The sequence below is a fragment of the Pseudomonas sp. RA_15y_Pfl1_P11 genome, from assembly GCF_963970975.1.
Classification (GTDB): domain Bacteria; phylum Pseudomonadota; class Gammaproteobacteria; order Pseudomonadales; family Pseudomonadaceae; genus Aquipseudomonas; species Aquipseudomonas tritici.
This window is the reverse complement of record NZ_CAXAOY010000002.1, coordinates 1-56347: the sequence shown is the minus strand read 5'-3', so window position 1 is coordinate 56347 and position 56347 is coordinate 1. Positions and strand designations below refer to the sequence as shown.

Below are 56347 nucleotides of genomic sequence, written 5' to 3'. Positions count from 1 at the left end.
GCATGGGCGGGCACGATGGGGTAGGGTTGTGGTCGGAGTGTTTGAACGCACGCCATCAATTCAAGTGCATGAACTCAAGTGATTGAAAGGATATCGCCATGCTGGACTGGAAAAACCGTGCAGGCAGCGCCAAAGGCCCTGCGCCTGAGCCCAAGTCGGCCAACCGCAGCTACTTCCGTACGCTGCTGCTGAGCCGGGCGTTGCTGAGCGTCCTCTGCCTGTACCTGTTGGTCACCGGCGCGCTTGGCTGGTACTGGAGCGAAGAGCCGGCGCTGTTTCCGGTCCAGCAAAATGCGCAGATTGCGGCCGAAAAAGACGGCAAGCAGATGGTGTTAGGGTTTACGACCGTCGAAACCCTCAAGACCGTAGCCGGCACCTTGCTGAACAAGCCGGGTGGCTACATTTCCAATGACCGCTTCCCGCCTGGCCTTTGGATGGACAACATGCCGAGTTGGGAATATGGCGTGCTGGTGCAGGTGCGCGACCTGACGCGCGCTCTGCGTAAGGACTTCGCCCGTTCCCAGTCGCAGTCGGCCGAAGACGCCGATTTGGCCAAGGCCGAGCCGCGCTTCAACTTCGGCAATAAGAGCTGGGTGCTGCCGTCCAGTGAGTCGGAGTACCAAGAAGGCATCAACTCTCTGAGCCGTTATGAAACACGTCTGTCTGACCCGAATCAGCGCGGTGCGCTGTTCTATGCCCGTGCCGACAACCTGAACAACTGGCTGGGCGACGTCGCGACCCGCTTGGGTTCGCTGTCGCAACGCCTGTCGGCCAGTGTGGGTCGGGTGAAATTGAACACCGCTCTGAAAACCGAGGCCCTGGCGCCGGGTCAAGTACCGCAGGTCGATGAAGAAGTGGTGGAAACCCCATGGATGCAGATCGATAACGTGTTCTACGAGGCTCGCGGTCAAGCTTGGGCCCTGTCCCACCTGCTGCGTGCCATCGAAGTCGACTTCGCCGACGTGCTGGCCAAGAAAAACGCCACCGTCAGCGTGCGCCAGATCATCCGTGAGCTGGAAGCTTCGCAGGAACCGGTTTGGAGTCCTATGATCCTTAATGGCAGTGGCTTCGGGGTACTGGCGAACCACTCGCTCGTCATGGCCAACTACATTTCCCGGGCAAACGCTGCAGTGATCGACTTGCGTCAGCTCCTCAACCAGGGTTGATGATGGACGCTATTCAAAAGGAGGCCGCGCACCGTGCGGCGTCCGATGCTGAACTGATCTGCTGGGTCGACGAGCAGGACAACCTGCTCGGCACCCTTGTCAGGTCCGATTTGCGCCAACGCGGCCTAATCGGCCGGTGCACCTTTATCTTTCTGTTTAACTCCCAGGGTGAGCTGTGTGTGCATCGGCGAACCCTAAGCAAAGCCATGTATCCCGGTTTCTGGGACACGGCAGCGGGTGGGATGGTGGCGGCGGGCGAGTCGTACGCCTTATCGGCGGCCCGCGAGTTAGAGGAAGAGTTGGGCGTCAGCGGCGTGGCGTTGACTGAGCACGATCATTTCTACTTCGAAGACGGTGACAGCAAACTCTGGTGCAAATCCTACTCCGCTGTCTGGGACGGGCCGCTGCGCCTGCAGCCTGAAGAGGTCATGGAAGCGCGCTTTTTACCTATTGAAACAGTCCTGCAGGAGGCTGAACAAAAGCCTTACTGCCCGGACGCTCAAGAAGGCTTGCGGCGCTATCTGGTGTCACGTCGCTAAAGTTGCATGAAATGGCGCCATTTGGCCCTTAGCAAGTGGACTTTTTGCCGTTACACTGCGCCACTTTTCAGCCCCCAAGAGGATTGCCGGTGGCCAAAAAAGCCGCATCCTTCGCCGCCCTGGGCGGCCTGGTATTTTCCACCGACGCAGGTCGACACTGCCCGGACTGTCGCCAGCCCGTGGACGCGTGTACCTGCAAACAGACCCTGATCCCCGAAGGCGACGGTATTGCCCGCGTGCGACGCGAGAGCAAGGGCCGTGGCGGCAAGACGGTGACCACCATCACCGGCGTGCCGCTGGCAGAAGACGCGCTGAAGGCGCTCGCCACCACGCTGAAAAAGCGCTGTGGCACCGGCGGCGCGTTGAAAGAGGGCGTCATCGAGATCCAGGGCGATCACGTTGAATTGCTGTTGGCCGAGCTGATCAAGCTCGGTTACAAGGCCAAGAAGTCCGGCGGCTGAAAGCCTCTTCCCGACCTGTGTCTAAACTCTGTCCTGCGAATGAGGTCTACCTCCCTCGCAGGCAAATCGTCATTTTCATTCTTTAGACTGCGCCAGCCTCCGCGAGAGGTGGCGCCTTCGCCTTCATTTATAGGGGACTTCGATGTCCGTACGACGCACACGCAAAGACGATGGCAGCCAATGGACAGTTGCGGACAGCCGCAGTGTTTACGGGATCCGCCATTGGGGGGCCGGGTATTTCGCGATCAATGAAGCCGGTCGCGTTGAAGTCCGTCCGAACGGCCCGAACAGCACGCCCGTCGACCTCTACGAGCAAGTCGACGCGTTGCGTAAAAGCGGCCTGTCGCTGCCGTTGCTGGTGCGTTTTCCCGACATTCTGCAAGACCGTGTACGCCAGCTGACCGGCGCCTTCGATTCGAACATCGAGCGCCTGGAATACCAGAGCAAGTACACCGCGCTGTACCCGATCAAGGTGAACCAGCAGGAAGCGGTGATCGAGAACATCATCGCCACCCAGAACGTGTCCATCGGCCTGGAAGCCGGCTCCAAGCCTGAGCTGCTGGCCGTACTGGCCCTGGCGCCGAAGGGCGGCACCATCGTCTGCAACGGTTACAAAGACCGTGAGTTCATCCGCCTCGCGCTGATGGGCCAAAAGCTCGGCCACAACGTGTTCATCGTGATCGAGAAAGAGTCCGAAGTTGAGCTGGTGATCGAAGAGGCCGCCAGCCTCAAGGTCAAGCCACAGGTCGGCCTGCGCGTGCGCTTGTCGTCCCTGGCGTCGAGCAAGTGGGCAGACACCGGTGGCGAGAAGTCCAAGTTCGGTCTGTCGGCGGCGCAACTGCTGTCTGTGGTCGAGCGCTTCCGCGCGGCGGGTCTGGACCAGGGCATTCGCCTGCTGCACTTCCACATGGGCTCGCAGATCGCCAACCTGGCCGACTACCAGCACGGGTTCAAGGAAGCCATTCGTTACTACGGCGAACTGCGCAACCTCGGCTTGCCGGTGGACCACATCGACGTCGGCGGCGGTTTGGGCGTGGACTACGACGGTACGCACTCGCGTAACGCCAGCTCGATCAACTACGACATGGACGACTACGCCGGCGTGGTCGTGGGCATGCTCAAGGAGTTCTGCGACGCGCAGAGCCTGCCGCACCCGAACATCTTCTCTGAAAGCGGCCGCTCGCTGACCGCCCACCACGCCATGCTGGTGGTGCAGGTCACCGACGTCGAGAAACACAACGACGAAATCCCGACCATCGAAAACAAGGAAAGCCTGCCGGAAACCGTGCAATGGCTGGTGGACCTGCTCGGCCCGACCGACATCGAGATGGTCACCGAGACCTACTGGCGCGCCACTCACTACATGAGCGACGTGGCCACCCAGTACGCCGACGGCAAACTGACCCTGGCCGAAAAAGCCCTGGCCGAGCAGTGCTACTTCGCCGTGTGCCGTCGCCTGCATAACTCGTTGAAAGCCCGCCAGCGCTCGCACCGCCAAGTGCTGGACGAACTCAACGACAAGCTGGCCGACAAGTACATCTGTAACTTCTCGGTATTCCAGAGCCTGCCGGACACCTGGGCCATCGGCCAGGTATTGCCGATCCTGCCGCTGCACCGCCTCGACGAAGAGCCGTTGCGCCGTGCCGTACTGCAAGACCTTACCTGTGACTCCGACGGCAAGATCAAGCAGTACGTCGACGAGCAGAGCATCGAGACCAGCCTGCCGGTTCACGCCTTGAAAGAAGGTGAGGACTACTTGCTGGGGATCTTCCTGGTGGGTGCCTACCAGGAAATCCTTGGTGACATGCACAATCTGTTTGGTGACACCGATTCGGTGAACATCTACCAGCGTGAAGATGGGTCGGTGTACAGCGCGGGTATCGAGACCCACGACACTATTGAAGACATGCTGCGGTATGTGCACTTGTCGCCGGAAGAGTTGATGACGCATTACCGCGACAAGTGTGCGAGTGCGAAGATCTCTGCATCTGAGCGTACCCAGTTCCTGGATGCGCTGCGCCTGGGCCTGACCCGCTCTTCGTACCTGTCCTCTTAAGCTGGATTGACATAAATCCCATGTGGGAGCGGGCTTGCTCGCTCCCACATTTGCATCTAATTCCTTCAGTTGCTGCCCAGCCAAAGCCCCTGCCGATTTAAACGCCAGGCAATCGCCCACAGCGTCAAACTGCGCACCGCCATAAACACCAGGAAGGTTATCCACAGCCCGTGGTTACCCAGCCCTTGCAACGCCCAGGCAATGGGCAGCACCACAACCACCGTCAGCAGCATCCCATTGCGCATCTCCCGCGCGCGTGTCGCGCCGATAAACAAACCATCCAGCAAGTAACTCCACACCGCAATCAACGGCAATACCGCGAGGTAAGGCAGGTAGCTGTCGGCGGTTTCGCGCACGCTGGGAATATCGGTCTGCATGGCGATAAACACGTGGCCAGCGACGGTGAACAGCAGCGCGAAACCGACGCTGGCGATCAGCGACCAGCCGCCGGCCACCACCAGCGAACGGCGCAGCGCTGGGCGGTCATGGGCGCCGATAGCGTGACCGCACAGGGCTTCGACGGCGTGAGCCAATCCATCCAGGGCGTGGGCGGTCAGCAACAGGCCGTTGAGCAGTAGCGCGTTGGCGGCCACGGTAGCGTCGCCCAGGCGGGCGCCTTGCACGGTGATCATGAAAAACACCGATTGCAGCGCGAGGCTGCGGATGAAGATGTCGCGGTTGACCGCCAGCAGTGGACGCCAGCTTTCCCACAACTTCAGTGCCGCCCAGGCGATGTGACCGGGGTAGGCGCGCAGGGCTTTTTGCGTCAGTGCGAGGCCCAGCAGGGCGCCGGTCCATTCAGCAACAACCGAGGCGCGCGCGGAGCCGACCACACCCCAATCCAGGCCCAGTACGAACCACAGGTTCAGGGCGATGTTGACCAGGTTGGTGGTCAACAGAATCGCCAGCGGCGCGCGGGCGTTTTGTGTGCCGAGGAACCAACCGACCAGCGCGTAGCTGGCCAGCGCGGCGGGCAGGCCGAACAGACGGGTGTGGAAGAAATCCTGCGTCAGTTGATTGAGCTCGGGGGAGGGCTGCATCCACTGCAACGCCAGATGGCTCAGCGGGATGCCCACGGTGCCGAGCAGCATCGCCAGGCCCAGTGCCAACAGCAAACCTTGCAGCAGGATTTGCCGCAGCGCCGCCCCATCATTGCGCCCGGCAGCTTGGGCGGCGAAACCGGTGGAGCCCATGCGCAGGAAACCCATGGCCCAGGCGAGGAAGGTATACAGGCTGGCACCGACGGCCACGGCACCCAGTTGGTGGGCGTGGGGCAGGTGGCCGATGACCATGCTGTCGACCAGCGCTACGAGCGGCACCGAGATGTTCGAAAGAATCATAGGCGCGGCCAGGGCCCAGACGCGGCGGTGGGTGGGGCGGTGGCGCCAGTCGGTGAGCAGGTTGGTCATGGGGGCTCCTTGGGAGAGCAGCAGTGTAACTGGCCGTCAGACACGCCGCAGAACCAATGTGGGAGCAGCCAAGCCAGGTCCCACATTTTGATCTTCAGTGCTTGTGGGATTTGGCTGGGGCTGGGGGCAGCTCAGAACCAAACCACCCTCCGTCGGTCAATGTGAGCAGCATCTCATCGGCCCCACTCTGGCTGATATATAGTTAGCCCTTCGGTCCCTCTCACTACGAGTGTCTCATGCTTAACAAAGGATTGTTCCTGGCCTGCGCGCTGGCCCTGCTCAGCGCCTGCGATTCTTCCGATAAACCGACTGCTCCGAGCGCTCCTGCGGTGGCAACGGTTGCAACCACGCCGGCTAAAGCGGCGGTGGATGTGGCGGCGCTGAAGCAACGCTACGCCGGGCGTGAGTTGAGCGTGGTGGACGTGTCTGAAGTGCAGCTCGATGGGGCCAGTACCTTGTCGGTGAGCTTTTCCATTCCGCTGGACCGCGATCAGAAATTCGCCGACAAATTGCACTTGGTGGACAGCAAGTCCGGCAAGGTCGATGGCGCCTGGGAAATCTCCGACAACCTCATGGAACTGCGCCTTCGCCACCTGGAGCCACAGCGCAAACTGGTGCTTACGGTGGATGCCGGGGTGAAGGCGGTCAACGACAACACGCTCGCCGCCGAGTACATCGCCCGTCTGGAAACCCGCGACCTGCAAGCCACTGTCGGCTTCGCCAGCCGTGGCACCTTGTTGCCGACGCGCCTGGCCGAAGGCCTGCCAGTGATCGCGCTGAACGTCGACAAGATCGACGTCGAGTTCTTCCGCATCAAGCCCGAATCCTTGCCGTCATTCCTGGCGCAGTGGGGGCGTAATACCAGCCTGCAAAGTTACGAATCCCGCGAACTGCTGCCGCTGGCCGACCTGGTCTACGGTGGCCGTTTCGACTTGAACCCAGCGCGCAACACCCGCGAAACCCTTTTACTGCCGATCGCCGGCCTCAAGCAATTGCAGCAGCCGGGCGTGTACCTGGCGGTGATGCGTGCGTCGGGCACCTACAACTATTCGCAACCGGCCACGCTGTTCACCTTGAGTGACATCGGCCTGTCGGTGCACCGCTACGCCAACCGATTAGATGTGTTTACCCAGGCGCTGGAAGGCGGCAAGGCACTGGACGGCGTTGACCTCGAAGTGCTCGACGCCGAAGGCCGTGTGTTGGGCCAGGGCAAGACCGAGAAGGGCGGCCACGCTGAGTTGCCGCTGCCGAAAAAGGCCCAGGTGCTCCTGGCCAAGCAGGGTGAGCAGACCAGTCTGTTGCGCCTCGACAGCGCTGCACTGGACCTGGCCGAGTTCGACATTGGCGGCCAGCCTTCCCACCCCTTGCAGTTCTTTGTGTTCGGCCCGCGTGATCTGTATCGCCCCGGTGAAACGGTGCTGCTCAATGCATTGTTGCGGGACAAGGATGGCCATGCCGTCAAACCGCAGCCGGTGAGCGTGGAAGTGCGTCGCCCGGACGAGCAGGTGAGCCGCAAATTTGTCTGGGATGCGGATGCCTCCGGTCTTTATCAATACTCGCTGCAACTGGCCGGCGAAGCGCCGACTGGGCGCTGGCAGTTGGTGTTCGACCTGGGCGATGGCAAACCGCAGTTGTATGAATTTCTCGTTGAAGACTTCCTGCCTGAGCGCCTGGCGCTGGAACTCAAGGGCAGCGACACCGCGCTGAGCCCCGCGGACAACCCGGTGATTCAGGTTAACGGCCGTTACCTGTACGGTGCGCCAGCATCGGGCAACCGCGTCAGTGGTCAGGTTTATGTGCGCCCGTTGCGCGAAGCGGTCAAGTCGTTGCCGGGCTACCAGTTCGGCTCTGTTACCGAAGAAGAGTTGAGCCAGGATTTCGAACTGGATGAAAGCGTGCTCGACGCCAAGGGCCAGGAAGCGCTGACCCTGGAAAGCAAGTGGGCCGACGCGAAGTCGCCGTTGCAATTGATCGTGCAAGCCAGCCTGCAAGAGTCCGGCGGGCGCCCGATCACGCGGCGTCTGGTGCAGCCGATCTGGCCCGCCGAGCAGCTTCCGGGCCTGCGCGGGTTGTTTGACGGCACCGAAACCAATGGCGATGGCCCGGCGGAATTTGAAGTACTGCTGGCCAACCAGGATGGGCAGAAACTCGCCGCGCAAAACCTCAAGGTGCGCCTGGTTCGCGAGCGCCGTGACTATTACTGGAATTACTCAGAGAACGATGGCTGGAGCTATCACTTCAACGAGAAATTCCTCAACCTCGACGAGCAGACCCTGACTATCAAGGCTGGCGACACCGCCAAGGTCAGCTTCCAGGTGGAGTGGGGCCCGTACCGCGTCGAGGTCGAAGACCCGCAGACCGGGTTGGTCAGCAGCCTGCGCTTCTGGGCCGGTTACCAGGCCCAGGACAACACCGAAGGCGGCGCCGTGCGCCCCGATCAGGTCAAGCTGGCGCTGGACAAACCAGCGTATGGCGATGGTGACACCGCCAATGTCACCGTGACGCCACCGGCAGCCGGTAAAGGCTACCTGCTGGTGGAGTCCGCCGAAGGGCCGCTGTGGTGGCAGGAAATCGACGTGCCGGCCGAGGGCAAAAGCTTCGCTGTGAAGCTCGACCCGAAATGGTCGCGGCATGACTTGTACGTGAGTGCCCTGGTGATTCGCCCAGGCGAGCGTAAAGCCAATATCACCCCCAAACGCGCAGTGGGCCTGCTGCACCTGCCGCTGGATCGCACCCAGCGCAAACTGGGCGTGACCCTCACTGCGCCGGAAAAAATGCGCCCCAAACAACCGCTGACGGTGAAGATATCGGCAAAAAATGCCGATGGCAGCGTGCCGAAACAGGTGCACGTACTGGTGGCAGCGGTGGACGTGGGCATCCTCAATATCACCGAATACCCGACACCGGACCCGTACTCCAGCCTGTTCGGCCGCAAGGCGTATGGCGTGGACCAGTTCGATATCTACGGCCAGTTGATCGAGGCCGGCCAGGGTCGCCTGGCCAGCCTGGCGTTTGGTGGTGACGCGGCGCTGGCCAAGGGCGGCAAGCGTCCGGACACCAGTGTGACCATCGTCGCCCTGCAAAGCGCGCCGGTGACGTTGAATGAGCAGGGCGAGGGCGAAGTCAGCGTCAACATTCCCGACTTCAACGGCGAACTGCGCCTGATGGCCCAGGCCTGGGGCGATGACCGCTATGGCATGGCCGAAGCCAAGACAGTGATTGCCGCGCCGCTGATTGCCGAACTGTCGGCGCCACGCTTCCTGGCCGGTGGTGACCAGACAACGTTAGCGCTGGACCTGTCCAACCTGTCGGGCAAGGCGCAGAAGCTTGATGTGCAACTGACTGCCGAGGGGCAGTTGGAACTGGTCAACAGTGGCGCGCAAACCGTCGAGCTGACACAAGGCCAACGCACCACGCTGCGCATCCCTGTAAAAGCCTGGGGCGGGTTGGGGCAGGGCAAGGTCAAGGTGACCGTCAATGGGCTGGACTTGCCAGGTGAGCACCTGCCGCCGTTCACGCGTGAATGGACCTTGGGCGTGCGGCCGGCCTATCCGGCACTGCTTAAGCATTATCGCGCGGTACTCAAGGATCAGCCGTGGACCTTGCCACCGGGTACCCTGGATCAATTCGATACCTCGGGGCGTCAGGCGCTGCTGAGCCTGTCGAGCCGGCCGCCGTTGAACCTCGGTGCGCAGATAAGTGCACTCAAAGCTTACCCTTACGGTTGCCTGGAACAGACGGCAAGCGGCCTGTACCCATCGCTGTATGCGGACGATGCGTTGCTCAAGCGCCTGTCGATAAAGGGCGAGTCGGACAGCGAGCGCAAGCGCAAGATCGAGCTGGGCATAGAGCGTTTGCTGGGCATGCAGCGCTACAACGGCAGTTTTGGTTTGTGGGGCGCCGACGGTGAAGAGGAGTACTGGCTGACCGCCTATGTCACCGATTTCCTGTTGCGCGCCCGAGATCAGGGTTTCGCGGTACCGCCTGAAGCCATGAAAAAGGCCAGCGAACGCCTGCTGCGTTATGTACAGGAGCGCAACTTGATCGATGTCGACTACAGCGATAACGCTGATCACACGCGCTTTGCCGTGCAGGCCTACGCCGGCATGGTGTTGGCGCGCAGTCAGCAGGCGCCGTTGGGTGCGTTGCGCAGCATTTTTGAACGACGCAGCGACGCGCGCTCCGGTTTGCCGCTGGTGCAGTTGGCTGTCGCGTTGCAGAAGATGGGCGACCAGCCGCGCGCGGACCAAGCCTTGCTGGCGGGGCTGGCGGCGCAGCGCAGTGCCAGTGAATGGTTGGCCGATTACGGCAGCCCGCTGCGCGACCAGGCAATGATCCTGGCGTTGCTGGAAGAAAATGACTTGGCCAAGGGCAAGCGTGAGGAGCGCTTGTTTACGCTGTCGGATCAACTGGCGGCCAGTGCGTATCTGTCGACCCAGGAGCGTAATTCGCTGTTCCTGGCGGGGCGCCTCGGTTTCGCCAAGCCGGATTCGAACTGGCAGGTGTCGCTCACCGGCAGTGGCGGTGTGCAGGCGTTGAATGATCAGCAGTCGACGCTGGCGCTGGAAGGCAAGCTGCTTTCCAGTGATTTAACCTTGAGCAATCAGGGCGAAACGCCGGTGTATCAGCAACTGACGATTTCGGGTTATCCACAGCTGCCACCGGCTGCCGGCGGCGACAACCTGAGCATTCGCCGTGAGTACCTGGGCATGAATGGCCAGCCGTTGAATCTTCGTAACCTCAACAGTGGGGACCTGGTGCTGGTGCATCTGGCGGTCGGTGCCAAGCAGCGTGTGCCGGATGCCTTGGTGGTGGATTTGCTGCCCGCTGGCCTGGAGCTTGAAAACCAGAACCTGGCGCAGAGTGCCGCCAGCCTGGAGAACGCCAGCAGCCAAGTGAAGGCGTGGCGTGAGTCGATGCAGAACGCGTCGCTCAAGCATCAGGAGTTCAGGGATGATCGGTATGTGGCGGCGATTAATCTGGAGGGGTCTGGCACCACGCACCTGCTGTATCTGGCGCGGGCGGTGACACCGGGGACTTATCGCGTACCACCGCCGCAGGTGGAGTCGATGTATCGGCCGAATTGGCAGGCGGTGGGGGAGACGCCGGCAGATTTGGTGATCAAGGGGCGCTGATATTCCAACATAAAATAGGGGCTAAATGTGGGAGCGGGCTTGCTCGCTCCCACATTAGTTTGGGGATACTCTGTGGGTTAATGGACGACCCAGCTCAGGAGCCATAGGCCGAGCAGTAGCCAGATGATGCCCATGATGACCGAGGCGCGCATGAAGGCGCGTACGGCTGAATACAGGAATAGCAGGCCGACGATCAGGGTGATGATGCTGATGATCGAGGTATCCATGCCCAAGGTGCGGGACAGGCCTTCGACGAAGTTGCCGCCGGCGTTGGTCAGGGCACCGAACAGGCCGCTGAGGCCGTCGACGATAAAGCGGATGATGGAACCGAGCGCCTGGCCCAGCCATTCGAAAAAGCTTTCTACCTGCATGTGTGTGTCCTGATGAAGAGGTGGGCGTATCCGTGTCTTTGGTTGTTATTGCGACTGGCTAGTTCCCTACAAGCATAGAGGTTTGCCCGGTTGAATTTGCGATTAAGTTGCGTCATTTGCGGGTGTACGCTCCCACATTTACTGCGCTGGGCTCTGGGGGCAGTGGTGTTGGTGGTGGTGTTGTTGTGGGGAGCGGATCGGGTTTGGCCGTTGCCGTTGCCTCAGGATGATTTGGCGCGGGTGGTGTTGGCTGAGGATGGCACGCCGTTGTGGCGGTTTGCCGATGCGAATGGGGTGTGGCGCTATCCAGTGCAAACCAGCGAAGTGTCGCCGTATTACCTGGATGCGTTGCTCACCTATGAAGACCGTTGGTTCTATCAGCATCCTGGCGTAAACCCACTGGCGCTGGTGCGGGCGACGTGGCAGAACCTGACCGGGGCGCGTGTGGTGTCGGGGGGCAGTACGTTGTCGATGCAGGTGGCGCGGTTGTTGGATCCGCATTCGCGTACCTTCCACGGCAAGTTGCGCCAGTTGTGGCGCACGGCGCAGTTGGAATGGCACCTGTCCAAGGAGGAGATCCTCAACCTCTACCTGAACCGCGCACCGTTTGGCGGAACATTGCAGGGCGTGGCGGCGGCCAGTTGGGCGTATCTGGGCAAGTCTCCATCACAATTGACCCATGCCGAAGCCGCCTTGCTCGCGGTTTTGCCCCAGGCACCCAGCCGTTTGCGCCCGGACCGTCACCCGCAGCGTGCCCAGGAAGCGCGCGACAAAGTGCTGCGTCGTCTTGCCGAGTTCAAGGTGTGGCCGCAAGCCGCCGTCGATGAAACCCTGCAGGAACCGCTGCTGCTCGCCCCGCGGCTGGAGCCGAGCTTGGCTCCCCTGCTCGCGCGCCGCCTGAACCGCCCCGACAGCCCGCCGCTGATCCGCACCACCCTGGATGCCACCCTGCAACGCCGCCTCGAAGACCTGCTGTTGGGTTGGCGTGCACGCTTGCCGGAGCACACCTCCGCCGCGATCCTGGTGGTGGAGGAAGAAACCATGGCGGTACGCGCCTACCTCGGCTCGGTGGACATCAATGATGCCAAGCGTTTTGGCCATGTGGACATGATCCGCGCACTGCGTTCGCCGGGCTCCACCTTGAAACCCTTTCTCTACGGCATGGCCCTTGATGACGGGCTGATTCACTCTGAGTCCCTGCTGCAGGACGTGCCGCGGCGTTACGGGGATTACCGGCCGGGCAACTTCTCCCTGGGTTTTACCGGCGCAGTGCCGGCGAGTACGGCGTTGTCCAGTTCGCTCAACCTGCCAGCGGTACAGTTGCTGGAAGCCTATGGGCCGAAGCGGTTCGCCGCCGAGATGCGTATTGGCGGCGTGCCTTTGGCGTTGCCGGCGTTGGCCGAGCCGAACCTGGCCTTGATCCTGGGCGGCGCAGGCAGCCGTCTGGAAGATCTGGTGAGCGGCTATAGCGCCTTCGCCCGGAACGGCAGGAGTGCAACTATTCGATTACAGCCGGATGATACGCTTAGGGAGCGACCATTACTGTCGCCAGGGTCCGCCTGGATTGTGCGGCGCATCCTCAGCGGCCAGGCGCGTCCCGACCGCGACCCGCGGGCCGAACTGGTGCAGCGCCCGATGCTGGCCTGGAAGACCGGCACCAGCTACGGCTTTCGTGATGCCTGGGCGATTGGGGTGGGGCCGCGTTACTTGATCGGCGTGTGGATCGGCCGCCCGGACGGCACACCGGTGCCGGGCCAGTTCGGGCTGGCCTCGGCGGCGCCGTTGATGTTGCAGGTGCACGACGTACTGAGCAACCGCGACAGCCAGCGCGGCATCAGCGCGCCGGTCAAACCTGTGCCTGCCAATGTCGGCGTGGCAGCGATCTGTTGGCCACTAGGCCAGCCCATGAGCCGCAGCGACCCCAATTGCCGTCGCCAGCGCTTCGCCTGGACGCTGGACAACACCACGCCGCCGACCTTGCAGGCACTGGACCAACCGTTGAGCGTGGGCCTGATGGAAAGCGTATGGGTCAATGCCAAAGGCTCGCGGGTCGACGCCCATTGCCCGGGGGCAGAGCCGAAAAACATCGCCCTGTGGCCTGCGCCCTTGGAACCCTGGCTGCCAAGGGCCGAACGCCGCGAAGCACGCATCCCGCCCGCTGACTCCGATTGCCCGCCACCGGCGCTGGCCGCGTCTTCACCGCTGTCGATCGTTGGCGTACGCGAGGGCGACCAGCTGCGTCTGCCCGCCGCCAGCCAGCAAACCTTGCGCCTGAAAATCTCCGCCCTCGGCGGCAGTGGTCGGCGCTGGTGGTTCCTCAACGGCGCGCCACTGGGCGACAGCGCCAACCAGGACTTCATCAACGCCAGCTTCGAACACCTGGGCCGTTACCAACTCAGCGTCCTCGACGAAGCCGGCCAAACCGCCCGCCTAGGATTCAGCGTCATCGACTAGAGCCTCATTGCAGCCCAGGCATCTACACCTCTAGAGCGGGCCCTCTGCGTAGCAGCTGTCGAGCCTCCTCAACCCCCCACAGATTCACTTGCCTTAACCGCCAATCCCCCCGAAGCTACCCATCTTCAGGAGCCCCCGCATGAACCTCGAACACCTCACCGAACGCCTGCACCGCATTCGCGATACAAATAATTGGAAACAGTTCCACAGCCCAAAAAACCTGGCCATGGCCGCCAGCGTAGAAATGGCTGAACTGGTGGAAATCTTCCAATGGCTGAGCGAAGACCAATCGCGCCAGCTCCCGGCTGAGAAACTCGCCCACGCCGGCCAGGAAGTCGGCGATATTGTGCTGTACCTGCTGTTGCTGTGCAGCGAACTGGGCCTGGACATGAACGAGGTGGTGCGCGCCAAATTGGCCGACAGCGAACGGCGGTTTGCCCATGAGTGATCGTCATTTCGACCAACTGGCCACGCGCTTTGCCGAAAAAATCTACGGCGGTGCCAAAGGCGCGATTCGCCTGGCGGTGCTCCAGGCCGACCTCACCGAAGCCCTGCCCAAACGCCCCTTGCGCGTTCTGGATATCGGCGCAGGCCTGGGCCACATGTCGCTGTGGCTGGCGGAGCAAGGCCATCAGGTCACCCTGGCCGAACCTGCCGAACCGATGCTCGCCGGCGCCCGCCAACGTTTTGCCGACGCCGGGCAGACCGCGACCTTTATTCATGCGCCCTGGCAAGACCTGCTCGGCCAACTCACCGAACCCTACGACCTGGTGCTGTGCCACGCCGTGTTGGAATGGCTGGCCGAACCTCATGCGATCCTGCCGGTGCTGCATCAGCTCACGCTGCCTGGCGGCTGGTTGTCGTTGGCGTTCTACAACCGCGATGCGCTGATTTACCGCAACCTGCTCAAAGGCCACTTCCGCAAAATGCGCAAGAACGACATGGCCGGCGAAAAGCAGAGCCTCACCCCGCAGCAGCCGCTCGACCCGCGTGAATTGGCGGCGCAACTCGAAGGCCTTTGGCAGGTCGAAAGCCAAAGTGGCGTTCGCGTATTCCACGACTATATGCCGGTGGAATTCCAGGCCCGCGCGGATTTGCAGGGCCTTTTGGAGATGGAACTCGCTCACCGTCGTCACCCAAGCTTTGCCGGACTTGGGCGTTATTTGCACTGGGTCTGCCGTCCGGTTTAAACGGCCCAGTCTGCGGAGGTCGAAATGCGTCGTCTCTGTTTGATCCTGTTATCTCTCGGCTTGGGTGCGTGTTCGAGCCCCAACCCTTATGTCTCCGCTTCGGCGCCGATTCCACCGGCGCCGCCGCAGGCAGCCAATACCTTTGATGCCAGCGCCTATCCCGCGCCTGTGCGCGACTACGGCGCCTACCGCAACTGGGCGTGGCGCAATGGCCAGCTCCCGGCGGGCACGGCCTGGGCGGATTCGGCGCAAATTGCCGAAGCGGTCAGCGGCGCGCTTGACCAGCGCGGTCTGCGTCCCTTGCACGACAACCGCCCGGCAGACCTGCTGGTGAGCGCCGATGTGCGCCAGGAAAAGCGCCTCAAGCAGGTCCAGGATGATTATGGCTACGGTTACGGCGGCTACAACCGCTATGGCAATGGCTATGGCATGTACAACTCGGTGCCGATCGTACGCACCTATGAAGTCCAGGTCGTGGTGGTGCGCGTCAATCTATTCGATGCCCGCACGGGGCAGCCGGTGTGGAGTGCCAGCGCGGAAACGGGCAGCCAGGGCAGCCTCAGTGAACGGGGAGATGCCTTGCGCCAGGCGGTGCAAAAGGCAATGACGGCGTATCCTCCCAGTTAACAGCTATTCTCATCCTGAGCGCGGGTCGCTTTTTGGAGAAAACCCATGTTTTGTCGTATCGCTATGCTCGCTGTTGTCATGTTGCTGGGCGGTTGCCAGACCAGCCAAGTCAACCACGATTTTGACGCCAGCCGTGATTTTGGCGCCTACCGCAGTTGGGCCTGGAAAGACCCGGCCTTGCAATATCGCCCGGATGACCCGCGCATCAAGAGCGACCTCACCGAACAACGCATCCGTCAGGCGGTGGGCGAACAACTCGACCAACGCGGCCTGCGCTCAGCGGCACCGGGCAGCAAGGCCGACTTGAACGTACAGGCCTACCTGATCGTCGAAGACCGCCAGCAACAAGTCACCACCAACTATGGCGGCGCATGGGGCGGCCCATGGAACGGCTATTGGGGCGCGCCGATGTACAATGAAACCCGCAACATCACCTACAAAGTCGCCACCCTCCAGATCGACCTGCTCGACGGCAAAGACGGCAAACTGGTCTGGCGCGGCAGCGACGAGCAAATGATGGCCAACTCGCCCAGCCCGCAGGACCGCAACAACGCCATCCGCACCACGATCACCCGAATCCTCTCCAGCTACCCACCCCACTAAAACCACCGCTGAACCCTGTGGGAGCTGGCTTGCCTGCGATAGCATCACCTCGGGGCATCTGAAAAACCGAGGTGCCTGCATCGCGGGCAAGCCCGGCTCCCACACAAGCCAGCCCCCACATTGATTTGTGGAGACTGGCCAGCCCTTGTCTACACTCAATACCAACTAAGGAGAGTAAGCGCTAAGGAGTGCCTGATGTCTCCCCGACTTGGTTCCCGTCAGCGTGGTGCGATTGGCCTGATGGCTGCGGGCACCCTCGCAGTGGCCCTGGTGTTCATGCTGCTCGCGGTAGACAGCGGCCGCCTCCACCTGGAAAAGCGCAAATTGCAATCCATCGCCGACACCTCGGCCCTGGAGGCCGCCAGCCGTGGTGGCCTGTGCACGCCCACCACCAGCGCCAATGACTACGCCAAGGAAAACGCCACGCGCAACGGCTTCACCGTGGTCGCCGGCGACAACAGCCGTGGCCTGGCCGTGACCTGCGGCACATTGACCACCAATGCCAGCAATATCCGCGTATTCACCGCAGACGCCACCAAAAACGATGCCGTGCGTGTGGTGGCCACGCGTAGCGTGATGACCAGCATTGCCGGTGGGATCTGGAGCATGTTCAGCGGCGGGCCAATGTCCACCCAGATGATCTTGAGTGCCACCGCCGTTGCTGCATATGCGCCACCGGTGGCGCAGCTGACGATTCGCAGCAGCCTAGGAACGGTCGATGCCAGTAAATCTCCTATATTGAACATGGTCATCGGCAATCTTTTGGGCGGCAACCTGTCCCTGACGGCGGCGGCCTGGAACGGCTTTTTGACGACGAACGTTAATCTGCTCAGCTACTTGGATCAGTTGGCGATTGAATTGAATGTCAAGGCAGGTGACTACGATGCATTGCTCAACACCGCTGTGTCCGCCAGCCAGTTGATCGAAGCCGCGGTAAAGGTGCTGCAAAAAAATGGCTCGGTGGCCACGGCGATCATTAACGACGTGATTTCAGTGAAAGCAATCGCGCCCAACACACAGCTGTTGAAGGTCGGAGACCTGCTGAAGGTCGCCACTGGAACACCGGCCGCTGCCTTGAATACCAGCCTGCAGTTGTTTCAACTGCTTGAGACTGTGGCGCAACTGTCCAATAGCAAGAGCGCGGTGAGTGCCGCAACGCAGTTGAATATTCCACTGGTGGGCAATGTCTCGATCCAGACCAAAGTCATCAAGCCGCCGCAACTGTCGGCGATTGGCAATCCCGCAAAGGCCAAGGCCGGACTCCTGAATAACCCGCAGACAGATCAGATTTTTGTACGAACTGCCCAAGTGCGCACTTTGGTCACCATTGATGCGCCGGTAATCAAGATGGTTTCTGGGGTTTCACCGATTCTGACCGGGCTTGCGACGCCAGTGTCAAAGGTGGTCGGCGGTTTGTTGAACCTGAACCTTGTTGATACGGTGGCCGGTGTCGTGTGCTTATTGGGGTGCAATCTCACTGACGTGGATATCACCCAGCCCTTGAGCATTTATATCGAGGCGGCCAGTGCGCAAAGCCATGTAACCGACTTCAGTTGCGCCACACCGGCCACTAAGTCTTTGACGGTGCAGGCCACCACCACACTCGCTACCCTGGGCGTTGGTTATGTGGATCCGGTGGCGGCATTTTCATCGTCTGCGCCTGTCAACGTGCAGCCAGTGAGGCTGATCGACTTTGGCCAGCGCTTTTGCCTGCTGACACTGGTTTGCGGTCCGCGCACAGCAGGCGTCGGCGGCGGCTTGAATCTGAGAGCGTTGTCCACGGTGGGCGCGCAGACTAATACGTTGCTGTTTTCTCCGGTGAATGACATCAACGCGGCGACGATCTATAAAAGCCCACCTGGCACCGCCAATATCGTCAGTAGCCTGGGGGCTACGTTGAACGGTCTAGAGGTCACCTACGTACCGCCCAGCGGCAGCACACCCGGTGCGGCGAACGGCACTGTCACAAGTGCTATGGCTACCATCATCAGTTCGGTGATCACGCTTGTAAAAAGCGTCCTGACTCCGATACTCGACCCCATCGTCAACACGCTGCTCTTAGCCCTAGGGATCAGCCTCGGCAACGCCGAAGTCGGCGCCAACCTCAGTTGCCACATGGGTCGCGCCTACCTGGTGATCTAACTGATCGGCAACTCCACACAAAACCGCGCACCGTGCTCCCCCTTGGCAACGCTCAACCGTCCGCCCATGTTGTCCACAATCCCGTAGCTCACCGACAACCCCAACCCCGTGCCCACGCCAATCGGCTTGGTGGTAAAGAACGGCTCGAAAATCCGCTCCAGCAACCGAGGGTCAATGCCACCCGCGTTGTCTTCCACCCAGATCCGCGCATGCCGACTGTCGTGCTCGCAATGCACTGCGATCCAGGGGCGGAACGCCGGGTCCTTGTCCTGTTTGCTCAACAGCGCATCACGGGCATTGACCACCAGGTTGATCAGCACCTGCTCAAGCTGGTCGACGTAACCTTTGACCTGCACCGCAGCGTCCGCTGGCGTGACGCGCACCTCCACACCTTTGCCGCGCAAGCCTTCGCCGAGCAGTGACAGCGTGCCTTCTACCGCCTGTGACGGGTCGAAGGGCTGTTGTTCGATTTCCGAGCGGCGGCCAAACACGCGCATATGGTCCACCACCCGCGCCGCGCGCTGCACCTGGGTGTCGATGCGCTGGAGCTTGTCAGTGAGGTAGTCGATTTGAGCATCACCAGTGCTTAGCCGCTTGAGCACATTGACGATCGCCATGCGCATCACGTTAAGCGGCTGGTTGATCTCATGGGCCAGGCCCGTGGCCATTTCGCCAAGGGTGGCCATTTTTGCGCTTTGGGTCAGTTGCTGCTGGGAGCGGCGCACTTCGGTGTTGTCGCGGCCCACCGCTTGCACTTCCACCAGCGTGCCCTGTTCATCGAACACGCCACGGTCTGACCATACCCACCAGGCGTGTTCGCGGCCGGGCAATTCCAGGCTGATTTCGGCGGTGCTGACCGGAAATTCCGCGCTCAATTGGCCGATACGTTGCACAAAGGCCTGGTGTTGTTCTTCCGACAGCCAGTTACCCAGGTTCTGCCCCGGCAGCTGTGCGGGCAGGCATTCCAGGTAATTGGCCAGCGGCGTGTTGCCAAAGGTCAGGGTCAGGTCCGGGCGGTAGCGGCAGATCATTGCCGGGGAGTCTTCGACGAGAATGCGGTAGCGCTCTTCGCTTTGTTTGATCTGCTCGGCAGCCTGGGTTGTCTCGGTGACGTCCAGCCACAGCCCGACGGCTTCCAGCGGCAATCCAAGGTCATCGCGCAGTAATTTGGCCTCATCCAGCAGCCAATGGTATTGGCCTTGTTTGTCGCGCAGGCGGTAGCGGCTGCGCACGGCGCCTTCGCGCAACAGTTGGCGGGTGCGTTCGAAGTACAAATCGCGGTCTTCGGGGTGAATCAGCGATGCCAGGCTGTCGTGGTTACACTCGGCCAACGTCCAGCCCAGCAGGGGCAGCAGGCTATCGCTGAAGAACGCAGGGTGCAGGGCGCCGCTGACATAGCGCTGCACATAGATCACTGCTGGTGAACTGGCGATGAGGTTGTCCAGGCGCGCATGGGCGGCGGCGGCTTGCAGTTGTTGGTTCTTGATGTCGCTGATGTCGAGCATGAAGCCGACCCAGCGGCGGTCATCGCCCATGCCCAGCACCTGGCCCTGTACGCGGTACCAGAGGGGGTTGTGCTCGGCGTCGGTGCGTTGCAGGCGTACGGTTGTCAGCAGCGGTTTGCCCAGGGCTTGCAGATCGTGCAGGCGGCTGTTGAGTTCCTGGCGGTCGGCGGGGTGGATCAGTTCCAGCCACAGGCCCAGCGGTTGGCGGGTGGGACCGTCTTCCGGGCTGAGGCTGTGCAGCAACTGCGGGGCGAGCTGGATTTCTTGGGTAGCCGGCAGCAGCTCCCACCAGCCGGTGCCGAGCAGGCCTTGCAGGGCTTCCATGCGGTCGAGCTGTTGATGATAGCGTTGCTCGCGCAAGCGGCTCAGCAGTGGGGCGGCGAGGGCGGCGGTGAGGTTCAGCCAGTCCTGTTCGCGGGTGTGTTGCTGGCCGTTGTAGAGGCCGCAGAGTAACCATGCGGCGACGCCCTGGCTGTCACGGTAGGGCACCAAAAATCCATCGGCGTTGCCGAAAATGCTCTGCAGGCGCAGGTTGTCGCTGCGCTCTTGGGCCAGGCTCAACGGCGTGTTGCCACTCACACTGTCGAGGCTGGTGCCCAGGTGTTGGCCGGTCCGCCACAAGGCGGGGGCATCGTGGGCGGCGTAGTGGCTGTAGATCCGCCAGCCCTGGTCTTCTTCATCGAGCAACGCCAGCGCGAGGCAGGGCATGCGCCAGCGCTGCGCCACGCTTCGCAGGTGCTCGTTGAACACCTCGGGCAGTCGGGCCAGGCTGCACACCCGCAACTGGCCGCTCATCTGGCAGGTCAGTTGATGGTTCTGCTCACGGTGTTGGGCCAGTTGCGAGCCAGCCAGCAAGTCGCTGACGTCCAGCAGGCGCAGGCTCCAGCCGTCACCCTCGGCTTCGATCCAGCCGCGGGTGTGCAAGACCTGGCCGGTAGCACCCTGGAAGTCCAGGTCCAGGTCCAGGCTCTGGCGCTGCCAGTCGGCCGGGCGACCTTCAATGCTCAAGGTGCTGCTGGCGCACAACAGTTCACGCAATAGCGGCCGGGTTTCGCCCACTCCATGCGACGCGAGCTGCGGGCGCAGCGTGCCGCTGATGCTCAATACGTGGCCCTGGTGATCCAGTTGCAGGTGCAACCCTGGCGTGGGTGCGCCGGGCGTGTCGAGGGGCGTTGCGCTGGTGCGGCCGAGCAGGCGCCCGAAGAGGCTATCCCCCGAGGTCAAAACTGCAGACTCGAAATGGCTGTCAGGTTGGCCGGCAGATTCGGCACGGTGCCTATGCCCGGCACTACCAACGCCGGAAACACTGAATAGAGGCGGCTGGTGGGGTATTTAATCGTCACAGTCAGCGTAGTGCCGTTGTAGGCGGCGGTGATTAAATCGTCGGTAAATTGGAAGCTGGGTGGAATCCAGTCCAACTGCAGGATCGCCTTGGTTTTGGCGCGATCAATCAGCTCGGTGCCATAGGCAGTGCCCGCAGCGACCGGGTCCACCGCCATCGCCTGGCGTACGGCCTCCGCTGCCGCCTGGTTGAACGACTGCATCAACAACAGAGGCAGGCTATAGCTGATCAATCCATAGAACACCGCAAAAAAGATCCCGAAGACCAGCGCGAACTCAATCGCCGCCGCACCTTTTTGCTTTCTAGGGAGGCTTGTTTTCATGACTGCGTCTACCCTGACGGCTACTACTTGATATGAGCATAGAATCATTCAGCAAAAAGGGATGTTTTTTACGTGATCCATGGCGTGGTGATACTGCTCTGGTTGGGGCTCTGTGCGTGGCAGGACATGCGTCAACGGCAAATCGCCAACGGCTTGACCCTGGGGGCGGCGCTGCTGGCGCTGTTCTACCTGTCATGGACGGGCACCACCTGGCTCGGAGCGCCCGCCGGCGAAGGTGGCGGGGCCTTTGCCGTGGCGCTGCTGCTGACCTTGCCCGGCTATGCGCTGGGCCGCTTTGGCGCGGGTGATGTGAAGCTGCTGGCCGCCCTGGCGCTGGCCAGTACGCTGGACTATTTATTGTGGTCTTTAATCGGCGCAGCGCTGTTCCAAAGTGGCTGGGTGATTGTGCGTCAAAGGCTTAGCGCGCCTCTTCTAATCGCGGCTGCGGGAGCGTCAACAAAACAGCCTTTTGCGCCCTTTGTATTGACTGGGTTTGGGCTATATTGGCTTTGGATCGATTAGGCTGACGAGGCCTCTGTCACTGTGTACAGAGTCAGAAAGTAGGTCTACGTTTATTAACTGGATGTGTAGGATTTTTTGTCAAAAGGGATAGCTCAATCTTTTGGCTTTCCGGGCATGGAGTGGCGTGTGAACAAGCTTACCTCGGCGGTGAAAGTGCTCGTTGTCGACGATCAGCCGATGATCGTGGAAGAACTCTGCGAATTTCTTGAAGGCAGTGGTTACCGCTGCGTCCCTTGTGAATCCAGTCGGCATGCGTTGCAACGCTTCGGCGAGGATGCCGACATTGGCTTGGTCCTGTGCGATCTGCATATACCGGACATGGATGGCATCGAGCTGGTGCAGGCCATGCAGAAGGTGGCGGGCAAGCAGCGGGCGTTCGAAGCGATCATGCTGACCGGGCGTGCCGACAAGCAGGACGTGATCAAGGCCCTGCGCGCAGGGATCTCGGATTACTACCAGAAGCCGATCAATCTCGATGAGTTGCTCGAAGGCCTGCAACGCCAGGAAGCGGCGTTGGAAGAACGGCAAAAAGAGCTGCAACTGGGGCACTTGAACCAGAAGCTGCAATACCTCTCCGAATCCATCAATGACCTGTACCAGGACCTCGATAAAGTGCGCCGCAGCCCAAGTCCCGGCTTGGTGGACGATGGCGAGCTGGTCGCCGAAGAGGCTGGGCCCGTGGAGATTCCGACCATTTTCAACCAGCTGTCGCCGCGCCAGCTTGACGTTGCACGTCTGGTGGGCAAGGGCCAGGCCAACTACCAGATTGCCTGTGAGCTGGGGATCACCGAGAACACCGTCAAGCTGTACGTGTCCCAGGTGCTTCGCCTCACCCACATGCGCAACCGCACCCAGCTGGCGTTGGCCTTGTCACCGAATAACTCCGCGATTCGCCAACGGTTCACCGCCCACTAGGGTGTCACTGGCTCTTCCCGCCTTGGGCAGACCCTCCCGACTCCGATTCAAAGAACTCCGGAATCGGATGCTTATTACTGTCCAGCCAGCGCTGCAAGGCTTGCTCCCGTTCTGCGGGAGTGGTCCTTTGCGGCGTCGCCGAAGCAGCCCGACCATTGACCTGCAAGGCCAGCCAGTTTTCCGTCTCCGCTTGTTGCGGGGACGACGGGCCGGGTTCGAGGGCCAGTGCGCTCAGCGGTAGCATCGCCAGGCCAATAAGGTAATGTGCTTTCATCAATCACTCCTTACTTTAGGGTCACCGGCAGGGCATCGCTCACCGCCGCTACTTTGCGCGTCGCCGCGCGGGAGCCCTTGAGTTTTTCCGCGCGTGCCTGGGCAACGGTGACTTGCTCGGGGGTCAGGCCCAACTGGCTGACCACTTTCGCCGCTTGACCCCAGTCGTCCTGATAGATCAACAGCGTCACCAGGTTGACGGCAGCCAAGGGATTGCCCTGCTTGAGCTCGATGGCGGTCATGAATTCAAAGCGGGCGTCTTCCAGGCGCAATTGGTTGAGGTACACCACGCCCAGGTCATTGCGGATTTTTTCGTCCGTGGGCGCCAGCCGCGCCGCTCGCTGCATATGCGCCATCGCCTGGTCGTTGTCGCCCTTGGCCGCCGCCAATTGCCCCAAACCGTGTTCGCCTTCAGCGGTCATGCAGGTGCCGAGCAGGCTGCGGTAGAACGGCTCGGCCTCGCTGCGCCCCAGCAAGCGGTAAGCGCGTGCCTTGCGCTGGCGCACCTGGGGCAAGGACTCGGGCAGGTTTTGCAGGTTGGCGAGGCTGGCGTGCAGCTTGCCTTCGTTGGCCAGGTCGTCCGACAGGTTGAGCGCCAATCCCTGGTCTGAACTCGGCTTGGCGCAACTGCCGGACGAGATCAACGCGGCCCAGGGTGATTGGCCGTTGGTGGCGCAGCCGCCGAGCATTAGCAGGGCCACGCCGGCAATCAGTACTTTCATCAACGTCTCCTCAAAAGTGATTCAAAGCGCGGGCGATGCCGATAAACGCAGGGCCACCGAGCACGATCAGCAACGCGGGGAACAGAAACACCATCATCACCACTGACATTTTTGCCGACATCTTCGAGATGTATTCCTGCAGGCGAGTCAGGCGTCGGTCGTCGAGCAACTGCTTTAGCGCCAGCAAGGATTTCATCGCGCCGCCGCCCTGATGGATCAATTGCTGCAGGATGATGCAGGTGTCGGTGAATTCATCCACTTCGAGCAAGCGTGCGGTCTTGCCCAGCTCTTCGCTCAGCTCCAGGCCGGAATCGACACGCGCCAGGATCAGCCGCAATTCATGGGTAAGCGCGGGTAGCAGGCGTTCGGCTTCGTTGCCCAGCACGCGCAGCGACTGCTCAATCGCCATGCCCGACTCGAACAGGATGCGCAGCAGCGGAATGAACGTTGAGATTTCTTTGGCGATGGCCTGCTGGCGGTATTTGGCCGCCGCAGCCAGCACGCGTTTTGGCAACAGGTAACCGATGCCCAGCGCAAATATCGGGGCAATCCAGGCAGGGTCTGCATGAGGAAACAGCAGTTGCTGGCCGAGGAGCGTCAGGCCCAGCAGCACGACAGGCAAACCAATCTGGAACGCAGCAAACAGTGAGCGCTGGCTAGCCTTGCGCCAGCCGACCCGGTTGAGCAGGACCTGCGTCTCGTTGTCCAGGCTGACCGAGCGCTGCGCCAGGGTGCTTGCGCCCAATTGACGCATGAGCGTGCCGAACCTTGCATCGCCGCTCATCCGCCCCTGCAAGCGTTCAGCCACCCGGCGCTTGCGACGTCGATTCTCGAGCTCTTGGCCGCCCACCAATACCACGGCTGCGAGCAACAACAAGGCGCAGGCCAGAAGTGCCATCTCAGACACTCCTCAGCATGCGCCACATGATAAAAGTGCCGCCGAGGTCCATGGCCAGCGCGGTGAACAGCATCATGCGCCCCGTGCTGTCGTTCCACATGGTCATCAAATAGCTGGGGTTGACCACCATGAAGTAACCCACGATCAACACGGGCAGGCCGCCCAGCACATAGGCCGTCATGCGCGTTTCGCCGGTCATGGCTTTGAGTTGACGTGCGCCCTGTTCTCGCTCGCGAATCATTTTGATCAGGTTTTCCAGCAGTTCGCTGGCGTTGCCGCCGTAGCGATGGTTGACCTTCAAGCCAAGGGCAAACAGGCGGAATTCGTCCTGTTCGTAGAACTCGGCGAAGTCGCTGACCGAATCCGGCAGGCTGACCCCCATGCGCACGTTGCGCTGCACGCGGCCCATCGCATCCTTGAGTGGGTTTTCAACGCTATCGACGCCGCCCAATATGGCATCGGCCAGGGTTCTGCCGGATTTGAGGCTGCGTACGCTGTGGTCGAGCAACTGCGGCAGTTGCTCGACCATACGCTGCACGCGACGTTGGTAGCGCCAGCTGATGTACATGCGCAAAACCAGCGGCGGTCCCACGATCATCGCGAACAGGCCCAGCCCGTCGGCGAGCAACCCGCCCAACAATGCGCCGATGACCCAGGCGCTCAGCCACAGGCCCAAACGGTCTGTAGGTTTGCCCAGCCCCGCGCGCAGGAACATGCGTTCAAGGCCGGTCCATCGGGTACTCGGCTCCTGGGCCTCGGGCTGGCCATCGCCGAGGCGCTCCAGCACGCGATCCGTCCGGGCCTTGCGCAGGCCATGTTGAAGCTGCCAGAACGACAAGCCGATCAGCAGCAGGCAGACAAGCAGCAACGCCGGTCCAGTCATCACGCGCTCCCTAGGGTGGCAAGGCCGATTCGCGGCGCAGTTTGTCGCCGGCCGGGTTGAGGGCTTCGCGCAAGAAACCAAAGCCGGTGCGCCGATCCAGGCGGAACAGGGTGTTGGTGACATACACGTCATCGCGCACGCCGACCACTTCCACCACCTCGCTCACGCAGCGACGGCCATCGGGCATGCGCGTCAGCTGGATGATCACGTCCAGCGCGGCGCAGATCATCTGCCGCAAGGTTTTTTCCGCGATCACGCGGCCGGTCAGGCCCACCAGGGTTTCCAGGCGCAGCAACGCATCCTGGGCATTGTTGGCGTGTACCGTGCTCATGGAACCGTCGTGACCGGTGTTCATCGCGGTCATTACGTCGAGCACTTCCACACCACGAATTTCCCCGAGAATGATGCGGTCCGGGCGCATCCGCAACGCGTTGCGGATCAGGTCGCTGGACCTGACCTCGCCGTGTCCCTCAGCGTTGGGCGGACGGGTTTCCAGGCGGACCACGTGCGGGTGGCCCAATTGCAGCTCGGCAACGTCTTCGATCGTTACCAGGCGCTCGTGGGGGTTGATCAACTGACTGAGGATATTCAGCAAAGTGGTCTTGCCGGTACCCGTACCGCCGCTGATCAGGATGTTGCAGCGCCTGCCCACGGCCTCCTGGAAGAACCCGAAAATGCTCTGGTCGATAGTCTGCATGGCGACCAGATCGCTGCTCTTGAGCATGTCTTTACGAAACTTTCGAATCGACAGGCACGGGCCGTCCAGGGCAATCGGCGGGATGATCGCGTTCACCCGGCTGCCGTCGGGCAAGCGTGCGTCCACCATCGGCGAGGACTCATCCAGGCGCCGGCCCAGCGGCGCAAGGATACGTTGCATCACGCGTTCCACGTGGTGGTCGTCGATGAAGCGCAAGTCACTCTGGTGCAGCAGGCCATCACGTTCGATAAACACCCGGTGCGGCCCGTTGACCAGGATTTCGGTGACCGATGGGTCGCGCAACAGCACTTCCAGTGGGCCGAAACCGGTGAGTTCGTCGACTATCTCTTCGGCCAGGCGCTCTATCTCATAGCGCGAAATCGCCAGGCGCATGCGCGTGATGTATTCCGAAACCTTGTCGATGACAAATTGCGCCAGCGACTGGCGCGTGCCTTCGAGCAGGTTTTTGCCCGACTCCTCGATGGCGTCGATGATGTAGCGATGCAGCACCAGTTTCAGCCCATCGTGATCGCTGTTGCCGCTGACGCTGCGGGCCGGGCCGCCAAACAGTTTTTCGCCGCTCATCGTCCCGACCCCAGGATGCGTTCAAACCAGCGCATTGAGGGCTTTGCAAGGCCCTCGGAGCGTTTTGCCAGGCGCTCGCCCAAGGTGCGTACGGCTTGGGTCAGGGGTTCACGTGGGGCCAGGGCGAACAGGGTCTGGCCTTGGTTTTTCACGTTCAGGCGCAGCTCAGCGCTCAGGGGCAGCACGGCGACGCATTCAAGGCCGTAGCTTTTTTCCAGGGCGTCGGTGTCCGGCGCACAGGCCTTGATGTAGCGGTCGATCACCAGCTTGGCGTGATCAAGCTTCATGCCTTTTTCGCGCCAGCGGCTTATCACCGCGAGGTTGCGGCGACAGTCCAGTACGCTCTGGTCGGTGCACCACAGCAGCTTGTCGCAATGGCTGACAAAGGTGCGCAGCGCTTCACTGTCTGGCTGCCCGGTGATGTTCACGACGATGTGCTGGAAGTGTTGGCGCAGAGCGCTGAGCAACATGTACAGCTCGGCGGCGCTGGTCAGTTTGAGTGGCTCGTCACCGGTGGCGTACGCCAGGATGCGCAGGCCATCCAGGGCGGTGGTAAACGCACTGTTGATCAACGTGGTATCAAGGCGGCGTAAATGCCGCAACGCATCACCGAAATTGAACGTGCTCTCCAGGCCCAGCAAGGCCAGGCTGTCGCTGCGTGGCAGGCCCAGGTCGAGCAGTAAGGTCTGCTGCCCGCTTTTCTGCACGACCAAGGCCAGGTGGGTTGCCAGTATTGCGCCGTCAGCGTTGCTCTGAGTGCCAAACAGTACGGTCAGCCCACCCAGCTGTGCATTGTGGGCGACGGCTGGCAGGCGCTTGCTCAGGCGACGCACCAGCCCCGCCACTTCGCTGGAACGCGAGCCGTAGGCTATGAAGTCGCGGGCACCGGCGCGCATGGCGTTGAGTACCAGTTGGTTGTCCATGCCATCGCCGAGGGCGACCACGGCGAGCATCGGCTTGGCTTCCAGGGCACCTTCGATGAGCGCGCTCTGGGCCACGACGTTTTCTCGGTCGAGGCCGACGAACACCAGATTTGCGGACGTCACGTCCACCAGCGCCAGCAGTTCGTCCAGGCTGCCGGTGCCGGCACTGACGACTTGGCCAAGGGGCGCAAGGGCACCCTGCAGCCACTCCAGGTCGGTGGTGTTGCGCGTGATGGCGAGGAAGGTCTGGTTCAGGCTATCGCTCATTGGGAAAGTCCACTGCGACGGTCGAAATTACCGTTTTCCAGGAAGAACAGCCGGTACCAGTTCGGGTCGTAGCTGCGCAATTTTTCACCAGGCAGCGACGGCAGTTGGGCGTTGGCGGCCAACGGCTGCACCAGGTGCGGCGTGACGATCATCAGCAGTTCTTTTTCTTCGCGGCTGATGTTTGAGTCGCGGAAAAATGCCCCGAGGATCGGGATATCGCCCAGCCCGGGGAACTTGCTGACGGTGGAGCGATTATTGGTACTGATCAGGCCGCTGATCACGAAACTTTCGCCATCGGCCAGGGACACGCTGGTGTCGGTTCGGCGCACCGTCAGGGCAGGCACCTGGATGCCTTGGATCTGCACAGCGTTGCTGTAGTCCAGCTCACTGACTTCCGGCGCGACCTTGAGGGTGATGCGGTTACGGTCAATGACGGTGGGGGTCAGGGTCAGGCGAATGCCGAACTCCTTGTATTCGATGGAGATGGTGTCGCTGCCGGCGCTGGGCACCGGGACCGGCACCTCGCCGCCGGCCAGGAAGGAGGCGCTCTGACCGCTCATGGCCATCAGGCTCGGGCGCGCCAAGGTGTAAGCGAAACCGCTGCGTTCGAGGGCGTTGATCATCGCCGAGACCCGGCCACCGCCAAAGCCAATATTGAAGTTGGTGCTGCTGATCGCCAGGGCCTGGGTGGTGGTGGTCGGAAACAGCAAGTTAGGGCTGCCGAAGAACGCATTCTTGGCGGTGCCGAGGATGGTCGTACTGGCTTCCTTGAGCTTGGAGCGGCTGACTTCCACAAAGCGGATATCGGTCTGCACCTGGCTGGGCAGCAGTGGGTCTTCCGATGGCGACAGCGACAGGCTGGTCAGCGCCGAGGTGGCCTTGCCCTTGACGAACACCATGCTCTGGCGCGGCGCGCTGGCACAGGCGGTCCACACCATCAGGCTGGTGGCGCCACTGGTGACGCCGGTCAGCAGGAAGTTACGGTCGCCGTTGACGCGCACATCGGCAATTTTCGGGTCGCCGATTGCCAGGCGCGTGATCGCCACCGGCGACTGCAGCTCTTGTTGCAGGCCTTCTCCCACCTCGACCACGGCCGGCAGTTGGCCCAGGGTGCTGCAGTTGCCCGGCGCCGCCAAGGCCATGCCGACCGGAAAGATCGACAGCATCAAGGCCCAAGCCATTTGCGTGAACATGGGTGCGTAGCGATGGCTCATTCAAGGCATCCTTGCTCTATCACGGAGTTTGTGGCGCCGCTTGGGCACCGCGAATCACTTCAATGCCACGGCGCACGCTAGGCTCACCACCGGCCGGCGCGATTCTTTTTGGCGGGCCGGTCAGGGCTAATTGGGTGAATTGGTAAAGGTCGCGGTTGGCGCTTTCGAGTTTTTCCGGCGCGTCGTTTTCGCCGGCCCAGTAGCGGCTGAGCAGTTGCTCCTCGGCGCTGCGTACGGCCAGGCGCAAGGTGCCGGCTTGCGCCGCGAGCATCAGGCGGCTTAATAAAGGCTCCGGCACGGCCAGCACCACGGTGCGTGCGGCGGCGCGGCGTTGGGCGGCTTGGGCGCGCTCTTCGACCGTGGCCGGCGGTGGCACTGCGGGCTGGCCATCGTTGGCCAAACCCAACTGGTCGCCGACACTGAGTAGGCGCATCGCCGGAAGTGCGACCTGGGCCGATTGCTCGGTGTTGCTGGCATCCTGGCGCAGGAACAGCAACACATCCACGTAATCCCCGGGGGTCAACTGGCCGCCCGCGCCGATCACCTCATCCACCGCGACGGCCAGCGCGCGTTCGTTGGGACGAATCATGCGCGCCAGCGGGCCACCGCCGCTGAAGCTGTCCTCGGTGAGCCAGATGCCTGCGCCCAGGGCGCGCAGCGGCATGCGGCCGATGGCCTGGTCGAGCTGGGTGAGGCTGCCGGCGGGCACTGTACGCAGTTTTTCCACCGCCAGGTCGGCGGCGGTCAGCGGAATAAAGGCGGGCACGTCATGCACCAGGACCACTACCGGTTGGCGGGTCTGGTCTTCAGCGGCGGCGGCGGTGTTTTCCACGGAAACGACAGGTGCGGTGGGGACTGCGACAGGATCCGGTGCGCGGCTCAAAACAAGCCCCCAGTACCCGGCGAACAATGCCCCGATCAGCAACAAGCCGGCCAGGACCATGCTGATGCGACTGTTCATGACGGCTCTCCCTTCCCGTTGCACTGCATGCCCGTCTAATCCAAACGAGTTAATCCGCAACCTGGCTGTGATGAACATCTAACGAATTGGCTATTTGAAGGTAGCTCAGCTAGGACAAAAAGCCATTAACCCAGGAAAAATTTATCGGTCCTTTGAACCTTGCCTTTTAAACCCTACGTTCATGGCGCCAACGTTGCGACTAATACTTTGTGATTAATCCGTTCTTACAGTTGTGAGTCTGAGGTTTGTTGACAATGCTTTAGTGGCACGCCGCGATCATCTGGTAATAGAGCCCTTCCGGCTTTCAGTGGCGTTTTAGGGAGAAGTATTATGTTCCTTGACTTGGTGTTGAAACTTTATGTCCAGACGCACTTGTTTTTTCAACGCAAAGACGGCGCGTCGGGTATTGAATACGCGATTATCGTGGCCATGGTTGCACTGGTGATCGTCGGTGCAGGTACAGGACTTGGAACTAAGATCAAGTCCATCTTTGATAGCGTCGCGACTAAAATGACGACTTGATAGCCTGCTGAAAAATGTGGGGAACCCTCATTAAAGTTCTTTCTATCCAGGTACAGCCATGAGCGCCGCCTCTTCTTCCCGCCAACAAATTCTTTTGGTAGATGATGAAGAGGACGCCCTGATCGAACTCGCCGAGTCCCTCGAAAACGAGGGGTTTGTCTGTTTAACCGCCAACTCCGTCACCTTCGCCCTGCAAGAATTGACACTCCATCCCGACATCGCCCTGGTCATCACCGACCTGCGTATGCCCGAGGAAAGTGGCATTTCCTTGATCAAGCGCCTGCGCGAACACACCTCACGTTCTCATCTGCCCGTGATTGTGATGTCGGGCCACGCCGAAATGGATGATGTGAGCGACATGCTGCGGCTGCACGTGCTGGACCTGTTCCGCAAGCCGATCTACCTGGTGCGGCTGATCGACACGTTGAACAACTTGTTTCCCCTTCCCAATGCTCACTAAAGTCAGAGCTGATAGCCGAAGCTTAACGAGTAGCGCGGCCGCCGATCGAAGCTGTCCAGCGCTACGTCGGACATCGGCTTGGCGACTTCCAGCGCGATGTTGTAGCACTTGGCGCTGCCAAAGCGCAGCCCCACCGCTGCAGCCGCCGAGTGCCAGTGCCAGTGCTACTGCCAGGGCCAGCGCGGTACTTGCTTTCCAAAACACGATTTGAGTGTTCATGATTGAGTTCCTTGCACCTGTACAACCTTAGTTGTCTTCAAACGCTCGCTATGTCTTGGGACAGCGATGCGTTTGTCCGTGTGGCTATAACAGCCCCGGCGGTGCTCTCTCTCAATTATCTACTGGGTATTAATGATTTATATACCGCAGCAATGTACCGGTTAAGCGACTAATGCCAAGGGTGTAGAGGGAGGGTGTATAAAGATATATATGTTTTTGAAATCAATGAGTTGAATAAAAAAGCGGACTTGAAAAGCCCGCTAATACTTAAGGTGTGTATATACAATTAATCAGTGTGTTTCAGGTGATCGGTCGCCATTTACCTACCATGTGTTCAATGTCGCCAGCGCCTTTCAACCACCACTCACCGCTGGAACCGGCGGCGCTGGCTAATAACGTCACATCACCGGGCAGGCGCACGGGTTTCTTGAACTCGACGTCTATCTCGATATTGGCGGCGGGCAGGTGTTCGCTGAGGGCGGCGAGGGTGCGCGCCTTGTTCCATAACCCATGAGCGATGGCCTGGGGGAAGCCAAACAGCTTGGCGGTCAGGGCGCTGAGGTGAATCGGGTTGTAGTCGCCGGAGACCCGCGCATAACGGCGGCCGATGTCGGCAGGGGCTTTCCAGCGGGTCAGTTCATTGACCTGGGTCGGGCAAGGCTCGGCGTGTTCCTCTGCGTGACCTTCCAGTTTCACGCCTCGGCACAGCATGCGGCTCTCAGCTTCCCAGAGCAGGCCGAGGGAGTCCTCGACGCTGGTCACTAATTCAAAGGTCGCGCCTTTGGGATGGGGCTTGAGGTTCTGGGTGTGCACGCTGATGGACAGCTCGCTGACGCCGCCGAGAGGACGGTGAATGCGGATGCGATTATTCAGGTGAATCAACCCCAGCAGTGGGAAGGGAAAGTTGCTGTCCGTCAGCAACTGCATCTGCAAACCAAACGCCAGGATATGCGGATAAGTCGCCGGCAGAATCGGGCTGTCGGTAAAACCACAGACTTTGCGATACGCCTCCACATGGTTAGGGTCGATGCTCACCCGACAGCGCAACCCCTGTTCGGGCAGGGTGCTACCGGTAATCTTGCGCTTGAGCGCTGCGCGCCAATACAGCGGCGGCAGAAACGGTGTAGCGCCTAATGTCTTCCATTGCATGCCTATGCTCCCAGGAGACTTTGCCCACACACCCGCAGCGCTTGCCCGCTGACCGCACCGGAACCCGGTTGGCCAAGCCAGGCCACCGCTTCGGCGACGTCTTGCGGCAAGCCACCCTGGCCCAGCGAACTCATGCGCCGCCCGGCCTCACGCAGCGCGAACGGAATATGCGCCGTCATCTGGGTTTCGATAAAACCGGGGGCCACGGCATTAATGGTGATGCCGCGTTCCTTGAGCAGTGGCGCCCAGGCTTGCGCGAGGCCGATCAACCCGGCCTTGCTCGCGGCATAGTTGGTTTGCCCACGGTTACCGGCGATGCCGCTGATCGATGCCAGCAGCACCACGCGGGCGTTGTCGTGCAGGGTGCCGCTGTCGAGCAGAGCCTTGGTCAATACTTGCGGTGCGTTAAGGTTGACTGCCAGCACCGCGTCCCAGTATTCCGGGGTCATATTCGCCAGGGTTTTATCGCGGGTGATACCGGCGTTGTGCACCAGAATGTCGAGGCCATCGGGCAGTTGTTCGATCAATTGGCTGGCGGCGCCTTCGGCGCAGATATCCAGCACCACGGTGCGGGCGCCCAGGCGCGCGGCCAGGGCTTCTAGGTCGGCCTTGGCCTGCGGCACGTCGAGCAGGATGACCTCGGCGCCGTCGCGGGCCAGGGTTTCAGCGATGGACGCGCCAATGCCTCGGGCGGCGCCGGTGACCAGCGCTTTGCGCCCGGCCAGTGGTCGCGTCCAATCCTCAACGGGTGTGGCGCAGGCTTGCAGGCGAATCACCTGGCCGGAGATATACGCACTTTTCGGCGAGAGGAAAAAGCGCAGCGCGCCTTCCAGTTGGTCTTCGGCACCCTCGCCGACGTAGAGCAATTGCAACACGCCGCCATTGCGCAACTCTTTGGCCAACGAGCGGCTGAAACCTTCCAGGGCACGCTGGGCGCTGGCGGCGAAAGGATCGCGGAGGCTCTCCGGCGCGCGGCCGAGGATCACCACGTGGGCGCTGTTATCCAGGTTTTTCAGCAACGGCTGGAAGAACTCGCGCAGTTGCTTGAGGGTGTCGGTGTGCTGCAGATCGCTGGCATCGAATACCACGGCCTTGAGTTTGGGGCCATGGCCGGGAATCCACGTCGAGGTCTCGCTGCCGTAGGTGTAGATAGCGTCGGTGAGTTTGTGCGCAAACGCCTGCACGTTGGTTGCCAGTGCTCCACCGCCCAGCAGCAACGCGCCTTCGACCGGACGCAGGCGCCCGGCTTGCCAGCGTTCCAGGCGTACCGGTGACGGCAGGCCAATGGCGGCGACCAGGCGATGGCCGAGGCTTGAGTTGGCGAAGTCGATATAACGGTCAGACATGGAACGCTCTCCGAAGGCTGGGGTTCAAAGGGTTGACCACCCCGGGGTGGCAGTCGTTCGATTGAGCCTAGGCTAGGCTTGATGATTCCACCCACAACCATCAGGGAGCTTTCCATGACTCAATTGCGCCGTGTAGCGATCATTGGCGGTAACCGCATTCCTTTCGCTCGCTCCAATGGCCCGTATGCCACCGCGAGCAACCAGGCGATGCTGACGGCTGCGCTGGAAGGCCTGATCGAACGCTACAACCTGCACGGCCTGCGCATGGGCGAAGTGGCGGCGGGCGCGGTGCTCAAGCATTCGCGCGACTTCAACCTCACCCGCGAATGTGTGCTGGGCTCGCGCTTGTCGCCGCAGACACCGGCCTATGACATTCAACAGGCCTGCGGCACCGGGCTGGAAGCCGCATTACTGGTGGCCAACAAGATTGCCCTGGGCCAGATCGAATGCGCGATTGCCGGCGGGGTGGACACCACTTCCGATGCGCCCATCGGTGTAAATGAGGGCCTGCGCAAGATTCTGCTGCAAGCCAACCGCAGCAAATCCATGGCGGATAAATTAAAAGTCCTGTTACAACTTCGTCCCCATCACCTCAAGCCCGAACTGCCACGTAATGGCGAGCCGCGCACAGGCCTGTCCATGGGCCAACATTGCGAATTGATGGCGCAGACGTGGCAGATTCCCCGCGCCGAACAGGACCAGTTGGCCCTGGAAAGCCACCAGAAAATGGCGGCCGCCTACGCTGAAGGCTGGCACAACGATCTACTCACACCGTTCCTGGGCCTGACCCGCGACAACAACCTGCGCCCCGACCTGACCCTGGAAAAACTCGCCGCGCTTAAACCCGCCTTCGAACGCAGCGAAAAGGGCACGCTGACTGCCGGCAACTCCACGCCCCTCACGGACGGCGCGTCGCTGGTGCTGCTGGGCAGTGAAGCCTGGGCCCAAGAGCGCGGTTTGCCGATCCTGGCGTATCTGCGCGATGGTGAAGCGGCGGCGGTGGATTTCGTCAACGGCGCCGAAGGCCTGCTGATGGCGCCGGTATATGCCGTGCCGCGGCTGCTGGCGAGGAATGGCCTGACGCTGCAAGACTTCGATTACTACGAGATCCACGAAGCCTTCGCTGCCCAGGTTTTGTGCACACTCAAGGCCTGGGAAGATGCGGACTATTGCAAGACGCGCCTTGGGCTTGACGCGCCGTTGGGGTCCATCGACCGCAGCCGGCTTAATGTAAAAGGCAGTTCCCTGGCCGCCGGACATCCGTTTGCCGCCACAGGTGGGCGTATCGTCGCCAATCTGGCCAAGTTGCTCGACGCAGCAGGTAAGGGGCGTGGCCTGATTTCGATCTGTGCCGCCGGCGGTCAAGGCGTGACGGCGATCATCGAGCGTTGATTGCGCCGCAAATTGGCATATAGGATGCATTCTGAAGGGGTCAGAGGTCGGTAGCCTCTCCCACCGGCGAGCCGATTGCCGTATAACGAGTGCCACACGCGTGTTTGGTAATACAGGACCCACAATAAAAGCTGATGAAGACTCCTAAACGCATTGAACCCCTGATCGAAGACGGTCTGGTCGACGAAGTGCTGCGCCCACTCATGAGTGGTAAAGAAGCAGCTGTTTATGTGGTGCGCTGCGGCAACGAATTGCGTTGCGCCAAGGTTTACAAGGAGGCGAACAAACGAAGTTTTCGTCAAGCGTCCGAATACCAGGAAGGCCGTAAGGTCCGTAACAGCCGCCAGGCCCGGGCCATGGCCAAGGGCTCCAAGTTCGGCAAGAAAGAAACCGAAGATGCCTGGCAGAATGCCGAAGTGGCGGCGTTGTTCCGCTTGGCCGGCGCGGGCGTTCGCGTGCCCAAGCCTTACGACTTCCTGGAAGGCGTGCTGTTGATGGAACTGGTGGCCGACGAGTATGGCGACGCCGCGCCACGTCTCAACGACGTCACGCTGGATCCGGACCAGGCGCGCGAATACCACGCCTTCCTGATCTCGCAGATCGTGCTGATGTTGTGTACCGGCCTGGTGCACGGTGACTTGTCCGAGTTCAACGTACTGCTGACGCCAACCGGCCCGGTGATCATCGACCTGCCCCAGGCGGTGGATGCGGCGGGCAACAACCACGCGTTCAGCATGCTGGAGCGGGACGTGGGCAACATGGCGTCCTACTTCGGTCGCTATGCCCCGGAGTTGAAGACGACCAAGTACGCCAAGGAAATGTGGGCGCTGTACGAAGCCGGCACCTTGCACCCGGCCAGCACCTTGACTGGCGAGTTCGACGAGCCGGAAGAGTTGGCGGACGTGGGCGGCGTGATCCGCGAAATCGAAGCGGCGCGGCTGGATGATGAACGTCGTCAGGCGATTCGCGCGGCGGATGATGAGCCGCAGAGCAAAGTGTCGGACGAGCCACCGCCGCCGCCGTGGATGCAGTAGTCAGAGCAACTGCGATCCAATGTGGGGCTTGTGTGGGAGCTGGCTTGCCTGCGATAGCATCAACTCGGTGTGACTGACATACCGAGGTGTCTGCATCGCGGGCAAGCCCGGCTCCCACACAAGCCCACATTCGGTTTGTGTTCCGTCAGATGAATCAGCCGGCGCAGCAACTACCCGACGCCAACTCCTTGAGTATCGGACAATCCGGCCGATGATCGCCCTGGCAGTGCTCCACCAGATCCTGCAACGTATCGCGCAGTTGCCCCAACTCCAGAATTTTCTGGTTCAGCGCTTCGATATGTTGGCGCGCCAGCGCCTTCACGTCGGCGCTGGCGCGTTGCCGGTCCTGCCACAGGGTCAGCAACTTGCCGACCTCCTCCAATGAAAACCCCAAATCCCGCGAACGCTTGATAAACGCCAGGGTGTGCAAGTCATCCTGGCCGTACACACGATAGCCACTGTCGGTGCGGTGGGCGGCTTTGAGCAGGCCGATGGATTCGTAATAGCGAATCATCTTGGCGCTGAGCCCGGTCTGGCGTGCGGCTTGGCCTATGTTCATGGGCGTTGATCCTCCAAGTGCTCCGGTTTCCAAGTCTTCAACAGCAAGGCATTACTCACCACACTGACGCTCGACAGGGCCATCGCCGCGCCGGCCAGTACCGGGTTGAGCAGGCCGAACGCTGCCAGAGGAATGCCAATCAAGTTATACACAAAGGCCCAGAACAGGTTCTGGCGGATTTTTGCGTAGGTCTTGCGGCTGATCTCCAGCGCGGCCGGCACCAGGCGCGGATCGCCGCGCATCAGGGTGATACCGGCCGCGTGCATGGCCACGTCGGTACCACCGCCCATGGCGATGCCGATATCGGCGGCGGCGAGGGCCGGGGCGTCGTTGATGCCGTCGCCGACCATCGCGACGACGTCGGTTTTCTTCAGTTCGGCGACGGCGGCGGCTTTGTAGGCGGGCAGCACTTCGGCATGCACATCATCGATGCCCAGAGCCTCGGCGACCACGCGGGCGCTGCCGCGATTGTCACCGGTGAGCAAATGACTGCTGATGTGCTGGGCCTTGAGTTGCTGCACAGCCTCCAGCGCACCGGGCTTGAGGGTATCGCCAAACGCGAACAGCCCCAGCACACGCGGTTGCGCACCTTGCTCTATCAACCAGGACAAGGTACGCCCCTCGGCTTCCCACGCCTTGGCGGAGTCGGCAAGGTCGCCCATGCGCAAGCCGCTTTCTTCCAGCAGCCGACGATTGCCCAAGGCCAGCGGTTGCCCCTCAAGAGTGCCGGCGATACCGCGCCCGGTCAGGGATTGGCTGGCGCTCACGTCGGCCACGTTCAAGCCTTGTTCATGGCACGCATCCAGCACGGCCTTGGCCAACGGGTGTTCGCTGCCGCGTTGCAACGCGCCGGCTTGTTGCAGCAGCAGCGTTCCATTGCCATCCACTGCCGCCAAGTGGGCGATTTTCGGCGTGCCGGAGGTGAGGGTGCCGGTCTTGTCAAAGACCACGGCGCTGACTTCATGGGCGCGTTCCAGGGCTTCGGCGTCCTTGATCAGGATGCCGTGGCGTGCAGCGACGCCTGTACCGGCCATGATCGCGGTGGGAGTGGCCAGGCCCAGGGCGCACGGGCAGGCGATCACCAGCACCGCTACGGCATTGATGATCGCGGTCTCCAGGGACGCGCCATACAGCCACCAGCCGACCAAGGTGACAGAGGCCAACACCAGCACGGCAGGGACGAACACCTGGCTGACTTTATCCACCAGTTTCTGGATCGGGGCCTTGGCGGCTTGTGCGTCTTCCACCAGGCGGATGATCCGCGCCAGCACGCTTTCGGCGCCGAGCGCCAGCGTGCGCACCAACAGGCGGCCTTCACCGTTGATGGCGCCGCCGGTGACGTTGTCGCCGGGCTGCTTGGGCACCGGCAGGCTTTCGCCGCTGATCAAGGCTTCATCGGCATGGCTTTGACCGTCCACCACTTCGCCATCCACCGGGAAGCGTTCGCCGGGTTTGACCAGCACCAGGTCATTGAGCTTCAACGCGGTGATGGCGACGTCTTCTTCGCGACCGTCGAGCACCCGAATCGCCCGTTCGGGACGCAGGGCTTCCAGGGCGCGGATGGCGCTGGCGGTCTGGCGTTTGGCGCGGCTCTCCAGGTATTTACCCAGCAGCACCAGCGCGATCACCACCGCCGAAGCTTCGAAGTACAGGTGCGGCGTCATGCCTGGGTGAGCCGTGAGCCATTCATAAATGCTCAGGCCGTAACCGGCGCTGGTGCCGATGGCCACCAGCAGGTCCATATTGCCAGCGCCGGCCCGCGCGGCTTTCCAGGCAGCGATGTAGAAGCGTGCGCCAAAGATGAATTGCACCGGTGTGGCGAGCGCGAACTGTCCCCAGGCGGGCAGCATCCAGTGCAGGCCGAAAGGTTCCACCAGCATGGGCAGCACCAACGGCAGTGCCAGCAGGATCGCCAGCAGCAACGCCCAACGCTCGCGATGCAGGCGCTGGGCTTGATTGGCTTCGGTGGCCGTTTCGCTTTGGGGCAGGGTGGCGCTGTAGCCGGCCTTGTCGACGGCGGCGATCAGCACGCTGGCGTCCATTTGGCCAAGCACTTCAACATGGGCACGTTCGTTGGCCAGGTTGACGCTGACGCTTTGCACCCCCGGCACTTTGCCCAGCGCGCGCTCGACCCGGCCGGCACAGCTGGCGCAGGTCATGCCGCTGATGGGCAGGTCAAAGGTGGTGGATCCATTCATGGGGCAGTCCTCCAGGAGAAGTTGCCCTTAGGATCAACCTTGACCTGTGGGGAAGGTCAAGCGCCGTTAATATTCCAGTGCGGCAGATTTGAGGTACATGCCGTCCGCGCCTTGGGCGATACGCAATTTGCGCACGTCACCGGCCTTGAGCGTGATGTTTTGCGCGGGTGGCGCGAGCAGGCCCGGCAGGCACCCTGGGGATTGGCCCGGTAGCAGTTTCAAGCGCAACGACAGGTTGCCCGCCGGCAGGTTGAACGACGTGGCTTGCTCCTGGAACAACCGGCCCGCCAGTTGATCATTCAGGTACAGGCCGATCTCGCAGTTGGTCGGCACTTCCAGGCGCTCCCGGGAAATAATCAGCACCGCATAGTCTTCCGCGGCAACGGCCTGGGGCGCAGCGGCAGACAAGCTCATCAGGCCGGCAAGGGCAAAAAAAGACCAGCGCATGGCGAATGCTCCGTGGTTTGAATCGAAGAGGGGTGAAGCTTGGCCTTTGAAGCCGCCAAATACCAGCCCGGCAGAAGTTTTCAGAACTTGACCTTGCCATCGTGGCAAGGTCGAGACTGGGCCCAACCTCATCAAAGGAGTCATGTCATGCAAGTATTCAGCGTTGAAGGAATGACCTGCGGCCATTGCGTTCGGGCGGTGACCCAGGCGGTGCATAGCCAGGACCCGGCGGCCAGCGTAAAGGTCGACCTGGCGGCAAAGGAGGTCGGCGTCGAAAGCCGCCTGTGCGCAGAGCAAGTGATCAGCCTGATCACGGAAGAGGGCTACAGCGCCAAGCTTGCCTGACGGGTAAAAATAGTTAGCGAGCTATCGTGTTCAATGCACCCAAGCGCGGCTAGACTATCGGGCTGCCGTCTGACTTGGGTGCCCGATGAACCTTCGCATAATCCTGATTCTGGGTGCCTTGAGCGCCTTCGCGCCGTTGGCGATCGATTTTTACCTGCCGGGTTTCCCGGCGATGGCCCAGGCCTTTGCGACGGATGAAAAACACATCCAGCTGACTCTGGCGGTGTATTTCGCTGGCCTGGCCATCGGCCAATTGATCTATGGCCCACTCGCGGACCGCTTTGGTCGACGCGGCCCGCTGCTCAGTGGTGTCACCCTGTTTACGCTGGCCTCCTTTGCCTGCGCTTTCGCGCCGTCCTTGGAATGGCTGATCGGCGCGCGTTTCGTGCAGGCCCTCGGTGGCTGCGCCGGCATGGTGATTTCCCGCGCGGTGGTCAGCGATAAATGCGATGCGGTGGGCTCGGCCAAAGTGTTTTCTCAATTGATGCTGGTCACCGGCCTGGCGCCGATCCTCGCGCCACTGGCTGGCGGGCTGATGGTGGGATTGTGGGGCTGGCAGTCGATTTTCCTGGCGCTGTCGATATTCAGCGTGATGGCGGCAATCGCTGTGGCGATCGGGCTGCCGGAAACCTTTCCGGCCCATCAGCCGCGCCAGCCGTTGTCCGGGTCGTTACGTCGCTACGGTTCGCTGTTGTCCGATCGGGTTTACCTGGGTTACGCGCTCACCGGCGGTATTTCGATTGCCGGGATGTTTGCCTACATTGCCGGTTCACCGTTCGTGTTTATCCAACTCTACGGCGTGCCTGCCGAGCATTACGGCTGGCTGTTTGGCTCCAATGCCGCAGGCTTTATCCTGGTGGCACAGGTGAATGCGCGGTTGCTGGCCAAACGTGGCCCGTCCTACCTGCTGTCGCGCAGTGTGTGGGTCTACCTGTTGGCGGCGCTGACGCTGCTCGGCATCGCGGCCTTACGCACCGATGCGCTGTGGCCATTGCTGGTGCCGCTGTTTATCTGCATCGCGAGCCTGGGCTGCATTTTGCCCAATACCTCGGCGTGCGCCATGAGCGGGCAGGGTGCACGCGCCGGTAGCGCGTCGGCGCTGCTCGGTTGCATTCAGTTTGGCGTGGCGGCGGGCGCTGCCTCATTAGTGGGTGTGCTGCACGACGGCACGGCGATGCCGATGGCCATCGTCATCAGCGTGTGCGGTGTATTGGCGGTAACGATTGCGATGTCGACCCAGCGCCTGCAACGGGCGAGGGCCGAGCAGGCGCAGGGCTGAAGCGCGGATCAGCCAGCGGCGGAGCGTTGCTGGCCGTTCGGAAAGCGGTGGGGGGCCTGGATACGGGTTTGCAGGGTGTCGGCAAACGCACGGGCTTCGGCCTCGGTGCGGAAGGTGAACGCGTCGCCGTCGAGACGAACCTGCCATTTATTGCCTGCGGATTTTGCTAACGCTTTTATCAGGATCTTCATTGCTGACTTCCTCACGTAAAAGAATCGTGGCAAAGGCGGCCAATATAAACCCGAATACGTTCACAAATATGACAAAGATCAACTCTCAGACTAGCGGTGTCGTCCATTACTCACAGGAGTAACGGACAACACTGACAGACGTTTTTCAGAACCCTTCCAGTACGATCTTTCCCTTGGCCTTGCCGCTTTCCAGCAGCGCATGGGCACGCCGCAGGTTTGCCGCATTAATCACACCAAAGTGTTCACCCACTGTGGTTTTCAGGGTGCCTGCATCAATCAGTTCGGCCACGCGATTGAGCAGGTTGTGCTGTTCGATCATGTCCGGGGTTTCGAACATCGAGCGCGTGTACATGAACTCCCAATGCAGTGACAGGCTCTTGCGCTTGAGCTTACTGACGTCCAGTGCCTTGGGATCGTCGATCAGCGCCAGCTTGCCCTGGGGTTGCAGGGCTTCGACCAACTGGTCCAGGTGATGGTCAGTCTGGGTCAGGCTGGCGACGTGGGTCACTTGCGGGTGGCCAGCTGCTTTCAGCGCTTCGCTCAACGGTTGGCTGTGATCGATCACCAGGTCGGCGCCGAGGGCCTTGGCCCATTCCTGGGTTTCCGGGCGCGAAGCGGTGCCGATCACTTTCAAGGCGGTGAGCCGGCTGGCCAATTGGGTCAGGATCGATCCTACGCCACCAGCGGCGCCAACGATCAGCAGGCTCTGGCCTTCATCCTGTTTGCCTTCACGCACTTGCAGGCGTTCGAACAGCAGTTCCCAGGCGGTGATGGCGGTCAGTGGCAGGGCGGCAGCTTCGGCAAAACCCAGGCTTTTCGGCATGTGCCCGACGATGCGTTCGTCCACGGTGTGCAATTCGCTGTTGCCGCCGGGACGCACCAGAGAACCGGCGTAGAACACCTTGTCACCGACGTTGAACAGCGTCACGTCACTGCCGACAGCCTTGACCACCCCGGCCACGTCCCAGCCCAACACCTTGGCGGTGCCGTTTTCCGGGGCGACGTTCTGGCGCACTTTGGTGTCCACCGGGTTGACCGAGATGGCTTTGACGTCCACCAGCAGGTCACGCGGGCCGGCGACGGGCGCTGGCAACTCGATGTCTTGCAGAGCGTTCGGATCGTTGATCGGCAGCGAGGCGTAGTAGGCAATGGCTTTCATGATGGCTCCAGGAAAAGGGCGATGATCAGGCAAGAAACTTCAGGCGCTTGATGTCGAAGTGTTCGATCACATCAGCGGCCTTGGCGCGAAAGTTCTGGATGTGCGCGCTCTGGTCGTGGTCGGCCAGCGCTGCGTCGTCGCTCCAGCGTTCGAGCATGTAGAAGGTTTCGGGGTGCTGCAGGTCCTGGTGCAGGTCGTACTGCTCACAACCAGCCTCAAGGCGGGTGGGTTCCAGCAGGCCGCGCAGCAAGGTTTCCAGGGTGGCCTGCTGGCCGGGTTTGGCGATCAGCGTGGCGATGACGTTAAAGGCAGTGGACATATTCAACTCCAGACACGTAATGAACAGGATGCACGGATGATTGGCTATTTCCCCAGGAGATAAAAGCCGCTAAAACAAAGGTCTGTTTCAACCAAATTTTGATAATGAGCGGAAATGCATGCTGCGTTTTGATGATTTGCAGTTATTTGTGCGTGCGGCGGACTTGGGTAGCCTGTCCGCTGCAGCACGGGTGATGGACCTGTCGCCTGCGGTGGCCAGTGCCGCGCTCAAGCGCATCGAACAGCAACTGGGCACGCGTTTGCTGGCGCGCTCTACCCGCAGCCTGCGCCTGACGGCTGAAGGCGAGGGTTTCCTGGAATATGCTCGCGCCGCGTTGAGCTCGCTGGATGAAGGGCGACGCTTATTGGCCAGCGGCCAAGACCATGTCAGTGGCGTGCTGCAGCTGTCGGCGCCCTCCGATTTCGGGCGTAACCAATTGCTGCCGTGGTTGGATGAATTCCAGCATGAGCACCCGCAACTGAGCGTGCGCCTGTTGTTGGGTGACCGAATTGCCGACTTGTTCCGCCAACCGGTGGACATCGCCCTACGCTACGGTGAGCCCGAGGATTCCAGCCTTGTCGCGCTCCCCGTCGCGCCGGACAACGTTCGCGTGCTCTGCGCGTCCCCTCGCTATCTTGCGCGTTATGGTGAACCTCGGCATCTGGAGCAATTGGCCCAGCACAATTGCCTGCTGTACATGCTTGGCAGCCGGGTCCACGACCACTGGACCTTTCACGACGGTAAGCGCGACGTCAGCCTGACCGTCTCCGGCGACCGTTTCAGTGACGATGCCGACGTAGTCCGCCGCTGGGCGGTGGCGGGTGTGGGCATTGCCTACAAGTCCTGGCTGGACGTGAGTACTGACGTGCTGGACGGGCGCCTGCGCTTGATCCTGCCTGAGCTGCGCGGTGAGCGTACGCCACTCAATCTGCTGTGCTCGCATCGCGCGCAGCTGAGCAAACCCATCAACTTGTTGCGGGAAATGCTCGTGTCCCGTTGTGCGATGTTGACTGCCCAATTGCCGGAGCCCTTGAGCGCGACGTAACGGCCTCCATCAAAGCAGGAAATTTCACTCAGATACTGTCCCTATCTACGCTGTCAGACGCCGTGGAACCGGCGATTTACGGCCCTATACTTTGGCGCCAACCTCAGTAGAAAAATAAATCGACAGGGAGTGAAAAGATGGAAGTAGCACCTTGCATCAGTCAGATCGCCAGCTTGCTCGCCGAGCCCAAACGCACCGCCATGCTGTGGGCCTTGATGGATGGCTCGGCCAAGTCGCCGGTTGAGTTGGCAACGCTCGCCGGGTTGTCTCCGACATCCGCCAACGCGCACTTGGCGCGAATGACCGCAGGTGGTTTGCTGCGGGTGGAGGCCCGGCGTGGAAAGCGTTTGTTTCGTGTAGCGGCACCTGATGTCAGCGCTGCCATCGATGCCTTGGCCAGAACCACCATGGCTTGTGTTGCACGCAGCGCGCCGGGCGTTTTGCCGCCGGCCCTGGTTGCCCCGCCACTGTTACGCCATGCCCGGTTGTGCCACGGCCACCTCGGCGGGGAGCTGGGGGCGCAGTTGTATCAACATTTGTTGGAGGCGGGGTGGATCGAGCGCCATGAGTTGCGTACCGACATTACGGTCAAAGGCGCGCAGCACTTGGCCGGCCTGGGTATTTTCATTCAGGCATTGGCATCGCCGCTGGTGTGTAGTTGTTTTGACTGGAGCCAGCAGCAACCGCATCTGGGCGGTGCGTTGGGGGCAGGGTTGTTGCAACTGTTTTTGCAGTCGAACTGGATCAGTGTGATCAACGAGTCGCAGGCCTTGCAGGTGCACGCTATCGGACAGCGGGAAATCGCCCGATTCACCCTGGCTGGGTGAGGTGTTGACGTGAGATCGATGAATTTAATGTGGGAGCCGGGCTTGTCGAACCGTCGAACCGCCGCGATAGCGGTGTGTCAGGCAATAAATGCCTGGCTGATACATCGCTATTGCAGGCAAGCCAGCTCCCACATTTTGGACTGCGTTTAGTCAGTTATGGCTTGACCAGTCTTGCATCCAGGCTGTTCTGCGCCAGGCGTTTGGCCTGGTCCTGGGTCATGCCCAGCGAGGTGTACAGCGCGTGGAAGTTCTCGGTGACATAGCCGCCGAAGTACGCCGGGTCATCCGAATTTACCGTCACCTTCACGCCACGCTCGAGCATGTCGAGGATGTTGTGTTGGGCCATGTCGTCGAACACGCACAGTTTGGTGTTGGACAATGGGCACACGGTCAGCGGGATCTGCTCGTCGATGATGCGCTGCATCAAGCGCTCGTCTTCGATAGCGCGCACGCCATGGTCGATACGCTCGATCTTCAACAGGTCGAGGGCTTCCCAGATGTATTCGGGCGGGCCTTCTTCGCCGGCGTGGGCCACGGTAAGGAAGCCTTCGTGGCGGGCGCGGTCGAACACGCGCTGGAACTTGCTCGGCGGGTGACCCATTTCCGAACTGTCCAGGCCCACGGCCACAAACGCGTCACGGAACGGCAAGGCCTGGTCCAGGGTTTTCTCGGCTTCGGCTTCGCTCAAGTGGCGCAGGAAGCTGAGGATCAAACCGCTGGTAATACCCAGTTGTTGCTCGCCATCTTTAAGTGCAGCGGCGATGCCGTTGAGTACCACTTCGAACGGCACGCCACGGTCGGTGTGGGTCTGCGGGTCGAAGAAGGGTTCGGTGTGGATCACGTTCTGCGCTTTGCAGCGCAGCAGGTAGGCCCAGGTCAGGTCGTAGAAGTCCTGGGAAGTGCGCAGCACATCGGCGCCCTTGTAATACAGGTCGAGAAACTCTTGCAGGTTGTTGAACGCGTAGGCCTTGCGCAGGGTGTCGACGTCGTTCCACGGCAGCGCAATCTTGTTGCGCTCGGCCAGGGCGAACAGCAACTCAGGCTCCAGCGAGCCTTCCAGATGCAGGTGCAATTCAGCCTTGGGCAGGGCGTTGAGCCAATCGTACATTTTCTAAATTCTCATCAGGTGCAATGGCGGCATTCTACAGGCCATGGATGAAATAATCGGTAAAACCTGACCAGCAGGAGAGTTTTGGTTTTATTCATGCAATCACCGTCTCTACTAAGATGTAACGAAACGTTAGCTGCATCGCGCAGTCTGTACCCCATCAATGACAGATTTGCCGTACTAAAAGGCCCGAAATGCTCACCTCCCTCAAGCAAGAAAAATTCATGCTGCTGGCGCTGATTGCCGCCATCGCCGCCTACCCGCTGGAACACTGGATGCTGCACAGCGGGCAAATGGTGGCGCTGCTGGCCGGCGCTGCACTCATCGGCTTTATCGTAATGGCGTCGATGCGCGTGGCTCATCACGCCGAGCAACTCGCGGAAAAAGTCGGCGACCCCTACGGCACCATGATCCTCACCCTCGCTGCCGTGCTGGTGGAGGTGGTGATCCTGGCGATCATGATGAGCAACGAACCGTCCCCCACCCTGGTGCGCGACACCATTTACTCGGCGGTGATGCTCGACATCAACGGGATTCTCGGCCTGGCTGCGCTGATGGGCGGTATCAAGCACGGTGAACAGTCCTACAACGATGATTCGGCGCGCACTTACAGCGTGATGATCCTCACCGCCATGGGCGTGTCAATGGTGGTGCCGGAATTCATTCCCGAAGCCGACTGGAAAATTTACTCAGCCTTCACCATTGGCGCGATGGTGGTGTTGTACACCCTATTTCTGCGCATGCAGGTAGGGCCGCACAGTTATTTCTTTAGCTACAGCTACCCGGAAAAACGCCGCAAGAAGCAGCCGGAAGAACAGAAAGCGCCGTCGGTGAACCTGGCGTTTTCCATCGGCACGCTGGTGTTTGGGGTGGTGGTGATCGGCGCATTGGCCGAAGTGATGTCCAAGACCCTGGACCTTGGCCTGGAAGGCACAGGCGCGCCGCCGGTGATCACGGCGATTGTGGTCGCGGCCATTTCGGCAGCGCCGGAAATTTTGACAGCGTTGCGCGCTGCGTTGGCGAACCGCATGCAGTCGGTGGTGAATATTGCGTTGGGTGCTTCGTTGTCGACGGTGATCCTGACAGTGCCGGTGATGGAAGCCATGGCGCTCTATACCGGCCAGCCGTTCCAGATGGCGATGACGCCGGTGCAGACCGTGATGGTGTTGATCACGCTGATTGTCAGCGCTATCAACCTCAACGATGGCGAAACCAATGCCATCGAAGGGATGACGCATTTTGTGTTGTTTGCGACCTTCATCATGTTGTCGTTGTTGGGGGTGTAGCGCAACTCAAAGCAGCGCCCCTCCCACATTTTTGCCCCGTGTCTGGCTTAGGTTCCGGCGATCAGTTGGCGTGCCGCCTGGGTGTGATCGGCGATCAAGCCTTTCACGTCCAGGCCTTCCACTTGGCCGTCAATCACACGCCACTTGCCGCCGATCATCACCCGGTCCGCACGATCAGCACCGCACAGCAGCAGTGCTGAAATCGGGTCATGGCTGCCCGAGAAACGCAGCTCATCCAGCTTGAACAGCGCCAGGTCTGCCTGCTTTCCTACCGCCAACTCGCCAATGTCCGTGCGCCCGAGCAATTGCGCCGAACCTTTGGTCGCCCAACCCAGCACGCCTTCAGGGGTGATCTTTTCGGCGCCGTAACGCAGACGCTGGATGTACAGCGCCTGGCGTGCTTCAAGGATCATGTTTGAGGCATCGTTGGAGGCGGAGCCATCCACGCCCAGGCCGATCGGCGCGCCCGCTGCCAACAGGTCCAGCGTCGGGCAGATGCCAGACGCCAGACGCATATTCGAGCTTGGGCAGTGAGAGATGCCAGTGCCGGCGGCACCCAGGCGCGCAATTTCATCCGGGTTGAAGTGAATGCCATGCGCCAGCCAGGTGCGCGGGCCGAGCCAGCCGACGCTGTCCAGATAATCCACGGTGCGCAAGCCGAAGCGTTGCAGGCAGAAGTCTTCTTCGTCGAGGGTTTCCGCCAAGTGGGTGTGCAGGCGAACGTCGAGGCTGGTGGCCAGTTCGGCGCTGGCTTGCATGATTTGCGGGGTGACGGAAAACGGCGAGCAGGGGGCCAGGGCAATCTGGATCTGTGCGCCGTCGCCGCGCTGGTGATATTCGCGGATCAAGCGCTGACTGTCTTCAAGGATGACTTGGCCCTGTTGCACGGTCTGCTGGGGAGGCAGGCCGCCATCGGCTTCGCCGAGGCTCATGGATCCGCGGGTGAGCATGGCGCGCATGCCCAATTCGCGCACGCTTTCAACTTGCACGTCGATCGCGTTTTCCAGGCCGTCAGGGAACAGGTAATGGTGGTCTGCCGCCGTGGTGCAGCCAGAAAGCAGCAACTCCGCGAGCGCCACCTTCGATGCCAGGGCGAGCTTTTCCGGGGTCAGCCGCGCCCAGACCGGGTAGAGGGTCTTCAACCAAGGGAACAGCGGCTGATTGACCACCGGCGCCCAGGCGCGGGTCAGGGTTTGGTAGAAGTGGTGATGGGTGTTGATCAGGCCGGGCAGGATCACATGTTCACGGGCATCGAAGACGTGCCCGCAAGGCACGGCAGGCTCTCTTCCCCAGCCCAGTACTTCAGTGATCACCCCGTCTTGCAGCACCAGGCCGCCACGGGCATCGAGGCCATTGGCAGTGAAAATCGCGAGGGGTTTTTTTAACCAGATACGGGTCGCAGGCATTGGCCGGCTCCTCTGAATGATGGGTTCAGGTTTGCCAGCTCAGTGTTGCCCTGTCTGCTGATCCAGGGTCGCCAGTGAAGGCGAGTGGCAGAGTTTACTTGTAGTCTATGTTCGGGTCTATCTGTAGGAGCGCGGTGCCCACGAGATCATCGCGGGCAAGCCCGCTCCCACAGTGGGTGGGTATTTACCAGGCGATGGTGTCGCCTTTGTAATCGATGAAGTGATGGCCGCCTTTACCGGTGTAGGCGTTCACTTGGTCCACCAGGCCGCGCACGCTGGTGTCGACATCGATGTGCGCATTTTCGCCGCCCATATCGGTCTTCACCCAGCCTGGATGCAGCGACAACACCGTCAGTTTAGGGTCACCCAGTTGGGTGACAAAGCTGTTGGTCATAGAGTTGAGCGCCGCCTTGCTGGCCTTATACAGCGCCAGGTCCGAACCGTCGGGGATGGTCACGCTGCCCAGTACCGAACTCATGAAGGCCATTACGCCGCTGTCCTTGCGGATCTGCCCGACAAAGCGCTGGGCCAGGTTAATTGGCGCCACGGCATTGGTGAAAAACAGTTGACCGACTTCGGCCAGGGTGGCGTGGCCGGGTTCTTGATTGGCGGGGCCCTTGACGCCGGCGTTGACGAACAGCAGGTCGAAGGTGTGCTCCTTGAGGCGCTGGCTGAGGGCGATCACGGCTTGTTGATCGTCCATGTCGAGTTTTTCGATCTGCGTTGGGCCGAGGGCTTTCAGCGCATCGGCGTTGCTCGGATCACGCACGGTGGCGATCACATCCCAGCCGTCCTGGATCAGTTGCTTGACCAGGCCAAGGCCCAGCCCGCGCGATGCGCCGATGATCAATGCGGTTTTTGGCGTAGGCATGAAAAGCTTCCTTTAGCGTTGCGGTTCAGGGCGTTCAGCGTTGTAGCAGGATACGCCCACGGCTGAGGTCGGCCAGTTGAATTTGCAGGGTGTCGATATGCGCTTCGCCCACAGCCAGCTGTAGTTCGACGCCGTTGGCGGTGAAGGTTTCTTCCACCACCAGCCCGCCCAGTTCAGCCACGCGCAGTTTCACCAGGTTGAGTTCGGCGAACCCGCAAGCGCAACTTAAGGGCACACGGCTGATCAATTCGATGCGTTCGGCATTCTGCAGGCATTTATTCGCGCCACCGCCGTACGCACGCGCGAGCCCGCCGGTGCCCAATTGGATGCCGCCGTACCAGCGAATCACCAGCACCGCGACCTGATCAAAACCCTGTGCCTCGATGGCCGCCAGGATCGGCCGCCCGGCTGTGCCGCCGGGTTCTCCGTCGTCATTGCTGCGGTACTGGTCGGCCAGTTTCCAGGCCCAGCAATTGTGCGTGGCGTTCAGGTCGCTGTGCTGTTCGAAAAACGCCTGGGCGTCTTGCGCGCTGGTAATCGGCGCGGCGAGGGTGATGAAGCGGCTTTTGCGTATTTCTTCGCGAAACTCGCAAAGGCCGGTGAGCGTAAAAGACATAAGTCGCTTCGTTTATTGGACGGGCTTGATGCCACAGCCCTTGAGAATGATGTGGATCAGGTTGGTGCCGGCGTCTTCCATGTCCTGCTTGGTCAGCTTGGCGCGACCGGTGACGCGGCATATCTGGGTGGCGAAATCGGCGTAGTGCTGGGTGCTGCCCCACAGCAGGAAGATCAGGTGCACGGGGTCGATGGGGTCCATCTTGCCGGCGTCGATCCAGGCTTGGAACACCGCCGCGCGGCCACTGAACCACGCGCGGTAGTCCTGGCTGAAATATTCGGTGAGGCATTCGCCACCGCTGATGATCTCCATGGCGAAGATCCGCGAGGCCTGGGGTTGGCGCCGCGAGAACTCCATCTTGGTGCGAATATAGCGGGCGAGGGCTACGGCCGGGTCATCCTCGGCGGTCAGCGCGTTGAAGGTGCTGTCCCACAATTCGAGGATGTTGCTGAGCACCGCGATGTACAGGCCCAGCTTGTTGGTGAAGTAGTAATGCAGGTTGGCCTTTGGCAGCCCGGCACTGGCAGCAATGGTGTTCATGCTGGTGCCTTTGTAGCCATGGCGCGCGAACTCATCTTCAGCAGCCTGGAGAATCGCTTGTTCGTTCTTTTGCCGAATGCGGCTGGCGGGTTTACCGGCTTGGTTGCTGTGGGCAGGAACTTCGAGGCTCATGGAGGTTTCCGTGCTGATCGATAGAGACGACGTGTGCACAGATAACCCACCCTCAAGCCCCAGACAAGTCCTGATGCAATAAAACCGTCAAAGCGGTTCCAGCGTGTCTCTTTCCGGTGTGTGGTTTACGGTGGCGCTGCTGACTTTGGCTTCCGGTAATAGTAGGCACAGCGCAATGGCAGTCAGGCCGCCGCTGGTGATAGCGGAGTCGAACAGGTTCTGCACCAGCGTTGGCATCAAGTGCAGCAGGTTCGGTTGGGCGGCGATACCCAGGCCGACACCAAACGAGGTGGCGATGATCAGCATGCTGCGTCGGTCTAGCGGTGCCTGAGCAAGGATACGCACACCGGCGGCGGCCACGCTGCCGAACATCACCAGGGTCGCGCCGCCCAAGACCGGCTTGGGGATTTGCTGCAGAACTGCGCCAATCAATGGAAACAACCCGAGGCAAAACAGCACCACGCCGATATACAAGCCGACGTATCGGCTGGCGACGCCGGTGAGTTGAATCACGCCGTTGTTCTGCGCGAATGTGGTATTGGGGAAGGCGCTGAAGGTGGCGGCGATCATGCAACTGACGCCATCGCCGAGTACGCCACCTTTGAGTCGGCTTATATAAGAAGGACCGCTGATGGGCTGGCGGGCGATCATGCAGTTGGCGGTGAGGTCACCGACCGTTTCGATGCTGCTGATCAGATAAATCAGCGCGATCGGCAGGAAAGCGCTCCAGTCGAAGTTGAAACCAAAGCGAAACGGAATAGGCAGGCTGACCAGCGGCAGGTCGGGCAGGGCTTGAGGCACGAGTTTGCCGCTGAACCAGGCGGCCAGGCTACCCAGGGCCAGGCCGATGATGATTGCCGAGAGGCGCACCCAAGGTGTGTTGGAGCGGTTGAGCAGGATGATCGTCAGCACCACGAACACGCCCAGCGCCAGGTTGATAGGCACGCCGAAGTCCGGCGCGTTGAAACCACCGCCAAGGTCGGTGATGCCGACCTTGATCAAACTGATGCCGATCAACGTGATGACAATTCCTGTCACCAACGGCGTGATGACTCGGCGCAGTTGGCCGATAAAGCGGCTCAGCACGATCTGCACCACGGCGCCGAAAAAGCACACGCCAAAGATCATCGCCATGATGTCTTCCGGGCTGCCGCCACGTTGCTTCACCAGAAAGCCCGCCGACAACACCGCGCCGAGAAACGCAAAGCTGGTGCCTTGCAGGCAGATCATCCCGGCGCCGATGCCAAGTGGCCTACGTGCCTGGATGAAGGTGCCGACACCGGAGACCATCAAGGCCATGCTGATCAAGTAGGGCAAATGGGCGGTGAGGCCCAGGGTGGAGCCGATGATCAGTGGCGGGGTGATGATGCCGACAAAGGCGGCCAGCACATGTTGCAGTGCGGCGAGCAGGGCCGGAGCAGGTTTCGGGCGGTCATTGAGGCCATAGATGAGGTCGCTGGGGCTGGAGGGTTCTGGTGGCATGGCGGGTAAACTCGAGTCGGACAGTTCTAGGTCCTGGTGGGCTTGCAAAAAACTGTCCAAGTGCTCAGCTTTTTGCTCGAGGCCAGCGTTAGCGCGTTGCTGCCAGACTTTCCAGAAAGCTTTCCAGCACCAAATGGGGGCGACGGCCCTTGCGCGTGACCGATGCGAGGCTCAAATCGTAAAAACGTGTAGCCGGTTTCAGCGGGCGCAGTCGTCCTTGTTGTACCCACAGGCTGGCGTAGTGATCGGGCAGGTAGCCAATATAGTGTCCGGTAAGGATCAGGAACGCCATGCCTTCGCGGTCGGACGCGCTGGCGGTGCAGTTGAGTGCCTGGTAATGGGCCTGGATCTCGGCGGGCAGGCGGAACGTCGGTGCGATGGCGTCCTGGTCATCGATGCGAGCGTCGTCCAATTGCTTGTCGTCGGCATAGAACAACGGGTGGCCGACCGCGCAGTAGAGCAGCGAACGCTCGCTGTACAGCGGTTGATATTCCAATCCCGACAGGGCGCTTGCCTGCGGCACCACGCCAACATGCAGGCGACCGTCGAGCACGCCTTGTTCGACTTCGTTGGGGGCGATCATGCGGATCTGGATTTGCACATCCGGGCCGCGTTGCTTCAATTGTGCGAGCGCGTGGGTGATGCGCATGTGGGGCAGTGTGACGAGGTTGTCGGTGAGACCGATGATCAGCTCGCCGCGCAGATGCTGGTGCAGGCCGTTGACCTCGGTGCGAAAGCTTTCCAGGGCACTCAAGAGTTGCAGGGCCGACTGGTAGACCTCGCGGCCTTCTTCGGTCAGGGAGAAACCGGCGCGGCCGCGTTGGCACAGCCTTAACCCGAGGCGTTGCTCAAGATCGCTCATTTGCTGGCTGATGGCCGAACGGCCTATGCCCAGCACGGTTTCTGCCGCTGAAAAGCCGCCGCACTCCACCACACTTCGAAAAATGCGCAGCAGGCGGATATCGAAGTCGCTGACTTGGGCCAGGGGATCGGGTCGACGGCTGCTCATAGTTTAGTAAAGGCCTGACTGAAGGTTAGAAGAGTTGGATTTCACCGACTTTATCGCCATGGCAATTTAGCTGCAACCACGCGTTTCAATCCCGACGCTGCCTTCTGCCTTGCGAGGTTTTGCTGATGAACATGCCCGAAAACGCCCCATCGTCCTTGGCCAGCCAACTGAAGCTGGACGCGCACTGGATGCCCTACACCGCCAACCGTAACTTCCAGCGTGACCCGCGCCTGATCGTGGCCGCTGAAGGCAGCTGGTTGACGGATGACAAAGGCCGCAAGGTGTATGACTCGCTGTCGGGCCTATGGACCTGTGGCGCCGGGCATACGCGCAAGGAAATCCAGGACGCCGTGTCCAAGCAACTGGGGACTTTGGACTACTCGCCGGGCTTCCAGTACGGTCACCCGTTGTCGTTCCAACTGGCGGAAAAGATTACGGACTTGACCCCTGGTAACCTCAACCATGTGTTCTTCACCAACTCCGGCTCCGAGTGCGCCGACACTGCGGTGAAGATGGTGCGTGCGTACTGGCGCCTGAAAGGTCAGGCCACCAAGACCAAGATGATCGGTCGCGCCCGTGGTTATCACGGTGTGAACATCGCCGGCACCAGCCTGGGCGGCGTCAACGGTAACCGTAAGCTGTTTGGTCAGGGCTTGATGGACGTTGACCATCTGCCGCACACCTTGCTGGCAAGCAACGCCTTCTCCCGTGGCATGCCGGAGCAGGGCGGTATCGCGCTGGCCGACGAATTGCTCAAGTTGATTGAATTGCACGACGCGTCGAACATCGCCGCGGTATTTGTCGAGCCAATGGCCGGCTCTGCTGGCGTGCTCGTGCCGCCTCAGGGTTATCTCAAGCGTCTGCGTGAGATCTGCGATCAACACAACATCCTGTTGGTGTTCGACGAAGTGATCACCGGTTTCGGCCGCACCGGCTCGATGTTCGGTGCCGACAGCTTCGGCGTAACGCCGGACCTGATGTGCATCGCCAAGCAAGTCACCAACGGCGCGATCCCGATGGGCGCGGTGATTGCCAGCAGCGAGATCTATCAGACCTTCATGAACCAGGCGACGCCGGAGTACGCGGTGGAATTCCCCCACGGCTACACTTACTCGGCGCACCCTGTGGCGTGCGCAGCTGGCCTGGCGGCATTGGACCTGCTGCAGAGGGAAAACCTGGTGCAGAGCGTAGCCGAAGTCGCACCGCACTTTGAGAATGTGCTGCACGGTTTGAAGGGCAGCAAAAACGTGATCGATATTCGCAACTACGGCTTGGCCGGTGCGATCCAGATTGCCCCGCGTGACGGTGATGCCATCGTGCGTCCATTCGAGGCCGGCATGGCGTTGTGGAAGGCCGGTTTCTACGTGCGTTTTGGCGGTGACACCCTGCAGTTCGGGCCAACCTTCAATAGCAAGCCGCAGGACTTGGATCGCTTGTTTGATGCGGTCGGCGAAGTGCTGAACAAGATCGACTGATTTCTCCTTCTATATAGAACAATTTTTCAGGAGCCCTGCATGAGCCTTATCCAGCATTTGATCAACGGTGAGATGGTCAACGACAGCGGCCGGAGTGCCGACGTGTATAACCCGTCGACCGGCCAGGTGATCCACCAGGTGCCGTTGGCCAGCCGTGAAACCATTCAACAAGCGATCGATTCTGCGAAGGCTGCGTTCCCGGCCTGGCGTAATACCCCGCCGGCCAAGCGCGCCCAGGTGATGTTTCGTTTCAAGCAGTTGCTGGAGCAGAACGAAGCACGCATCTCGCAGTTAATCAGCGAAGAGCATGGCAAGACGCTGGAAGACGCGGCCGGTGAGTTGAAGCGCGGGATCGAAAACGTTGAGTACGCGTGCTCGGCACCGGAGATTCTGAAGGGCGAGTACAGTCGTAACGTAGGACCGAACATTGATGCCTGGTCGGACTTCCAGCCGCTTGGCGTGGTTGCTGGTATTACGCCCTTCAACTTCCCGGCGATGGTGCCGTTGTGGATGTACCCGTTGGCGATTGTCTGCGGTAACTGCTTCATCCTGAAACCATCGGAGCGTGATCCGAGCTCGACGCTGTTGATCGCGCAATTGCTGCAAGAGGCCGGTTTGCCTAAAGGCGTGCTGAGTGTGGTGCACGGGGACAAAGGTGCGGTGGACGCGCTGATTGAGGCGCCGGAAGTGAAAGCGCTGAGTTTCGTGGGCTCGACGCCGATTGCCGAGTACATTTATTCCGAAGCGACCAAGCGTGGCAAGCGCGTGCAGGCACTGGGTGGGGCGAAGAACCACGCGGTACTGATGCCGGACGCCGACCTGGATAACGCGGTGAGTGCCTTGATGGGCGCGGCGTATGGTTCCTGTGGTGAGCGTTGCATGGCGATTTCGGTGGCTGTGTGCGTGGGCGACCAAGTGGCGGATGCGTTGATTGCCAAGCTGGTGCCGCAGGTCAAGGCGCTGAAAATTGGCGCGGGCACTTCTTGCGGGCTGGATATGGGCCCGTTGGTGACTGGCCAAGCACGTGACAAAGTCAGTGGTTATATAGAAGACGGTGTGGCGGCCGGTGCTGAGCTGGTTGTCGATGGTCGCGGCTTGAGTGTTGCCGGGCACGAAGAAGGCTTCTTCCTGGGTGGTAGTTTGTTTGATCGTGTGACGTCTGAGATGCGTATCTATAAAGAAGAGATCTTCGGACCGGTGTTGTGCGTGGTGCGGGTAGATAGCCTGGAAACGGCGATGCAACTGATCAACGATCATGAATACGGTAACGGTACTTGTATCTTCACCCGCGACGGTGAGGCGGCCCGTTTGTTCTGCGATGAGATCGAAGTGGGCATGGTCGGCGTTAACGTTCCCCTGCCTGTGCCGGTGGCTTATCACAGCTTTGGTGGCTGGAAGCGATCGCTGTTCGGCGACTTGCATGCGTACGGTCCGGATGGGGTGCGCTTCTACACACGTCGCAAGGCGATTACACAGCGGTGGCCGCAACGGGCCAGCCATGAAGCGTCGCAGTTTGCCTTTCCTAGTCTTTAAGGCTCGGTAGGAAGAAAGCCGGCCCCTTGGGGCCGGCTTTTGCGTTTCTGAGGGCTTTTTGGCCTATATGACAGAAATATGAAGAAAAGGGGTTGACGGCAGATTCTGGAAGTCTATAATTCGCCCCACTTCCGGCGCAGTCGAAACGGAAAACTCCTTGGTAAACAAAGAGTTATGCGAAATTCGACGGCGAGTTGCTTCAGTTCATCGAAGCCC

Annotated in this window: 52 protein-coding genes; 24 read left to right on the top strand and 28 right to left on the bottom strand. The window is 61.0% G+C overall.

What is annotated here, in order from left to right:
• Positions 1–98: 98 nt before the first annotated feature.
• The 4 genes from AACY44_RS02475 to speA all read left to right on the top strand — a co-directional run bounded on the left by AACY44_RS02475 (position 99) and on the right by speA (position 4222).
• Entirely contained in the window at positions 99–1166 is a 1068-nt protein-coding gene (locus tag AACY44_RS02475; protein WP_339415765.1) for a DUF2333 family protein, read from the top strand.
• Between the two features lie 2 nt (positions 1167–1168).
• The gene (locus AACY44_RS02470; protein WP_339415766.1) at positions 1169–1705 is read left to right on the top strand and encodes an NUDIX hydrolase; all 537 of its coding nucleotides are present in this window, start codon (positions 1169–1171) and stop codon (positions 1703–1705) included.
• An 89-nt stretch (positions 1706–1794) separates the two neighbouring features.
• The gene (locus AACY44_RS02465) at positions 1795–2166 is read left to right on the top strand and encodes a translation initiation factor Sui1 (RefSeq protein ID WP_339415767.1); all 372 of its coding nucleotides are present in this window, start codon (positions 1795–1797) and stop codon (positions 2164–2166) included.
• A gap of 142 nt (positions 2167–2308) precedes the next feature.
• Complete coding sequence (gene speA, locus AACY44_RS02460) at positions 2309–4222, top strand: arginine decarboxylase (protein ID WP_339415768.1); 1914 nt, start codon at positions 2309–2311, stop codon at positions 4220–4222.
• A 65-nt stretch (positions 4223–4287) separates the two neighbouring features.
• On the opposite strand, the gene AACY44_RS02455 is transcribed toward speA, so the two are convergent.
• On the bottom strand, positions 4288–5631 hold the full coding sequence (locus AACY44_RS02455) for an MATE family efflux transporter (protein WP_339415769.1): 1344 nt from the start codon (positions 5629–5631) through the stop codon (positions 4288–4290).
• Positions 5632–5867: 236 nt separating this feature from the next.
• Between AACY44_RS02455 and AACY44_RS02450 the strand changes: the two genes are divergently transcribed.
• Positions 5868–10766 (top strand): alpha-2-macroglobulin family protein, encoded by a 4899-nt coding sequence (locus tag AACY44_RS02450; RefSeq protein ID WP_339438025.1) that lies wholly within the window; start codon positions 5868–5870, stop codon positions 10764–10766.
• Between the two features lie 77 nt (positions 10767–10843).
• Here AACY44_RS02450 and AACY44_RS02445 read toward each other — a convergent pair whose 3' ends face one another.
• Positions 10844–11137: a hypothetical protein gene (locus AACY44_RS02445; RefSeq protein WP_339415771.1), complete on the bottom strand. Its 294-nt coding sequence runs from the start codon at positions 11135–11137 to the stop codon at positions 10844–10846.
• Between the two features lie 141 nt (positions 11138–11278).
• Between AACY44_RS02445 and pbpC the strand changes: the two genes are divergently transcribed.
• The 6 genes from pbpC (at position 11279) to AACY44_RS02415 (ending at position 18153) form a co-directional block, all read left to right on the top strand.
• Positions 11279–13591 (top strand): peptidoglycan glycosyltransferase PbpC, encoded by a 2313-nt coding sequence (gene pbpC / locus AACY44_RS02440; protein WP_339529839.1) that lies wholly within the window; start codon positions 11279–11281, stop codon positions 13589–13591.
• Positions 13592–13730: 139 nt separating this feature from the next.
• Positions 13731–14039 (top strand): MazG-like family protein, encoded by a 309-nt coding sequence (locus tag AACY44_RS02435; RefSeq protein WP_010567659.1) that lies wholly within the window; start codon positions 13731–13733, stop codon positions 14037–14039.
• Positions 14032–14781: a methyltransferase gene (locus AACY44_RS02430; protein ID WP_339415772.1), complete on the top strand. Its 750-nt coding sequence runs from the start codon at positions 14032–14034 to the stop codon at positions 14779–14781. The genes AACY44_RS02435 and AACY44_RS02430 overlap by 8 nt, the downstream gene beginning before the upstream one ends.
• A 24-nt stretch (positions 14782–14805) precedes the next feature.
• Positions 14806–15408, top strand: coding sequence for a DUF4136 domain-containing protein (locus tag AACY44_RS02425; protein ID WP_049710206.1), 603 nt, complete (start codon positions 14806–14808; stop codon positions 15406–15408).
• Positions 15409–15453: 45 nt separating this feature from the next.
• The gene (locus AACY44_RS02420; protein WP_339415773.1) at positions 15454–16011 is read left to right on the top strand and encodes a DUF4136 domain-containing protein; all 558 of its coding nucleotides are present in this window, start codon (positions 15454–15456) and stop codon (positions 16009–16011) included.
• 195 nt (positions 16012–16206) lie between these two features.
• Positions 16207–18153 carry a pilus assembly protein TadG-related protein gene (locus AACY44_RS02415; protein ID WP_339529746.1) on the top strand — a complete coding sequence of 649 codons (1947 nt, stop codon included), beginning with the start codon at positions 16207–16209 and terminating at the stop codon, positions 18151–18153.
• On the opposite strand, the gene AACY44_RS02410 is transcribed toward AACY44_RS02415, so the two are convergent.
• The gene (locus tag AACY44_RS02410; RefSeq protein WP_339427222.1) at positions 18150–20882 is read right to left on the bottom strand and encodes a PAS domain-containing sensor histidine kinase; all 2733 of its coding nucleotides are present in this window, start codon (positions 20880–20882) and stop codon (positions 18150–18152) included. The genes AACY44_RS02415 and AACY44_RS02410 overlap by 4 nt on opposite strands.
• Entirely contained in the window at positions 20879–21322 is a 444-nt protein-coding gene (locus AACY44_RS02405) for a TadE/TadG family type IV pilus assembly protein (RefSeq protein WP_339415776.1), read from the bottom strand. Before AACY44_RS02405 ends, AACY44_RS02410 begins: the two co-directional genes overlap by 4 nt.
• A gap of 72 nt (positions 21323–21394) precedes the next feature.
• On the opposite strand from AACY44_RS02405, the gene AACY44_RS02400 reads away from it, so the two are divergent.
• Complete coding sequence (locus AACY44_RS02400) at positions 21395–21844, top strand: prepilin peptidase (protein ID WP_339427221.1); 450 nt, start codon at positions 21395–21397, stop codon at positions 21842–21844.
• A gap of 126 nt (positions 21845–21970) precedes the next feature.
• Positions 21971–22759 (top strand): response regulator transcription factor, encoded by a 789-nt coding sequence (locus AACY44_RS02395; RefSeq protein WP_339415778.1) that lies wholly within the window; start codon positions 21971–21973, stop codon positions 22757–22759.
• Between the two features lie 4 nt (positions 22760–22763).
• On the opposite strand, the gene AACY44_RS02390 is transcribed toward AACY44_RS02395, so the two are convergent.
• From AACY44_RS02390 to cpaB, 8 genes are read right to left on the bottom strand one after another with little or no spacing between them, the layout of a single operon-like run.
• Positions 22764–23033 carry a DUF3613 domain-containing protein gene (locus AACY44_RS02390; protein ID WP_339415779.1) on the bottom strand — a complete coding sequence of 90 codons (270 nt, stop codon included), beginning with the start codon at positions 23031–23033 and terminating at the stop codon, positions 22764–22766.
• Positions 23034–23043: 10 nt separating this feature from the next.
• Complete coding sequence (locus tag AACY44_RS02385; protein WP_339415780.1) at positions 23044–23754, bottom strand: tetratricopeptide repeat protein; 711 nt, start codon at positions 23752–23754, stop codon at positions 23044–23046.
• 10 nt (positions 23755–23764) lie between these two features.
• Entirely contained in the window at positions 23765–24652 is an 888-nt protein-coding gene (locus tag AACY44_RS02380; protein WP_339415781.1) for a type II secretion system F family protein, read from the bottom strand.
• A gap of 1 nt (position 24653) precedes the next feature.
• Complete coding sequence (locus AACY44_RS02375) at positions 24654–25535, bottom strand: type II secretion system F family protein (RefSeq protein ID WP_339427219.1); 882 nt, start codon at positions 25533–25535, stop codon at positions 24654–24656.
• A gap of 10 nt (positions 25536–25545) precedes the next feature.
• On the bottom strand, positions 25546–26817 hold the full coding sequence (locus AACY44_RS02370; protein ID WP_339415783.1) for a CpaF family protein: 1272 nt from the start codon (positions 26815–26817) through the stop codon (positions 25546–25548).
• The gene (locus AACY44_RS02365) at positions 26814–28007 is read right to left on the bottom strand and encodes a pilus assembly protein (RefSeq protein ID WP_339435833.1); all 1194 of its coding nucleotides are present in this window, start codon (positions 28005–28007) and stop codon (positions 26814–26816) included. The genes AACY44_RS02370 and AACY44_RS02365 overlap by 4 nt, the downstream gene beginning before the upstream one ends.
• Positions 28004–29221 carry a type II and III secretion system protein family protein gene (locus tag AACY44_RS02360; RefSeq protein WP_339529744.1) on the bottom strand — a complete coding sequence of 406 codons (1218 nt, stop codon included), beginning with the start codon at positions 29219–29221 and terminating at the stop codon, positions 28004–28006. The genes AACY44_RS02365 and AACY44_RS02360 overlap by 4 nt, the downstream gene beginning before the upstream one ends.
• Before the next feature lie 19 nt (positions 29222–29240).
• Entirely contained in the window at positions 29241–30182 is a 942-nt protein-coding gene (gene cpaB, locus AACY44_RS02355) for a Flp pilus assembly protein CpaB (protein ID WP_339415786.1), read from the bottom strand.
• Between the two features lie 330 nt (positions 30183–30512).
• Here cpaB and AACY44_RS02350 point away from each other — a divergent pair, with 330 nt between their 5' ends.
• Together AACY44_RS02350 and AACY44_RS02345 are read left to right on the top strand one after the other, a co-directional pair.
• The gene (locus tag AACY44_RS02350; RefSeq protein ID WP_339427218.1) at positions 30513–30704 is read left to right on the top strand and encodes a Flp family type IVb pilin; all 192 of its coding nucleotides are present in this window, start codon (positions 30513–30515) and stop codon (positions 30702–30704) included.
• A gap of 58 nt (positions 30705–30762) precedes the next feature.
• Positions 30763–31164, top strand: a complete 402-nt coding sequence (locus tag AACY44_RS02345; protein WP_339415788.1) for a response regulator — start codon at positions 30763–30765, stop codon at positions 31162–31164.
• Positions 31165–31166: 2 nt separating this feature from the next.
• Here the strand turns inward: AACY44_RS02345 and AACY44_RS02340 are convergent, their stop codons facing one another.
• From AACY44_RS02340 to AACY44_RS02330, 3 genes are all read right to left on the bottom strand, one after another.
• Positions 31167–31298, bottom strand: a complete 132-nt coding sequence (locus AACY44_RS02340; RefSeq protein ID WP_339415789.1) for a hypothetical protein — start codon at positions 31296–31298, stop codon at positions 31167–31169.
• Positions 31299–31683: 385 nt separating this feature from the next.
• The gene (locus AACY44_RS02335) at positions 31684–32532 is read right to left on the bottom strand and encodes a MaoC family dehydratase (protein ID WP_339529742.1); all 849 of its coding nucleotides are present in this window, start codon (positions 32530–32532) and stop codon (positions 31684–31686) included.
• 2 nt (positions 32533–32534) lie between these two features.
• Positions 32535–33878 (bottom strand): 3-oxoacyl-ACP reductase, encoded by a 1344-nt coding sequence (locus AACY44_RS02330; RefSeq protein WP_339493283.1) that lies wholly within the window; start codon positions 33876–33878, stop codon positions 32535–32537.
• Between the two features lie 114 nt (positions 33879–33992).
• On the opposite strand from AACY44_RS02330, the gene AACY44_RS02325 reads away from it, so the two are divergent.
• Entirely contained in the window at positions 33993–35270 is a 1278-nt protein-coding gene (locus tag AACY44_RS02325; protein WP_339415792.1) for an acetyl-CoA C-acetyltransferase, read from the top strand.
• Positions 35271–35404: 134 nt separating this feature from the next.
• Positions 35405–36304: a PA4780 family RIO1-like protein kinase gene (locus tag AACY44_RS02320; RefSeq protein ID WP_339415794.1), complete on the top strand. Its 900-nt coding sequence runs from the start codon at positions 35405–35407 to the stop codon at positions 36302–36304.
• A gap of 154 nt (positions 36305–36458) precedes the next feature.
• Here AACY44_RS02320 and cueR read toward each other — a convergent pair whose 3' ends face one another.
• The 3 genes from cueR to AACY44_RS02305 form a co-directional block, all read right to left on the bottom strand.
• Complete coding sequence (gene cueR / locus AACY44_RS02315; protein ID WP_339415796.1) at positions 36459–36863, bottom strand: Cu(I)-responsive transcriptional regulator; 405 nt, start codon at positions 36861–36863, stop codon at positions 36459–36461.
• Complete coding sequence (locus tag AACY44_RS02310; RefSeq protein WP_339529741.1) at positions 36860–39061, bottom strand: heavy metal translocating P-type ATPase; 2202 nt, start codon at positions 39059–39061, stop codon at positions 36860–36862. Before AACY44_RS02310 ends, cueR begins: the two co-directional genes overlap by 4 nt.
• A gap of 66 nt (positions 39062–39127) precedes the next feature.
• Positions 39128–39508, bottom strand: a complete 381-nt coding sequence (locus tag AACY44_RS02305) for a hypothetical protein (protein WP_339529739.1) — start codon at positions 39506–39508, stop codon at positions 39128–39130.
• Between the two features lie 147 nt (positions 39509–39655).
• On the opposite strand from AACY44_RS02305, the gene AACY44_RS02300 reads away from it, so the two are divergent.
• Both AACY44_RS02300 and AACY44_RS02295 read left to right on the top strand, forming a co-directional pair.
• Positions 39656–39853, top strand: a complete 198-nt coding sequence (locus AACY44_RS02300) for a heavy-metal-associated domain-containing protein (protein WP_339415801.1) — start codon at positions 39656–39658, stop codon at positions 39851–39853.
• Between the two features lie 85 nt (positions 39854–39938).
• Positions 39939–41132, top strand: coding sequence for a Bcr/CflA family multidrug efflux MFS transporter (locus tag AACY44_RS02295; RefSeq protein WP_339415803.1), 1194 nt, complete (start codon positions 39939–39941; stop codon positions 41130–41132).
• An 8-nt stretch (positions 41133–41140) separates the two neighbouring features.
• Here AACY44_RS02295 and AACY44_RS02290 read toward each other — a convergent pair whose 3' ends face one another.
• The 3 genes from AACY44_RS02290 to AACY44_RS02280 form a co-directional block, all read right to left on the bottom strand.
• On the bottom strand, positions 41141–41323 hold the full coding sequence (locus AACY44_RS02290; RefSeq protein ID WP_339415805.1) for a hypothetical protein: 183 nt from the start codon (positions 41321–41323) through the stop codon (positions 41141–41143).
• Positions 41324–41468: 145 nt separating this feature from the next.
• Positions 41469–42482, bottom strand: coding sequence for a zinc-binding alcohol dehydrogenase family protein (locus AACY44_RS02285; RefSeq protein WP_339435837.1), 1014 nt, complete (start codon positions 42480–42482; stop codon positions 41469–41471).
• A 25-nt stretch (positions 42483–42507) separates the two neighbouring features.
• Positions 42508–42801, bottom strand: coding sequence for a putative quinol monooxygenase (locus AACY44_RS02280; RefSeq protein ID WP_339435838.1), 294 nt, complete (start codon positions 42799–42801; stop codon positions 42508–42510).
• 118 nt (positions 42802–42919) lie between these two features.
• Between AACY44_RS02280 and AACY44_RS02275 the strand changes: the two genes are divergently transcribed.
• Together AACY44_RS02275 and AACY44_RS02270 are read left to right on the top strand one after the other, a co-directional pair.
• The gene (locus AACY44_RS02275) at positions 42920–43846 is read left to right on the top strand and encodes a LysR family transcriptional regulator (protein ID WP_339415810.1); all 927 of its coding nucleotides are present in this window, start codon (positions 42920–42922) and stop codon (positions 43844–43846) included.
• A 137-nt stretch (positions 43847–43983) separates the two neighbouring features.
• Entirely contained in the window at positions 43984–44673 is a 690-nt protein-coding gene (locus AACY44_RS02270) for an ArsR/SmtB family transcription factor (RefSeq protein ID WP_339415811.1), read from the top strand.
• A 154-nt stretch (positions 44674–44827) separates the two neighbouring features.
• Here AACY44_RS02270 and AACY44_RS02265 read toward each other — a convergent pair whose 3' ends face one another.
• Positions 44828–45781, bottom strand: a complete 954-nt coding sequence (locus tag AACY44_RS02265) for an adenosine deaminase (protein WP_065874248.1) — start codon at positions 45779–45781, stop codon at positions 44828–44830.
• 194 nt (positions 45782–45975) lie between these two features.
• Between AACY44_RS02265 and AACY44_RS02260 the strand changes: the two genes are divergently transcribed.
• Positions 45976–47067: a calcium:proton antiporter gene (locus AACY44_RS02260; RefSeq protein ID WP_339415812.1), complete on the top strand. Its 1092-nt coding sequence runs from the start codon at positions 45976–45978 to the stop codon at positions 47065–47067.
• A 47-nt stretch (positions 47068–47114) separates the two neighbouring features.
• Here AACY44_RS02260 and AACY44_RS02255 read toward each other — a convergent pair whose 3' ends face one another.
• The 6 genes from AACY44_RS02255 to AACY44_RS02230 form a co-directional block, all read right to left on the bottom strand.
• Positions 47115–48473 (bottom strand): 8-oxoguanine deaminase, encoded by a 1359-nt coding sequence (locus AACY44_RS02255; protein ID WP_339438018.1) that lies wholly within the window; start codon positions 48471–48473, stop codon positions 47115–47117.
• A gap of 184 nt (positions 48474–48657) precedes the next feature.
• A complete protein-coding gene (locus AACY44_RS02250) occupies positions 48658–49344 on the bottom strand; it encodes an SDR family oxidoreductase (protein ID WP_339427212.1) in 687 nt (228 codons plus the stop codon).
• Positions 49345–49378: 34 nt separating this feature from the next.
• Positions 49379–49960 carry an IMPACT family protein gene (locus tag AACY44_RS02245; protein ID WP_339415815.1) on the bottom strand — a complete coding sequence of 194 codons (582 nt, stop codon included), beginning with the start codon at positions 49958–49960 and terminating at the stop codon, positions 49379–49381.
• Positions 49961–49972: 12 nt separating this feature from the next.
• Positions 49973–50632 carry a TetR/AcrR family transcriptional regulator gene (locus AACY44_RS02240; protein ID WP_339529737.1) on the bottom strand — a complete coding sequence of 220 codons (660 nt, stop codon included), beginning with the start codon at positions 50630–50632 and terminating at the stop codon, positions 49973–49975.
• An 87-nt stretch (positions 50633–50719) separates the two neighbouring features.
• Positions 50720–52114, bottom strand: coding sequence for a uracil-xanthine permease family protein (locus AACY44_RS02235; protein ID WP_339529735.1), 1395 nt, complete (start codon positions 52112–52114; stop codon positions 50720–50722).
• 88 nt (positions 52115–52202) lie between these two features.
• A complete protein-coding gene (locus AACY44_RS02230; protein ID WP_339415818.1) occupies positions 52203–53123 on the bottom strand; it encodes a LysR family transcriptional regulator in 921 nt (306 codons plus the stop codon).
• A gap of 125 nt (positions 53124–53248) precedes the next feature.
• Here AACY44_RS02230 and AACY44_RS02225 point away from each other — a divergent pair, with 125 nt between their 5' ends.
• Together AACY44_RS02225 and AACY44_RS02220 are read left to right on the top strand one after the other, a co-directional pair.
• Positions 53249–54598, top strand: a complete 1350-nt coding sequence (locus AACY44_RS02225; RefSeq protein WP_339415820.1) for an aspartate aminotransferase family protein — start codon at positions 53249–53251, stop codon at positions 54596–54598.
• A 39-nt stretch (positions 54599–54637) separates the two neighbouring features.
• Positions 54638–56131: a CoA-acylating methylmalonate-semialdehyde dehydrogenase gene (locus AACY44_RS02220; protein ID WP_339435839.1), complete on the top strand. Its 1494-nt coding sequence runs from the start codon at positions 54638–54640 to the stop codon at positions 56129–56131.
• The last annotated feature ends 216 nt before the right edge of the window (positions 56132–56347 follow it).

What these genes read in the sequence shown, in the direction of transcription:
- AACY44_RS02470 (WP_339415766.1), top strand. Translation starts at nt 1,169, where the DNA reads ATGGACGCTATTCAAAAGGAGGCCGCGCACCGTGCGGCGTCCGATGCT.
- AACY44_RS02245 (WP_339415815.1), bottom strand. Translation starts at nt 49,960, where the DNA reads ATGTCTTTTACGCTCACCGGCCTTTGCGAGTTTCGCGAAGAAATACGC.
- AACY44_RS02385 (WP_339415780.1), bottom strand. Translation starts at nt 23,754, where the DNA reads ATGAAAGTACTGATTGCCGGCGTGGCCCTGCTAATGCTCGGCGGCTGC.
- AACY44_RS02230 (WP_339415818.1), bottom strand. Translation starts at nt 53,123, where the DNA reads ATGAGCAGCCGTCGACCCGATCCCCTGGCCCAAGTCAGCGACTTCGAT.
- AACY44_RS02350 (WP_339427218.1), top strand. Translation starts at nt 30,513, where the DNA reads ATGTTCCTTGACTTGGTGTTGAAACTTTATGTCCAGACGCACTTGTTT.
- AACY44_RS02380 (WP_339415781.1), bottom strand. Translation starts at nt 24,652, where the DNA reads ATGGCACTTCTGGCCTGCGCCTTGTTGTTGCTCGCAGCCGTGGTATTG.
- AACY44_RS02365 (WP_339435833.1), bottom strand. Translation starts at nt 28,007, where the DNA reads ATGAGCGATAGCCTGAACCAGACCTTCCTCGCCATCACGCGCAACACC.
- AACY44_RS02295 (WP_339415803.1), top strand. Translation starts at nt 39,939, where the DNA reads ATGAACCTTCGCATAATCCTGATTCTGGGTGCCTTGAGCGCCTTCGCG.
- AACY44_RS02430 (WP_339415772.1), top strand. Translation starts at nt 14,032, where the DNA reads ATGAGTGATCGTCATTTCGACCAACTGGCCACGCGCTTTGCCGAAAAA.
- AACY44_RS02420 (WP_339415773.1), top strand. Translation starts at nt 15,454, where the DNA reads ATGTTTTGTCGTATCGCTATGCTCGCTGTTGTCATGTTGCTGGGCGGT.
- speA (WP_339415768.1), top strand. Translation starts at nt 2,309, where the DNA reads ATGTCCGTACGACGCACACGCAAAGACGATGGCAGCCAATGGACAGTT.
- AACY44_RS02320 (WP_339415794.1), top strand. Translation starts at nt 35,405, where the DNA reads ATGAAGACTCCTAAACGCATTGAACCCCTGATCGAAGACGGTCTGGTC.
- AACY44_RS02475 (WP_339415765.1), top strand. Translation starts at nt 99, where the DNA reads ATGCTGGACTGGAAAAACCGTGCAGGCAGCGCCAAAGGCCCTGCGCCT.
- cpaB (WP_339415786.1), bottom strand. Translation starts at nt 30,182, where the DNA reads ATGAACAGTCGCATCAGCATGGTCCTGGCCGGCTTGTTGCTGATCGGG.
- AACY44_RS02290 (WP_339415805.1), bottom strand. Translation starts at nt 41,323, where the DNA reads ATGAAGATCCTGATAAAAGCGTTAGCAAAATCCGCAGGCAATAAATGG.
- AACY44_RS02225 (WP_339415820.1), top strand. Translation starts at nt 53,249, where the DNA reads ATGAACATGCCCGAAAACGCCCCATCGTCCTTGGCCAGCCAACTGAAG.
- AACY44_RS02390 (WP_339415779.1), bottom strand. Translation starts at nt 23,033, where the DNA reads ATGAAAGCACATTACCTTATTGGCCTGGCGATGCTACCGCTGAGCGCA.
- AACY44_RS02425 (WP_049710206.1), top strand. Translation starts at nt 14,806, where the DNA reads ATGCGTCGTCTCTGTTTGATCCTGTTATCTCTCGGCTTGGGTGCGTGT.
- AACY44_RS02255 (WP_339438018.1), bottom strand. Translation starts at nt 48,473, where the DNA reads ATGCCTGCGACCCGTATCTGGTTAAAAAAACCCCTCGCGATTTTCACT.
- AACY44_RS02270 (WP_339415811.1), top strand. Translation starts at nt 43,984, where the DNA reads ATGGAAGTAGCACCTTGCATCAGTCAGATCGCCAGCTTGCTCGCCGAG.
- AACY44_RS02360 (WP_339529744.1), bottom strand. Translation starts at nt 29,221, where the DNA reads ATGAGCCATCGCTACGCACCCATGTTCACGCAAATGGCTTGGGCCTTG.
- AACY44_RS02250 (WP_339427212.1), bottom strand. Translation starts at nt 49,344, where the DNA reads ATGCCTACGCCAAAAACCGCATTGATCATCGGCGCATCGCGCGGGCTG.
- AACY44_RS02405 (WP_339415776.1), bottom strand. Translation starts at nt 21,322, where the DNA reads ATGAAAACAAGCCTCCCTAGAAAGCAAAAAGGTGCGGCGGCGATTGAG.
- cueR (WP_339415796.1), bottom strand. Translation starts at nt 36,863, where the DNA reads ATGAACATAGGCCAAGCCGCACGCCAGACCGGGCTCAGCGCCAAGATG.
- AACY44_RS02310 (WP_339529741.1), bottom strand. Translation starts at nt 39,061, where the DNA reads ATGAATGGATCCACCACCTTTGACCTGCCCATCAGCGGCATGACCTGC.
- AACY44_RS02265 (WP_065874248.1), bottom strand. Translation starts at nt 45,781, where the DNA reads ATGTACGATTGGCTCAACGCCCTGCCCAAGGCTGAATTGCACCTGCAT.
- AACY44_RS02240 (WP_339529737.1), bottom strand. Translation starts at nt 50,632, where the DNA reads ATGAGCCTCGAAGTTCCTGCCCACAGCAACCAAGCCGGTAAACCCGCC.
- AACY44_RS02285 (WP_339435837.1), bottom strand. Translation starts at nt 42,482, where the DNA reads ATGAAAGCCATTGCCTACTACGCCTCGCTGCCGATCAACGATCCGAAC.
- AACY44_RS02325 (WP_339415792.1), top strand. Translation starts at nt 33,993, where the DNA reads ATGACTCAATTGCGCCGTGTAGCGATCATTGGCGGTAACCGCATTCCT.
- AACY44_RS02335 (WP_339529742.1), bottom strand. Translation starts at nt 32,532, where the DNA reads ATGCAATGGAAGACATTAGGCGCTACACCGTTTCTGCCGCCGCTGTAT.
- AACY44_RS02415 (WP_339529746.1), top strand. Translation starts at nt 16,207, where the DNA reads ATGTCTCCCCGACTTGGTTCCCGTCAGCGTGGTGCGATTGGCCTGATG.
- AACY44_RS02305 (WP_339529739.1), bottom strand. Translation starts at nt 39,508, where the DNA reads ATGCGCTGGTCTTTTTTTGCCCTTGCCGGCCTGATGAGCTTGTCTGCC.
- AACY44_RS02375 (WP_339427219.1), bottom strand. Translation starts at nt 25,535, where the DNA reads ATGACTGGACCGGCGTTGCTGCTTGTCTGCCTGCTGCTGATCGGCTTG.
- AACY44_RS02280 (WP_339435838.1), bottom strand. Translation starts at nt 42,801, where the DNA reads ATGTCCACTGCCTTTAACGTCATCGCCACGCTGATCGCCAAACCCGGC.
- AACY44_RS02260 (WP_339415812.1), top strand. Translation starts at nt 45,976, where the DNA reads ATGCTCACCTCCCTCAAGCAAGAAAAATTCATGCTGCTGGCGCTGATT.
- AACY44_RS02445 (WP_339415771.1), bottom strand. Translation starts at nt 11,137, where the DNA reads ATGCAGGTAGAAAGCTTTTTCGAATGGCTGGGCCAGGCGCTCGGTTCC.
- AACY44_RS02220 (WP_339435839.1), top strand. Translation starts at nt 54,638, where the DNA reads ATGAGCCTTATCCAGCATTTGATCAACGGTGAGATGGTCAACGACAGC.
- AACY44_RS02235 (WP_339529735.1), bottom strand. Translation starts at nt 52,114, where the DNA reads ATGCCACCAGAACCCTCCAGCCCCAGCGACCTCATCTATGGCCTCAAT.
- AACY44_RS02370 (WP_339415783.1), bottom strand. Translation starts at nt 26,817, where the DNA reads ATGAGCGGCGAAAAACTGTTTGGCGGCCCGGCCCGCAGCGTCAGCGGC.
- AACY44_RS02275 (WP_339415810.1), top strand. Translation starts at nt 42,920, where the DNA reads ATGCTGCGTTTTGATGATTTGCAGTTATTTGTGCGTGCGGCGGACTTG.
- AACY44_RS02345 (WP_339415788.1), top strand. Translation starts at nt 30,763, where the DNA reads ATGAGCGCCGCCTCTTCTTCCCGCCAACAAATTCTTTTGGTAGATGAT.
- AACY44_RS02300 (WP_339415801.1), top strand. Translation starts at nt 39,656, where the DNA reads ATGCAAGTATTCAGCGTTGAAGGAATGACCTGCGGCCATTGCGTTCGG.
- AACY44_RS02450 (WP_339438025.1), top strand. Translation starts at nt 5,868, where the DNA reads ATGCTTAACAAAGGATTGTTCCTGGCCTGCGCGCTGGCCCTGCTCAGC.
- AACY44_RS02455 (WP_339415769.1), bottom strand. Translation starts at nt 5,631, where the DNA reads ATGACCAACCTGCTCACCGACTGGCGCCACCGCCCCACCCACCGCCGC.
- AACY44_RS02330 (WP_339493283.1), bottom strand. Translation starts at nt 33,878, where the DNA reads ATGTCTGACCGTTATATCGACTTCGCCAACTCAAGCCTCGGCCATCGC.
- AACY44_RS02435 (WP_010567659.1), top strand. Translation starts at nt 13,731, where the DNA reads ATGAACCTCGAACACCTCACCGAACGCCTGCACCGCATTCGCGATACA.